The organism is Bacillus sp. FSL R5-0439 (assembly GCF_038008805.1).
In the GTDB taxonomy this organism is placed as follows: domain Bacteria; phylum Bacillota; class Bacilli; order Bacillales; family Bacillaceae; genus Bacillus; species Bacillus safensis.
In genome coordinates, this window is the sequence record NZ_JBBOZW010000001.1 from 3,281,084 (window position 1) to 3,338,754 (window position 57,671).

63 protein-coding genes (1 of these 63 cut by a window edge) are annotated in these 57,671 nt (G+C 41.3%); 16 read left to right on the forward strand and 47 right to left on the reverse strand.

Annotated features, from left to right (window positions below):
- Nucleotides 1-1,283, reverse strand: partial view of an MFS transporter gene (locus NST59_RS16910; protein ID WP_059376399.1) — the 5' portion only. It extends 106 nt beyond the left edge of the window; 1,283 of the gene's 1,389 nt are visible here — the first part of the coding sequence; its start codon is at nt 1,281-1,283; its stop codon lies off the left edge, out of view.
- Between the two features lie 170 nt (nt 1,284-1,453).
- Between NST59_RS16910 and NST59_RS16915 the strand changes: the two genes are divergently transcribed.
- From NST59_RS16915 to NST59_RS16935, 5 genes are all read left to right on the forward strand, one after another.
- Nucleotides 1,454-2,341, forward strand: coding sequence for a transporter substrate-binding domain-containing protein (locus tag NST59_RS16915; RefSeq protein WP_058838573.1), 888 nt, complete (start codon nt 1,454-1,456; stop codon nt 2,339-2,341).
- 41 nt (nt 2,342-2,382) lie between these two features.
- Nucleotides 2,383-3,060 carry an amino acid ABC transporter permease gene (locus NST59_RS16920; protein WP_126682410.1) on the forward strand — a complete coding sequence of 226 codons (678 nt, stop codon included), beginning with the start codon at nt 2,383-2,385 and terminating at the stop codon, nt 3,058-3,060.
- A 10-nt stretch (nt 3,061-3,070) separates the two neighbouring features.
- The gene (locus tag NST59_RS16925; protein ID WP_126682411.1) at nt 3,071-3,811 is read left to right on the forward strand and encodes an amino acid ABC transporter ATP-binding protein; all 741 of its coding nucleotides are present in this window, start codon (nt 3,071-3,073) and stop codon (nt 3,809-3,811) included.
- Between the two features lie 192 nt (nt 3,812-4,003).
- The gene (locus NST59_RS16930) at nt 4,004-5,212 is read left to right on the forward strand and encodes an ammonium transporter (protein ID WP_039182048.1); all 1,209 of its coding nucleotides are present in this window, start codon (nt 4,004-4,006) and stop codon (nt 5,210-5,212) included.
- A 17-nt stretch (nt 5,213-5,229) separates the two neighbouring features.
- Nucleotides 5,230-5,577, forward strand: coding sequence for a P-II family nitrogen regulator (locus NST59_RS16935; protein WP_039182051.1), 348 nt, complete (start codon nt 5,230-5,232; stop codon nt 5,575-5,577).
- An 87-nt stretch (nt 5,578-5,664) separates the two neighbouring features.
- On the opposite strand, the gene NST59_RS16940 is transcribed toward NST59_RS16935, so the two are convergent.
- The gene (locus NST59_RS16940) at nt 5,665-6,561 is read right to left on the reverse strand and encodes a peptidoglycan DD-metalloendopeptidase family protein (RefSeq protein ID WP_144489940.1); all 897 of its coding nucleotides are present in this window, start codon (nt 6,559-6,561) and stop codon (nt 5,665-5,667) included.
- Between the two features lie 116 nt (nt 6,562-6,677).
- Between NST59_RS16940 and NST59_RS16945 the strand changes: the two genes are divergently transcribed.
- Nucleotides 6,678-7,187, forward strand: a complete 510-nt coding sequence (locus NST59_RS16945) for a GNAT family N-acetyltransferase (protein ID WP_039182054.1) — start codon at nt 6,678-6,680, stop codon at nt 7,185-7,187.
- 32 nt (nt 7,188-7,219) lie between these two features.
- Here NST59_RS16945 and NST59_RS16950 read toward each other — a convergent pair whose 3' ends face one another.
- The 3 genes from NST59_RS16950 to NST59_RS16960 are packed head-to-tail and all read right to left on the reverse strand — an operon-like array spanning nt 7,220 to nt 10,105.
- Nucleotides 7,220-7,750 carry a TlpA family protein disulfide reductase gene (locus NST59_RS16950; RefSeq protein WP_058838569.1) on the reverse strand — a complete coding sequence of 177 codons (531 nt, stop codon included), beginning with the start codon at nt 7,748-7,750 and terminating at the stop codon, nt 7,220-7,222.
- A complete protein-coding gene (locus NST59_RS16955; RefSeq protein WP_064497927.1) occupies nt 7,747-8,304 on the reverse strand; it encodes a MauE/DoxX family redox-associated membrane protein in 558 nt (185 codons plus the stop codon). The genes NST59_RS16950 and NST59_RS16955 overlap by 4 nt, the downstream gene beginning before the upstream one ends.
- Nucleotide 8,305: 1 nt before the next feature.
- Complete coding sequence (locus tag NST59_RS16960) at nt 8,306-10,105, reverse strand: ABC transporter ATP-binding protein (RefSeq protein ID WP_064497926.1); 1,800 nt, start codon at nt 10,103-10,105, stop codon at nt 8,306-8,308.
- Between the two features lie 98 nt (nt 10,106-10,203).
- Between NST59_RS16960 and NST59_RS16965 the strand changes: the two genes are divergently transcribed.
- Nucleotides 10,204-10,713, forward strand: coding sequence for a hypothetical protein (locus NST59_RS16965; RefSeq protein ID WP_064497925.1), 510 nt, complete (start codon nt 10,204-10,206; stop codon nt 10,711-10,713).
- 46 nt (nt 10,714-10,759) lie between these two features.
- Here NST59_RS16965 and NST59_RS16970 read toward each other — a convergent pair whose 3' ends face one another.
- On the reverse strand, nt 10,760-11,155 hold the full coding sequence (locus NST59_RS16970) for a hypothetical protein (RefSeq protein ID WP_144489936.1): 396 nt from the start codon (nt 11,153-11,155) through the stop codon (nt 10,760-10,762).
- A gap of 525 nt (nt 11,156-11,680) precedes the next feature.
- Between NST59_RS16970 and NST59_RS16975 the strand changes: the two genes are divergently transcribed.
- From NST59_RS16975 to rpsN, 4 genes are all read left to right on the forward strand, one after another.
- Nucleotides 11,681-12,103, forward strand: coding sequence for a DUF5362 family protein (locus NST59_RS16975; RefSeq protein WP_039182073.1), 423 nt, complete (start codon nt 11,681-11,683; stop codon nt 12,101-12,103).
- 144 nt (nt 12,104-12,247) lie between these two features.
- Entirely contained in the window at nt 12,248-12,397 is a 150-nt protein-coding gene (gene rpmG, locus NST59_RS16980) for a 50S ribosomal protein L33 (RefSeq protein WP_003214771.1), read from the forward strand.
- Between the two features lie 82 nt (nt 12,398-12,479).
- Nucleotides 12,480-13,676 carry a GTP-binding protein gene (locus tag NST59_RS16985; RefSeq protein ID WP_341040837.1) on the forward strand — a complete coding sequence of 399 codons (1,197 nt, stop codon included), beginning with the start codon at nt 12,480-12,482 and terminating at the stop codon, nt 13,674-13,676.
- 16 nt (nt 13,677-13,692) lie between these two features.
- Nucleotides 13,693-13,962: a 30S ribosomal protein S14 gene (gene rpsN, locus NST59_RS16990; RefSeq protein WP_341040838.1), complete on the forward strand. Its 270-nt coding sequence runs from the start codon at nt 13,693-13,695 to the stop codon at nt 13,960-13,962.
- 254 nt (nt 13,963-14,216) lie between these two features.
- Here the strand turns inward: rpsN and moaA are convergent, their stop codons facing one another.
- Both moaA and fdhD read right to left on the reverse strand, forming a co-directional pair.
- Entirely contained in the window at nt 14,217-15,224 is a 1,008-nt protein-coding gene (gene moaA / locus NST59_RS16995) for a GTP 3',8-cyclase MoaA (RefSeq protein WP_341040839.1), read from the reverse strand.
- Between the two features lie 10 nt (nt 15,225-15,234).
- Nucleotides 15,235-16,023 carry a formate dehydrogenase accessory sulfurtransferase FdhD gene (gene fdhD / locus NST59_RS17000; protein WP_047202543.1) on the reverse strand — a complete coding sequence of 263 codons (789 nt, stop codon included), beginning with the start codon at nt 16,021-16,023 and terminating at the stop codon, nt 15,235-15,237.
- Nucleotides 16,024-16,157: 134 nt separating this feature from the next.
- On the opposite strand from fdhD, the gene NST59_RS17005 reads away from it, so the two are divergent.
- Both NST59_RS17005 and NST59_RS17010 read left to right on the forward strand, forming a co-directional pair.
- Nucleotides 16,158-17,423, forward strand: a complete 1,266-nt coding sequence (locus tag NST59_RS17005; protein ID WP_341040840.1) for an L-lactate MFS transporter — start codon at nt 16,158-16,160, stop codon at nt 17,421-17,423.
- Nucleotides 17,424-17,505: 82 nt separating this feature from the next.
- Nucleotides 17,506-19,854 (forward strand): FdhF/YdeP family oxidoreductase, encoded by a 2,349-nt coding sequence (locus NST59_RS17010; RefSeq protein WP_341040841.1) that lies wholly within the window; start codon nt 17,506-17,508, stop codon nt 19,852-19,854.
- Between the two features lie 50 nt (nt 19,855-19,904).
- On the opposite strand, the gene NST59_RS17015 is transcribed toward NST59_RS17010, so the two are convergent.
- From NST59_RS17015 to NST59_RS17040, 6 genes are all read right to left on the reverse strand, one after another.
- Nucleotides 19,905-20,582, reverse strand: coding sequence for a VWA domain-containing protein (locus NST59_RS17015; RefSeq protein WP_039182093.1), 678 nt, complete (start codon nt 20,580-20,582; stop codon nt 19,905-19,907).
- Between the two features lie 83 nt (nt 20,583-20,665).
- Nucleotides 20,666-21,364, reverse strand: a complete 699-nt coding sequence (locus tag NST59_RS17020; protein WP_039182096.1) for a VWA domain-containing protein — start codon at nt 21,362-21,364, stop codon at nt 20,666-20,668.
- 322 nt (nt 21,365-21,686) lie between these two features.
- On the reverse strand, nt 21,687-22,712 hold the full coding sequence (spoIID, locus tag NST59_RS17025; RefSeq protein WP_041087858.1) for a stage II sporulation protein D: 1,026 nt from the start codon (nt 22,710-22,712) through the stop codon (nt 21,687-21,689).
- Nucleotides 22,713-22,969: 257 nt separating this feature from the next.
- Nucleotides 22,970-24,277, reverse strand: coding sequence for a UDP-N-acetylglucosamine 1-carboxyvinyltransferase (gene murA, locus NST59_RS17030; protein WP_024423722.1), 1,308 nt, complete (start codon nt 24,275-24,277; stop codon nt 22,970-22,972).
- A gap of 32 nt (nt 24,278-24,309) precedes the next feature.
- Nucleotides 24,310-25,044, reverse strand: coding sequence for a YwmB family TATA-box binding protein (locus tag NST59_RS17035; RefSeq protein WP_126682413.1), 735 nt, complete (start codon nt 25,042-25,044; stop codon nt 24,310-24,312).
- 129 nt (nt 25,045-25,173) lie between these two features.
- The gene (locus NST59_RS17040) at nt 25,174-25,404 is read right to left on the reverse strand and encodes a DUF1146 family protein (RefSeq protein ID WP_024423724.1); all 231 of its coding nucleotides are present in this window, start codon (nt 25,402-25,404) and stop codon (nt 25,174-25,176) included.
- Between the two features lie 137 nt (nt 25,405-25,541).
- Here NST59_RS17040 and NST59_RS17045 point away from each other — a divergent pair, with 137 nt between their 5' ends.
- Complete coding sequence (locus NST59_RS17045; RefSeq protein WP_395940728.1) at nt 25,542-26,051, forward strand: hypothetical protein; 510 nt, start codon at nt 25,542-25,544, stop codon at nt 26,049-26,051.
- 42 nt (nt 26,052-26,093) lie between these two features.
- Here the strand turns inward: NST59_RS17045 and NST59_RS17050 are convergent, their stop codons facing one another.
- From NST59_RS17050 to prfA, 21 genes are all read right to left on the reverse strand, one after another.
- Nucleotides 26,094-26,489, reverse strand: a complete 396-nt coding sequence (locus tag NST59_RS17050; protein WP_003214592.1) for a F0F1 ATP synthase subunit epsilon — start codon at nt 26,487-26,489, stop codon at nt 26,094-26,096.
- Nucleotides 26,490-26,513: 24 nt separating this feature from the next.
- Complete coding sequence (gene atpD, locus NST59_RS17055; protein WP_008354929.1) at nt 26,514-27,935, reverse strand: F0F1 ATP synthase subunit beta; 1,422 nt, start codon at nt 27,933-27,935, stop codon at nt 26,514-26,516.
- Between the two features lie 24 nt (nt 27,936-27,959).
- Nucleotides 27,960-28,826, reverse strand: coding sequence for a F0F1 ATP synthase subunit gamma (locus NST59_RS17060; protein ID WP_024423727.1), 867 nt, complete (start codon nt 28,824-28,826; stop codon nt 27,960-27,962).
- Nucleotides 28,827-28,914: 88 nt separating this feature from the next.
- Nucleotides 28,915-30,423 carry a F0F1 ATP synthase subunit alpha gene (gene atpA, locus NST59_RS17065; protein WP_039182105.1) on the reverse strand — a complete coding sequence of 503 codons (1,509 nt, stop codon included), beginning with the start codon at nt 30,421-30,423 and terminating at the stop codon, nt 28,915-28,917.
- A gap of 16 nt (nt 30,424-30,439) precedes the next feature.
- The gene (locus NST59_RS17070) at nt 30,440-30,985 is read right to left on the reverse strand and encodes a F0F1 ATP synthase subunit delta (RefSeq protein WP_064498789.1); all 546 of its coding nucleotides are present in this window, start codon (nt 30,983-30,985) and stop codon (nt 30,440-30,442) included.
- Entirely contained in the window at nt 30,982-31,503 is a 522-nt protein-coding gene (atpF, locus tag NST59_RS17075) for a F0F1 ATP synthase subunit B (protein WP_341040842.1), read from the reverse strand. Before atpF ends, NST59_RS17070 begins: the two co-directional genes overlap by 4 nt.
- 120 nt (nt 31,504-31,623) lie before the next feature.
- On the reverse strand, nt 31,624-31,836 hold the full coding sequence (gene atpE / locus NST59_RS17080) for a F0F1 ATP synthase subunit C (RefSeq protein ID WP_003214968.1): 213 nt from the start codon (nt 31,834-31,836) through the stop codon (nt 31,624-31,626).
- 48 nt (nt 31,837-31,884) lie between these two features.
- Nucleotides 31,885-32,619: a F0F1 ATP synthase subunit A gene (atpB, locus tag NST59_RS17085; RefSeq protein WP_003215198.1), complete on the reverse strand. Its 735-nt coding sequence runs from the start codon at nt 32,617-32,619 to the stop codon at nt 31,885-31,887.
- 7 nt (nt 32,620-32,626) lie between these two features.
- Entirely contained in the window at nt 32,627-33,010 is a 384-nt protein-coding gene (locus tag NST59_RS17090; RefSeq protein ID WP_024423731.1) for an ATP synthase subunit I, read from the reverse strand.
- A 499-nt stretch (nt 33,011-33,509) separates the two neighbouring features.
- Nucleotides 33,510-34,139 carry a uracil phosphoribosyltransferase gene (gene upp / locus NST59_RS17095; RefSeq protein WP_003214553.1) on the reverse strand — a complete coding sequence of 210 codons (630 nt, stop codon included), beginning with the start codon at nt 34,137-34,139 and terminating at the stop codon, nt 33,510-33,512.
- Between the two features lie 147 nt (nt 34,140-34,286).
- Nucleotides 34,287-35,534 (reverse strand): serine hydroxymethyltransferase, encoded by a 1,248-nt coding sequence (gene glyA / locus NST59_RS17100; RefSeq protein WP_034281450.1) that lies wholly within the window; start codon nt 35,532-35,534, stop codon nt 34,287-34,289.
- Between the two features lie 177 nt (nt 35,535-35,711).
- Entirely contained in the window at nt 35,712-36,251 is a 540-nt protein-coding gene (locus NST59_RS17105) for a TIGR01440 family protein (protein WP_039182113.1), read from the reverse strand.
- Between the two features lie 12 nt (nt 36,252-36,263).
- A complete protein-coding gene (gene rpiB, locus NST59_RS17110; protein ID WP_003214714.1) occupies nt 36,264-36,713 on the reverse strand; it encodes a ribose 5-phosphate isomerase B in 450 nt (149 codons plus the stop codon).
- A gap of 133 nt (nt 36,714-36,846) precedes the next feature.
- Entirely contained in the window at nt 36,847-37,305 is a 459-nt protein-coding gene (locus tag NST59_RS17115; RefSeq protein ID WP_099663743.1) for a low molecular weight protein arginine phosphatase, read from the reverse strand.
- A 63-nt stretch (nt 37,306-37,368) separates the two neighbouring features.
- A complete protein-coding gene (locus NST59_RS17120; protein WP_039182117.1) occupies nt 37,369-37,923 on the reverse strand; it encodes a manganese efflux pump MntP in 555 nt (184 codons plus the stop codon).
- 60 nt (nt 37,924-37,983) lie between these two features.
- A complete protein-coding gene (locus NST59_RS17125; protein ID WP_082700845.1) occupies nt 37,984-39,036 on the reverse strand; it encodes an L-threonylcarbamoyladenylate synthase in 1,053 nt (350 codons plus the stop codon).
- A 161-nt stretch (nt 39,037-39,197) separates the two neighbouring features.
- On the reverse strand, nt 39,198-39,641 hold the full coding sequence (locus NST59_RS17130) for a GNAT family N-acetyltransferase (RefSeq protein ID WP_144489928.1): 444 nt from the start codon (nt 39,639-39,641) through the stop codon (nt 39,198-39,200).
- A gap of 64 nt (nt 39,642-39,705) precedes the next feature.
- The gene (spoIIR, locus tag NST59_RS17135; RefSeq protein ID WP_371412191.1) at nt 39,706-40,359 is read right to left on the reverse strand and encodes a stage II sporulation protein R; all 654 of its coding nucleotides are present in this window, start codon (nt 40,357-40,359) and stop codon (nt 39,706-39,708) included.
- Nucleotides 40,360-40,481: 122 nt separating this feature from the next.
- The gene (locus tag NST59_RS17140) at nt 40,482-40,961 is read right to left on the reverse strand and encodes a hypothetical protein (protein ID WP_058838603.1); all 480 of its coding nucleotides are present in this window, start codon (nt 40,959-40,961) and stop codon (nt 40,482-40,484) included.
- A 141-nt stretch (nt 40,962-41,102) separates the two neighbouring features.
- Entirely contained in the window at nt 41,103-41,987 is an 885-nt protein-coding gene (gene prmC, locus NST59_RS17145) for a peptide chain release factor N(5)-glutamine methyltransferase (RefSeq protein ID WP_099663746.1), read from the reverse strand.
- The gene (gene prfA, locus NST59_RS17150) at nt 41,977-43,044 is read right to left on the reverse strand and encodes a peptide chain release factor 1 (protein WP_064498793.1); all 1,068 of its coding nucleotides are present in this window, start codon (nt 43,042-43,044) and stop codon (nt 41,977-41,979) included. The genes prmC and prfA overlap by 11 nt, the downstream gene beginning before the upstream one ends.
- A gap of 210 nt (nt 43,045-43,254) precedes the next feature.
- On the opposite strand from prfA, the gene racA reads away from it, so the two are divergent.
- Nucleotides 43,255-43,803 (forward strand): chromosome-anchoring protein RacA, encoded by a 549-nt coding sequence (gene racA, locus NST59_RS17155; protein ID WP_058838550.1) that lies wholly within the window; start codon nt 43,255-43,257, stop codon nt 43,801-43,803.
- A 233-nt stretch (nt 43,804-44,036) separates the two neighbouring features.
- On the opposite strand, the gene NST59_RS17160 is transcribed toward racA, so the two are convergent.
- The 10 genes from NST59_RS17160 to NST59_RS17205 form a co-directional block, all read right to left on the reverse strand.
- Complete coding sequence (locus NST59_RS17160; RefSeq protein WP_341040845.1) at nt 44,037-44,993, reverse strand: AEC family transporter; 957 nt, start codon at nt 44,991-44,993, stop codon at nt 44,037-44,039.
- A gap of 90 nt (nt 44,994-45,083) precedes the next feature.
- Nucleotides 45,084-46,784 (reverse strand): oxaloacetate-decarboxylating malate dehydrogenase, encoded by a 1,701-nt coding sequence (gene malS, locus NST59_RS17165; RefSeq protein WP_327842079.1) that lies wholly within the window; start codon nt 46,782-46,784, stop codon nt 45,084-45,086.
- Between the two features lie 279 nt (nt 46,785-47,063).
- Nucleotides 47,064-47,666 (reverse strand): thymidine kinase, encoded by a 603-nt coding sequence (locus NST59_RS17170; RefSeq protein ID WP_024423745.1) that lies wholly within the window; start codon nt 47,664-47,666, stop codon nt 47,064-47,066.
- Nucleotides 47,667-47,753: 87 nt separating this feature from the next.
- Nucleotides 47,754-47,954: a 50S ribosomal protein L31 gene (rpmE, locus tag NST59_RS17175; protein WP_003215407.1), complete on the reverse strand. Its 201-nt coding sequence runs from the start codon at nt 47,952-47,954 to the stop codon at nt 47,754-47,756.
- A 130-nt stretch (nt 47,955-48,084) separates the two neighbouring features.
- A complete protein-coding gene (rho, locus tag NST59_RS17180) occupies nt 48,085-49,368 on the reverse strand; it encodes a transcription termination factor Rho (RefSeq protein ID WP_008354975.1) in 1,284 nt (427 codons plus the stop codon).
- Nucleotides 49,369-49,734: 366 nt separating this feature from the next.
- Nucleotides 49,735-50,700, reverse strand: coding sequence for a class II fructose-bisphosphatase (gene glpX / locus NST59_RS17185; protein ID WP_012011567.1), 966 nt, complete (start codon nt 50,698-50,700; stop codon nt 49,735-49,737).
- A 32-nt stretch (nt 50,701-50,732) separates the two neighbouring features.
- Entirely contained in the window at nt 50,733-52,022 is a 1,290-nt protein-coding gene (locus tag NST59_RS17190) for a UDP-N-acetylglucosamine 1-carboxyvinyltransferase (protein WP_024423746.1), read from the reverse strand.
- A 247-nt stretch (nt 52,023-52,269) separates the two neighbouring features.
- Nucleotides 52,270-52,908 (reverse strand): fructose-6-phosphate aldolase, encoded by a 639-nt coding sequence (fsa, locus tag NST59_RS17195; protein ID WP_039182147.1) that lies wholly within the window; start codon nt 52,906-52,908, stop codon nt 52,270-52,272.
- A 111-nt stretch (nt 52,909-53,019) separates the two neighbouring features.
- Entirely contained in the window at nt 53,020-53,877 is an 858-nt protein-coding gene (locus NST59_RS17200) for a class II fructose-bisphosphate aldolase (RefSeq protein ID WP_024423748.1), read from the reverse strand.
- 178 nt (nt 53,878-54,055) lie between these two features.
- Complete coding sequence (locus tag NST59_RS17205) at nt 54,056-54,430, reverse strand: response regulator (protein WP_003214681.1); 375 nt, start codon at nt 54,428-54,430, stop codon at nt 54,056-54,058.
- Nucleotides 54,431-54,610: 180 nt separating this feature from the next.
- On the opposite strand from NST59_RS17205, the gene NST59_RS17210 reads away from it, so the two are divergent.
- Complete coding sequence (locus NST59_RS17210; protein WP_047202558.1) at nt 54,611-55,141, forward strand: DUF2529 domain-containing protein; 531 nt, start codon at nt 54,611-54,613, stop codon at nt 55,139-55,141.
- A gap of 40 nt (nt 55,142-55,181) precedes the next feature.
- On the opposite strand, the gene pyrG is transcribed toward NST59_RS17210, so the two are convergent.
- Nucleotides 55,182-56,789 (reverse strand): glutamine hydrolyzing CTP synthase, encoded by a 1,608-nt coding sequence (pyrG, locus tag NST59_RS17215; protein ID WP_039182151.1) that lies wholly within the window; start codon nt 56,787-56,789, stop codon nt 55,182-55,184.
- 239 nt (nt 56,790-57,028) lie between these two features.
- The gene (gene rpoE / locus NST59_RS17220) at nt 57,029-57,568 is read right to left on the reverse strand and encodes a DNA-directed RNA polymerase subunit delta (protein ID WP_341040846.1); all 540 of its coding nucleotides are present in this window, start codon (nt 57,566-57,568) and stop codon (nt 57,029-57,031) included.
- Nucleotides 57,569-57,671: the final 103 nt, after the last annotated feature.

The window sequence follows — 57,671 nt, forward strand, 5'->3', positions numbered from 1 at the left end:
TGCGCAAAATGAGAACCAGCAATTTCATCCCCAAAGAGCATGCCAAGCACAGCAGATGACAGAATGGAACCAAGGTAGCGGCATGTTTGAAAAAGTCCAGAGGACGTGCCAATCATTTGCTGAGGACTTGCTTTGAGCATCGCAGCTTGAAGCGCAACATTCCCAATTCCATAACTGAGTCCAAGCAGCGCTAGAACCAATCCTTTCCCCCATAATGGCGCAGGAATAAAAAAGAAAGTCATTGCAGACGCTCCAGCCAGCATCAATACTGCACTCGCTAAAACTGGATGGCGTTCATCCCCGCGATCTACCCACTTTCCTGTCAGAGGCGACACAATAATGCTCACTCCTGACATACACAGCATAAAAAGACCCGTCATCTCCACACGCCAGCCTAACTCATCTTGAAAATAACTCGGCAAACCAAAAAAGAGACAATAGAAAAAGATATTTAAGATGATAAATTGCACATACACAAGTGACAGCCGCTGCTCTTCTCTGAACATCCGTATTTGAATAAACGGTTCATCCACCTGATACTCCCACCAAATAAAAGCGCCTGCACTCAGGAGACAAAGAATGCCTTGAACATATTGAATGCCATCACCGAGTGATAATAAAAATGAAAGCAGGAGAACAATGCAGACAGTAAAAAGAAGCATCCCTGGCAAATCGAGTGTTCGCACGGTTTCGCCTATGCGCAGCTTTCTCTTCTTCTGCTCCTTCGGAAACAACAATAGACCGAGAAAGAAACTGATCAAAATAAACGGCAGATTCACTAAAAAGATAGCCGGCCAGCCACCAATGGTCATCAAAAATCCGCCAAGCGTCGGCCCAAGTGCCGTCATCGCTGAAGCAAAAATGGATAATACCGCTAACGCAGAAGCCTGTCTTTCTTGAATATGATCCCGAATGAGTCCGACCCCAGAGGGATAAATGGCACTGCTTCCAATCGCCTGTAACAGCCGGATTACAATCAGTACCGCAAACGTTGGGGCAAACGGCGCGCAGATGGCTGAGACTGCGACAAGAACGAGACCGAATAAAAATAAGGTTCTCCGGCTCATGACATGATCCCCAATCCGGCCACTCACTGGCTGCGTCACTGCACTTGCTAAATAAAAAGAAGAAATAAGCCAAGATACAGTCGTAAACGACAAACCGAATTCATGCTGAATTTGATGCAAGGCTAAAGCAATCATTGATGAATTCAGCGGATTCAACATCGTTCCAAAGGCAATAGCGGTTAAAAAAACTTTTCGATTGTCTGTCCACTTGTGCATACACTACTCCTCTTTCTGGCATGTTCTTTGCCCATCCTCCCGTTATTATGAGATTCAATTCCCTTTTTTACCCTGATCAAATCGAGTTCTCTCTCGGAAAAGCTAGACATACATTTTAAAAAGGGTGGCTTTTGGAAAAGCACATATAAAATTGAGAATATGAGGAAGAGATGGTAATATTCATTTCATATTTAAAAGCCTACTTTCTCCTTACAGGGAGAACGGCTGAAAAGGAGGAGAAGCTTATTATTAAAAAAAGACGGTTTTGGGTCCCAGCCCTTTTCTCGGTTGCAGTATTACTTCTGTCTTCGTGTGGTTCAAACGAAACAAATGGGAACGGAGATAAACGTAATTCTACAGCGAAAGGGTCGCCAATTTTGGAGGATGGAAAATTTATTTTTGCAGCATCAGGTGAATTTCATCCGTTTAGTTACATGGATGGAAATCAGATGTCTGGCTTCGATATCGACGTAGGCAATGCGATTAGTGACAAACTAGGTCTCGAACCTATACAGAAAAAATATAAATTCGCAGGCATCGTCGAAGGTGTGAAAGCAGGTAAATTTGATGCGGCAGTTGCCAGTCATACCATCAATGAGGAACGAAAAAAACACGTCCTTTTTTCTAAGCCCTATTACTACTCTGGTCCGCAAATTTTCACAAGACCTGGAGCAGACATTCAACATGCTGATGACTTAAAAAACAAAGAAATTGCTGTATCAAAAGGATCGTCCTACGCTGATATTGCAAAGGAACATAGCGGGCAAGAACCAAAATATTACGATAGTGATGTCGTCGCCTTAGAAGCACTAGCCAACGGAAAACACGATGCAGTCGTGACAGATTTCGCCACAGGTGCAGAAGCGATGAAGAAAAAATTGAAAATCGAAGCGCAGGAAAGACTCGGACAAAGCGAGCAGGCAATTGCTGTATCAAAAGAAAATGAACAGCTCATAGAAGAGATCAACGATGCGATTGATGCATTAAAAAAAGACGGAACATTAAAACAAATTAGTGAAAAGTACTTTGATGAAGACATCACGGTCAAACAAGATTAAAACCACGATTGTGCGCCTTTTTATAGGCGCACTTTCTTCAAATGGAGATGATTGTTTTGCCTACCTTAGCACACTTTTTTCAGACACTCATTGATTCTAGAGGCATTTTCGTAGAAGGAATGCTGATCACCTTACAGCTCACGGTGATCAGCATCTTCATCGGTATGTTCATCGGGCTCTTCTTTGCTTTATTGAAAATATCCCGCATAGCCGTTTTCGGTTATATTGCCAATGCTTATATCTTTCTTGTACGCGGAACACCACTTATTGTTCAAATTTTCATCCTATATTTCGGTCTCACAGAATTGAATATACCCGACTTCTGGGCTGCTTCCATTGCGCTCGCCTTTCATAATGGCGCCTATATAGCCGAAATATTTAGAGGCGCCATCCAATCCATCGATCAGGGGCAAAAAGAGGCAGGACGCTCTCTTGGCATGGGTCGTTTTTTAACCATGAGGCGCATCATTCTCCCGCAAGCGATGCGGCGCGCCCTCCCCCCTCTTGGCAACCAGTTCATTATCGGCTTAAAAGATTCATCACTCGCCGCCTTTATTAGTGTGAATGAACTATTTAACATCGCCACCACGCAAGGCTCCAACAGCTTTGATAATATGACGTATTTACTTGTTGTAGCCGTCTATTACTTAGTTCTTGTCCTGCTGTTAACATTCGCTGTCCAAACCTTTGAGAAGAAATTATCAGCCAGTGACCAATAGGAGGAGTAGCATGACAGAATCAAAGGAAATCATTCGTGTTGAAAAACTCAATAAATACTTTGGAGAGCTCCATGTTTTAAAAGATATCGATCTCATCGTTTATGAAAATGATGTGGTCGTCTTAATTGGCGCAAGCGGTTCTGGAAAAAGCACCTTGCTCCGCTGTATGAACTTTTTAGAAATAAAAAATGACGGAGATATCATCATCGATGGCAGTCCTGTTCATCCAAAGCGCGATCAATTAAACGAAATGAGACAAAAAATAGGAATGGTGTTTCAGCATTTTAATCTTTTTCCGCACAAAACTGTGCTTGAAAATATCATTGAAGCACCTATTATGGTGAAAAAAACAAAGAAAGCGCAAGCCATCACCGAAGCGAGCGCCTTGTTAGATAAAGTCGGACTTGCAGATAAAGCCAACGTATATCCTTCTAAACTATCAGGCGGTCAAAAACAGCGTGTAGCCATCGCCAGATCTCTCGCTATGAAGCCTGATGTCATGTTATTTGACGAACCTACGTCTGCCCTTGATCCAGAGCTTGTAGGCGAGGTGCTGCAAACAATGAAAAGCCTCGCAAAAGAAGGCATGACCATGGTCATTGTCACACATGAAATGGGCTTTGCGAAAGAAGTTGCTGACCGTGTCGTCTACATGCACGAGGGCCGCATCGTCGAAGAAGGCGTCCCTTCGGAATTATTTGATTCTCCTAGGGAGGAACGTACAAAACTGTTTCTCAGCTCCATTTTATAGGTCAAACGCCCTTCATTTTTAGTGCTTAACTGACGTTTTTGCTCATTTTTTACGAACTTTTCATCCATTTATATTGAACTTAACCAAAAAACCATGTTAGATAAACTTACACGTATATGTTATATATGACTTTTCTCTCTATAATGAAGAATTAAGAAAACAATAATTCTGAATGATTCGGGGGAATGCAGCATGCAAATGGGTGATACAGTATTTATGTTCTTCTGCGCACTACTCGTGTGGTTAATGACACCGGGTTTAGCTTTATTCTACGGAGGACTCGTGAGAAGTAAAAACGTTTTAAGCACAACCATGCACAGCTTAACGTCACTAGCGATCGTTTCAATCGTATGGATCGTATTCGGTTATTCCTTAGCTTTTGCACCAGGCAATGCATGGATCGGAGGATTAGACTGGGTTGGCCTGAAAGGCGTAGGCTTTGAACCCGGTTCCTATAGCGAGACCATTCCACATTCATTGTTCATGATGTTCCAAATGACCTTTGCCGTCTTAACAACAGCCATCATCTCAGGTGCCTTTGCTGAAAGGATTCGCTACTCAGCAGTCGTTGTATTTACACTCCTTTGGGTCACATTTGTATACGCTCCAGTCGCACACTGGGTATGGGGCGGCGGTTGGATTGGCGAGATGGGTGCGCTTGACTTCGCAGGCGGAAACGTGGTTCACATCTCATCCGGTGTTGCAGGTCTTGTCGTGGCGATTGTGCTCGGGAAGCGTAAAGACGCAGCAAGCTCTTCTCCGCATAACTTGATCTACACCCTTCTCGGCGGAGCTGTCATCTGGTTTGGCTGGTTTGGTTTTAACGTGGGGAGTGCTCTTACATTAGACAGCGTGGCCATGTTTGCCTTTATTAACACCAATACAGCCGCTGCTGCAGGAATCATCGGCTGGCTGTTAGTAGAGTGGATGATCAACAAAAAACCAACCATGCTCGGCGCGATCTCTGGAGCCATCGCAGGTCTTGTCGCCATTACACCTGCCGCAGGCTTTGTTACACCGTTTGCTTCTATTATAATAGGATTCATTGGCGGGATCGTCTGTTTCTGGGGCGTCTTTTCTCTCAAGGCCAAATTTGGCTATGATGACGCACTAGACGCATTCGGCCTTCACGGAATTGGCGGTACTTGGGGAGGAATTGCAACAGGACTTTTCGCCACAACTTCTGTCAATGACGGTGGAGCCAATGGCTTATTTTACGGAGATCCCAGCTTACTTTGGAAGCAAGTGGTCGCGATTGTTGCCACGTACGCTTTTGTTGCCGTTGTGACATACGTGATCATCAAGTTGGTCAATGTCTTCTTCAAAATTCGTGCAACCGAAGAAGAAGAATCCGTGGGTCTTGATTTAACCATGCACGGTGAAAAAGCTTATCAAGATTAAGAAAAAGGGGTGTCTCTATGAGCAAAATGTATAAAGTGGAGATTGTCACACGTCCAGCTAATTTTGAAACATTAAAGGTGGAGCTTGGAAAGATTGGTGTCACCTCGATTACCTTTTCAAATGTACACGGCTGCGGCTTACAAAAGGGACATACAGAGCTATACCGCGGTGTCAAAAGAGAAAGCAACGTGTACGAACGATTAAAGATCGAAATCGTCCTAAGCAAAGTACCTGTCGAACAGGTCGTTGAAACAGCTCAAAAGGTACTTCGTACAGGCGAACCAGGGGATGGGAAAATTTTTATATATGAGATAGCGAATACAATCAACATTCGGACAGGTGAAGAAGGACCTGCCGCCCTATAGTTTATCCTCCGCCGAGTGGCGGAGGATCTTTTTAAGCAGAAAAAAACCTCTGCATATTTTTATATACACAGAGGACCTTGTAAGACATTAAGATTGTTTAGTTTCTTCTGACAGACTGCTGTCTTTAGAGGAATCAGAAGACTTTTCTTGATCAGAGGATTTCCCCTTCTCATCAGACTTTTCTTCCGATTTTTCTCCAGCTGGCTCTTTGGCTTTATCTTCAGCAGCAGGTTCCTTCGTTTTTTCCTCAGTCTTTGGCTGAGCAGGTTCTTTTGCTTGTTCCGTCACTTCTTGCGCTGCTTTTTCAATCGTAGAAACAGGCTTGTCAATGAAGCTAAGCGGATTAAGCGCTAAACCTTCCATACGAATTTCAAAATGCACATGGTTGCCGCTTTCAGCGCCATATAGGTTTTTACCAGAAGCACCGATGACATCATTCTGCTTCACTTCATCGCCTTCTTTAACACTCACTTGTGACAACGATTGATAGACAGTTGATAATCCATCTTCATGTTCAATTTCAACGACATGACCAAGAACTGGATCTTTTTTCGCTTGAACCACTGTTCCACTAAGAGCAGCTGTGACATCAAACACTTTGCCATCTTTATCTGCAAGATCAATACCTTTGCTCAAGGTATAGGTGTTATTATAGTTTACAAGTGCTGCTTCTTTTTCTTTTTGGTCAGCATCTGCTTCATAGAACTTTTTCACGACAGAAACATTATCAGAATTCTGGACCGGCATTGCGACATTTTCAATTGGCTTTCCAACTTCAACAGCATCATCGCGCTGTTCTTGCCCTGTTTGATTTCCATCAGATAGTTGGTCTTTCACATCTTTTGATACAGCTTGATACCAAAGAACGGCTGTTAACACGACCGCTGCGCTGACCAAGTAAATAGCAGGGAATACCCAGCGCTTACGGAAAAATTGCTGAACTTTTGTGATTTTGGAAGTACGTTTCTTTTCTTCCTCTCTCATTTTTCATCACCTCAGCAACATTCTGAACACTTTTCAAAAAATATATACACACGAAATCATTTTTCTTTTTATTTTGCGCAATCGCATCAATAATATGTATGATAAATGAAAAAAAGATGGGGGACTTAATTGTGAAAACTTTCAACCGCATAGCAACAGAAGATGACCTCAAAGCGATCGTTGATATCTACAATTCAACCATTGCTTCAAGAGAAGTGACAGCTGATACAGAACCAGTTTCTGTCGAGGACCGCCGGCAATGGTTTTTGAATCATTCCGAAAAAAGACCTCTCTATGTGAAAACAGATGAGGATGGAATTATCTACGGCTGGCTGAGCTTTGAAACATTTTACGGTAGACCTGCATACAACGGGACCGTTGAAATGAGTATCTATTTGAACCAAGACTATCGAGGAAAAGGCTTAGGCTCACTTTTCTTACAAGAAGCCATTGATTTAGCACCTTCATTAGGCATTCGAACGTTACTTGCCTTTATTTTCGGGCACAACGAAGCCAGCATTCGACTATTTAAAAAGCACGGCTTTGAGACATGGGGCCACCTGCCACGCATCGCAGAAATGGACGGCAGCAGATACGATTTAGATATCCTAGGAAAAGAATTATAAAACGAGCGTCTCCCTGACAAAGAGACGCTTTTTTATGACGCATGTAACAGCTGTTCAAACTGTTTCGCATTTTGAAGAGATTTTCTTTGCAGAATGATACCTTGTTCATCAATGAGAATTGCTTGTGGAACAACCGTTACCCCATACAGCTCCATAATTTGTGAAGAACGAGTATACACAGCTTGGGACGGAAGCAATTCAAGGATCGGCGTATCATCCGCCTGCTCATCTCCATTAATAATAATGAATTGAGTATCATCGCCAGCGATTTGCTGCTGCAGATCTGCCAAAATACTTTTGCACGTCATACAAGTAGAATTCACAAATAACAGCATCACAGCACTCCCACTTTGAAAATATTCCTTCAAAATGACCTTCTTCCCTAAATGGGAATAGCTTCGAAATAACGGTGCAGGATCCCCCACATCCGCTTCCTTTAATTCAATTCCATCAAGGGTTTTAATTTTATTCATAAATTTTCCGATAAAACGGGCGAGCAAAAATATCACAGCCAGCTGAGCAATGACAATGAATAACACAATAATCAATAGAATATCTGTCATTTCACATCGTCTCCTTCTATAAATAATTCAAATTGATTGATCCATTTTCTTTTAAACATTAAGACTTCTTGACCCACCGCTATCATGAAAGAGACAGCCACGGCAATGAGAAAACAAATAATGTTATATTGCCATGGAATGGTTTCTACATAGGAATGCACATAAAACAATCCGATCACAAGAGCCAGCATCGACACATTGCGAATCACAATTCCCCAGTGAAGGCGTTCATTATCAAGCAGTCCACCACAACCGCAAGAAATATCACGATGTCCTCTCAATAAATTGAAGGTCACCGCTCCAGTATAAATACATAAAAGTGCTGTAAGACCAATCGCCGGTACAAGAGTCATGTGCCATATGAACAAATAACCAGTACAAACCAATTCAGCAGTTAAAAACAAATAAAACATGGGTGCCGTGAAAGAAGGAGGCAACAGCCGATAAGCATCCATCTGCTGCATATGTGCCGTCTGTTTTTTCACTTTATCAAACCATGCACCCGCAAAAATGATCCCTAGTAAATAGACACCTATATAATAAAAGACACTCACCTTACGCCATCTCCTTTTGTTGAAATAATTGAGATTGTGCCTCGTAAAGCCTTTTGTACTCTCCGTTCAACACCATCAGTTCATTATGGTTCCCCTCTTCAACGAAAGCACCATCTTTCATTACGATTATACGGTCTGCTAAACGGGCCGCTCCCATTCGATGTGTGATAAACAAGACACCCTGATCCTGCGTGTGATCGAATAGCTTTCGAATGAGTGAAATTTCCGAGAGTGGATCAAGAGCAGAAGTCGGTTCATCTAAAATGATAAAATCACTCTCTCTAAAGAAGGTTCTAGCCATCGCGAGCTTTTGCCATTGTCCGCCAGACAGTTCATGGCCTTCTTCAAAAAACCGGCCAAGCTGTGCATCATATTTTTCTTCCATTTGATGAATTCTTTTCTCTATGCCTGCTTGCCTTGCAGCTGAGATCATCCGCTCTTCCTCGTCCATATGATCAATACGGCCAAACCCGATGTTTTCTTTCACAGTAAACTCGTACTTCATAAAATCTTGAAAAAGAACAGCCATTCTCGCATGATATGACTTTTTTTGAATAGTAGAAATAGACTCACCGTTGACTTTTTGCATATTCGGCTGATCTGGATCATATAAACCGGTCAAACATTTGATCAAGGTGGTTTTACCTGATCCGTTATCCCCCACCAATGCAATACGTTCACCTTTATTGATATGAAAATGTATATGCTCAATGGCAGGTGTTTTCATATTCGGATAAGTAAATGAGAGATTTTCAAGTGTAATGGACTGAATAGACTCGATCTTCCGAAGCGATGCCCCCTCTTCTACCTGCTCATGAATTTCTTCTTCTCTCTTTTGAAAAGCTCTCATTTCATCAATATAAAGACTTGTTTCATATAAACTAGAACATTCTCTTGTTAAGTCCTGAAAACCACTTTGGATGTTTTGCACCGCTTGCAGCACAGCGACAAATGTCCCGGCAGCTAATTTTTTTTGAAAAATAAGAAAGACAATAAAAAGACCGCAGCATACATAGGAAAATGTCATAAGCAACCCGCCCGCCATCTCCCAGCGAACTTGCCGCTTAAGCAGTTTATATTTTTCATCTGCACTTTTTACATAATGACCTTTCCATTTCTGAAGAAGATAATCCCCGATTCCATATAAACGGATTTCCTTCAATGAATCTCGTTGCGCAACAAGATCGGACACATACATTTCTCTGCGGTCATTGGCAGTTAACATGCGGTTTAATTGATAACGCGCTCCTCCAAAGAAAAGCTCAATCCATAAGACAGGCAGGGTAAACACGATCAGAATAACTGCCAAGCCCCAATGGATACCGATCATATAGAAAAGAAGTGATACAACAGTAATCAATGCGCTCATGATTGTAAAGATACTTCTAACCATACTCAGAACATGCTGATGACTGTTCATCACACGTTGACTTTCATTGTAAAAAGAAGGGTGTTCAAATGTAATAAACGGCAGCCTGATCGCCTTTTGAAGCAATTCACCCTTCAAATGCAGACCAATCAAATTTGTCGCTTTCTGCTGGCTAAGCTGAAGAACGAATTGAAGCCCATATCCTAAAACCACGATGACCATTTGCAGTCCAAATAACCACAAAACCTTTTGAATGTCTCCTGAAGACGTCATGAATAAAATAATTTCATTAATCAAAGTTTGAATAATCCAGACACTAGCCAAAGGCATAAAACCAACGATTACTTGGATCAATAAGGTAAGAAGAAGATAAGATCGACTTCTTTTCCAAGTATAGGAGATTGCATATAGACAATGGTTCACTGTACTCATCAAACGCTCCACCTTACACCATTTAGTATAATTGACATATTTTTGATATTTGTATTATGATAGCTTTGCGTAACTTCACTCTGAGAGGACGATATACGATGAATGCAATCTTACTTTTACAGCTCACTCTTATTCTTTGCAGCCTATTATTAACGATCGGAGTCATCATCTATTTAAAACAACAAATGGAACTGATCATTTTACCGATACAGCATGTTGGACAAAAACTAGTGCATCCGCTGCTTGATAAACCATCACCTATTCCAGTGAATGATTTACTGCAAACCAACAGTAAGCAGCAGCTGCTTATTTTCACTGATACATCATGTCCGCATTGCATTCCATCACTTGAACAATTTCTAGAAACGAAAAAGCAGCGTAAATTAGACGTTTCATTTAGTATTTTGCTAAAGAATGGGCAAAAAGAGGATCAAGAATTATATCGTGATAATAAAACCAACATGCGAATTATCACAGTGGACGAACAAATGATAGACACATTCCAAATTGAAGAATTTCCGTATTACATCATGGTAGAAGAAGATGAAATCATCTCATATGCAGCACCTTTTCCGGATGGTCTTTATTCAAGGATATCTGCAAAATAAAGATAAATGAGGCATGTGAAGAATATCAAACACATGCCTCATTTTTTTATTGTGGATCTGAGTGAACATCTAGATCTTTTTCCCCTGCAGCAGCTTCTCTTGCTTCATCTGAAGCCTGTTCCTCGGCTTGTTCAAACTCACTCCGTGCCTCATTTGAAATGTCTACTTGGTCACCATGCTGATTCACAGTAACAGACGAAGAAGACGTCTCTTTTTGAGCCTCTTTCTCTAGTTCCTTTAATTTAGAAACATGAAGTTCCAAATCTTTACCTTGCTGAACTAAAGTAAGTTGTTGAAATAATGCCTTTCTCTCTTCTGGAGAATGGTCACCTTGAACAATTTGAGCCGCTTGGGTTAAAAAAGAATTTGATGATTGACCCGCTTGACGCCTATTTGACGTCTGCATAGCATTTGTTAAGAATGAAATTGAAGATATGCTCATGCGTTCACATCCTATTAAATAAGATCCTTAAATTTAGCAGCCACATCTAACGCGTTCTTGACTAGTACAAATCTCACCTGTGTCACGATCCACGTAGTAACGGAAAGTTCCAACACCTTGAAGGAAACAAGTCGGTGCTGATTTACATGAAGTGACTAATTTTTGCAAAATACATCTTGCAGCTGCAGGTTGAACATTGGTCATTTTGTTTAAGAAACGATCTAACATATGAATTCCACCTTCCAATTTTTATGGTAATACAACACAATAATAACCAATTACAAGACAACTAACAACATATTTTGATAAATTTACTAATTATTTTTTACTATCAATCTTGTTTATGACATAATTTATCGATAATTTTAATAGTAAATGTTACTTTTTTCTTATTTGGAAATAATTTATTTATCCATAAATAGTGAGGTGAAGATAGAAACATTTTCATTAATCAACATTCACTCTTCCTAAAGCACTACTTACTCAAGTATGATAAAGAGTGAATACATAAAGGAGTGAACACCAATGCAACAAACTGAGAAAATCATTCAATCTCTTCATTCAATCGTAAAGTGGGGAAAGGTTGGTAGTATCTTTCTCTATATTTCAGGCGGTCTGGCTATTCTTATTGGTTTTTGGCTTGTTCTTCCTGCAGCCCTTGGCGTCTTCCTCATTATGATGGGAATCCATGTACAAAAATCTGTAAAAGCAGCTGAACAATTGATTCAGGCTCCTGATACTTCTTACGAAGAATTATTAGAACAATACGCTAAGATGATGAAAATGCAGACACTGTTTGCCATTTCAAGTATTGCCGCAGTTATTCTTTCATTCATTGCCATTGTTTTGATGCTTATACTAGGCGGGTTAGCCTTCCTCCAAGAAATACCTTATGATGTCCAGCAGTATGAAGGTGATTACGAACAAGAACTCGGTGACTTTTATTAATCGAGTGGGGTATCAATGGTCGTTCGATACCCCTTTTGTTTTTATCATTTGGCTTGGATTATCCCCCTATGCTTGACATTCAGTCTTGTTCATTTTAAAATACAAATCGTAACTATTACGAATTAAAGGAGGATCCTATTACTTATGCGCGTGAAAATTACGTTGGCCTGTACTGAAACAGGTGACAGAAACTACATCACAACAAAAAATAAAAGAACGAATCCCGACCGATTGGAGTTAAAAAAATATTCTCCTCGATTAAAGAAATATACCCTTCATAGAGAAACAAAATAAATTTTTTAGACAATAAATCGTAATGATTACTTTTTAAGTGAGGCGGAAAACAAAATGATCGTTTTCAAAAGGACAAAAACAAATGAATAAGCGTATACCTGTTACAGTATTAAGCGGCTTTTTAGGAGCAGGAAAAACAACGATATTAAATCATGTTCTTCAAAATCGTAAAGGATTAAAAGTGGCTGTGATCGTCAATGACATGAGCGAAATTAATATTGATGCAGAACTAGTCAAACAAGGCGGTGAGCTTTCTCGATCAGATGAGAAACTAGTTGAATTATCTAACGGTTGTATTTGCTGCACTTTGAGAGAAGACTTGTTAATTGAAGTAGAACGCCTTTGTAAGACAGGTAATATCGATTATATTGTCATTGAATCAACTGGAATTAGTGAACCAATTCCCGTCGCTCAAACGTTTTCTTATATTGATGAAGAAATGGGCATAGATTTGACCCGCTTTTGCCGTCTAGATACGATGGTCACAGTAGTAGATGCAAATCGCTTCTGGACTGATTTCCAGTCAGGAGAGAGTTTATTAGATCGTAAAGAAGCGGTTTCCGATGACGACGAACGAGAAATTTCAGATTTACTCATTGATCAAATTGAATTTTGTGACGTGCTCATTATCAATAAATGTGATCTAGTATCATCCTCAGAGTTAGATCGACTTGAGCATGTGCTGAACAAACTACAACCAGAAGCATCTATCATCAGAACCTCACAAGGTAAAGTACAGCCAGATGACATATTGAATACTGGTTTATTTGACTTTGAAAAATCAAGTGCTTCTGCTGGATGGATCAAAGAGATCAACGCAGGACATGCTCAGCATACGCCGGAAACAGAAGAATACCAAATTTCATCCTTTGTTTACGAAAGAAGACTCCCTTTTCATACAGGCAGGCTGAATAATTGGTTAGATCAAATGCCTGACCAGATCGTTCGTGCGAAAGGTTTTACTTGGCTTGCCACACATCATGATTTAACCATTTTAATTTCACAAGCTGGGAAATCTGTTGCGATTGAACCAATTGCATACTGGATTGCTGCTTTGTCTGAGCAAGAAAAAACACGGATATTAAATCAGGAACCAGAGCTTCTAGATGAGTGGGACGCAGAGTTTGGTGATCGTCATACAAAACTTGTGTTTATCGGTGTGGATTTGCCTAAAGCAGAAATTATTCGCACTCTTGATCAATGCTTGCTCACACCTGAGGAATTTGATCAAGATTGGACTACATTTGAGGACCCCTTTCAATGGAAAATACAAAATTAGGCCAGGAGGGTTTTAATTGGCAAAGAAATCTAAGATTGCTAAAGAAAAAAAACGGCAGCAGCTTGTATTGAAATTTGCAGAATTAAGGAAAGAGTTAAAAGAAAAAGGTGACTATGAAGCTTTACGGAAATTACCTAGAGACTCTTCCCCTACCCGCTTAAAAAACCGTTGTGAATTAACCGGCCGTCCAAGAGGTTACTTAAGGAAATTCAAAATGTCTAGGATTGCTTTTCGTGAGCTTGCCTATAAGGGTCATATCCCTGGGGTGAAAAAATCGAGCTGGTAAAGAATGATTTGATCTTATCACAGCACTCGGAAAAGTAAAGCGGCACAAAACGATGAAAAATCTATTTTCAAGTCTTATCTCATGCTTTTTGAAGTTCAAAATAGGCATTTAAAAACCAGCAGAATCTCTGCTGGTTTTTTATAATGAATGAGTTCATAAGATAAAATAACCTGTTCGCAAAAAAGGATTTTCAACAATGATTACGCCATTTTTCCTTCTTTTCAAAAATACCTGATCATGATACTTTGTTGTCATTATCCACCGATGTATGACATTTCAACCTTTTTCTGATCTTTTTTCTGCTCTCTCTCAGCTGAATATTGATCAAGTCTATTCGACCATAGTTCCTTTAACAAGCTTGCTAACTCTTCATTATCTTTTGTCGTACGAATCATCCGTTTCAGATCAAAACCCGATGATGCAAACAGACATGTAAACAATTCCCCGCGTGCAGATAGCCTTGCTCTGTTACATGTTCCGCAAAAAGCATCTGAAACGGAAGAAATAATGCCTATCTCTCCTGAACCATCTTTGTAAAAAAATCGGTTGGCTACTTCACCTGTATATTGAGGAGGTTCTGGTTTGATAGGATATGTTGAATTAATTAATTCAATTATTTCATTCTTTGTCATGACATGTTCTAGATTCCATTTATTCGTATTACCGACATCCATAAACTCGATAAACCTGAGAACGTGTCCTTCTTTTTTAAAGTAAGCCGCCATTGGTAAGACATCCTGATCATTCACACCTTTTTGAACAACCATATTAATCTTGATAGCAAGTCCAGCCTTTCTTGCCGCCTCAATGCCATCAAACACTTTTTGGATAGAAATGTGCCTTCCGTTCATTTGCTTAAAACGATCGGGATTTAATGAATCTAAACTAATGGTGACTCTATTAAGACCAGCTCTCTTTAACTGATCAGCATATAAAGGTAAAAGCGTTCCATTGGTTGTCATCGCAATGTCTTCAATCCCTGGAATTTTTGCGAGCTTTTCTATTAAGACAGGCAGATCCTTCCGCATTAAAGGTTCCCCGCCCGTGATGCGTATTTTTACCACACCTAGATTCTTTACAAAAAGGGTAGCAAGTCGTTCAATTTCTTCGAAAGTAAGCAGTTCTTCTTTTTTCAAGAAAGGATAATCTGGTCCAAAAATTTCAGCAGGCATACAGTACGTACATCTAAAGTTACAGCGATCAGTTACTGATATTCTTAAATCGCGCAATGGTCGATGTCTTTTATCTAAAATACTGTCCATACTTTGCCTCCTATTCTGTAATACGCTGAGGATGAGTGTAAATATTAAAGGATTTTCCTCTGACGAATCCAACTGTCGTAATATTTAATTCTTCTGCCATTTGAAGCGCTAGCTCAGTAGGTGCTGATTTTGAAATGACGATAGAGACTCCTAGTTTTGCTGCCTTCAATAGAACTTCTGACGATATCCGGCCGCTAAACACAAGAATTTTATCTCTAAGTGGGATTCGCTGGAGTAAACAATATCCATAAATTTTATCTAAAGCATTATGTCTTCCTATATCAGTTCTAGTGATGAATAGCTTCTCTGTGTCACACAGTCCAGCATTATGCACTCCGCCAGTATGTTGAAATAATTGACTTTCTTCTTGCAAACATTTCATGAGATGCATACAGGTTTCAGCAGAAATACTAATTCGATCAATGGCTGTTTTTGCCGTCTTCACATCTTGAAGAAAATAAAAGTGTCTTCCTTTCCCGCAGCATGAACCAATCACTCGTTTTGTAAAATCTGATGAATCAAATCCACTTGAGTGAACTAAATCAACATAGGCAAAACCCATACTTTCATCTATTGTAAACCTTTTAATCTCATTTTCAAATCGAATGACCCCTTCTGAAGCCAAAAAGCCGATAACCAATTCTTTCAAGTGCTCTGGTGAACAAACAAGTGTCACAAATTCTTCTCCATTCACCATCACAGTTAAAGGAAATTCTTCTACAATTTCATCAGATTTGCATGTAAACTGGCCTTCACGGTATTGGTGTATGACTCGTTTCTTTTTAACAGAAGGATTCATTGTATGATCTTCCTTTCAATGCAAATTTAGTTATATGATCCAATCAAATTGTGATATTATTTTAAAAAGTCATGAAAATGTAACATATTTCTATCTTATCAAACTTCTTGATTGCTTTATATGGGGGGAACAAAATGAACAAATCGAAAAATCGCTGGCTCATTGCAACAAGTGCTGTAGGAATTCATTTATCTATTGGGTCTGTTTATGCTTGGAGTGTTTTTACGAATCCTTTACATGAAGCCTTTCAGTGGTCATTAACAGAAATAAGTCTCACCTTCAGTATTGCTATTTTATTTTTAGGTTTATCTGCTGCTTTCATGGGACATTTCGTTGAAAGGTATGGTCCAAAGGCATCGGGGCTCTTCTCAGCTATTTTCTTCGGCATCGGAATGACTGGATCAGGATTCGCTGTCCACATGTCCTCACTGCCCCTCCTCTATTTATTTTATGGTGTACTTGCTGGAATAGGTTTAGGAGTAGGCTATATTGCACCTGTATCAACTCTAGTCAAATGGTTTCCGGATCGAAGAGGGCTTGCAACCGGCTTAGCCATTATGGGGTTTGGATTTGCTTCTCTTATTTGCAGCCCAATTATTCAATTTCTCATTGAAAAAGTGAATATCGCAAATACTTTTTATATTCTTGGAATCTCCTATTTTATCATCATGGTGATCTCATCTCTTTATTTATCACCACCAACACCTGATGACGTCAAGCAATTTGACGCATTCAAAACAAAGCAAGGAAAAATTCCTCAAGATTTATCACAGCTTACTGCAAATGAAGCGATCAAGACAAGACGTTTTTATTATTTGTGGCTTATGCTTTTTATTAATATCACATGCGGAATTTCTGTTATTTCAGTAGCGTCACCTCTTGCTCAAGAAAGTGTTGGGTTCACTGCAGGTGCTGCAGCTACTCTTGTGGGCATTTTAGGTGCTTTTAATGGGTTAGGACGAATTGGCTGGGCATCGTTCTCAGATTATATAGGAAGACCGAATACGTACACGATTTTTTTCAGTATCCAGCTCATTGCTTTTCCTTTACTCCCCTATTTAAAAGAACCGCTCATCTTTTCAATCGTCATGGCGATCATTTATACGTGCTATGGAGGAGGATTTGCTTCAATTCCAGCCTATATTGGGGATTTGTTTGGTACAAAGCAGCTTGGTGCCATACACGGTTATATTCTGACGGCTTGGGCCGCTGCGGGTTTAGCAGGACCCCTATTTTCATCCTTCATCCGAGATATAACAGGTAATTACACACAGAGTCTTATGGTGTTCTCTGGCTTATTTTTCATCGCTTTTATCATATCACTTCTTATTCGGAAGGATATTCAGCAACTGAGAGAAACAAGCCCACCTGCTGCTTCCTCTGTCTCAGCCCGACCTTAATTTGAATTTGACAGAATCACAATCTAAAGGTAATTTTTAGATATGAAAACGCTTTACAAAGTAATAGGAGGGTGATGATCTCATGGGGAAAACTAAACATAAGGGGCCTGTTAAACTCAATAAAAAACCCTCACCAAAGCTATGGGCCTCTTTTGCACCAATGGGGCTTGGCAAAGTGAAACCGAAACACATTCGAGATACGATGAAAGTGGCATGGGAAAACAAAGATAACCTTCCCTACGCGTACCGTATTTTAACGCAGGGCGTTTGTGACGGCTGTGCCCTTGGCGTCTCAGGACTGTATGATCAAACGCTCGCAGGACCCCATATATGCACTACAAGACTAAATGTACTTCGTCTTAACACAATGCCAGCTATTGATCCAAAATGGTTTGAAGATATTCATCAGCTAAAGCAAATGGACAGCACCTCTCTTCGCAAGCTTGGGCGAATTCCTTATCCATTGCTCCGAAAAAAAGGTGACAATGCCTTTACACGTATTTCTTGGGATAATGCACTTGATCAAATCGCAGCTAAAATTCAATCAATTGATAAACGGCAGCTTGCTTTCTATTTAACCGCCAGAGGAATTACAAATGAAGTTTATTATACCGCTGCAAAGGCAGCTCGATTTATAGGGACGAATCATATTGATAATGCTTCTCGCATTTGCCATTCACCAAGTAAAACCGCTCTTAAACGGTCCCTTGGCATCGGCGCTTCCAGCTGTAATTACAGTGATTGGATTGGAACGGATGTATTAATTTTTTGGGGATCTGTCGCAGCAAACAATCAGCCTGTTTCCACTAAATATATGTACGCTGCTAAAAAGAAAGGGACAAAAATTATCGTCATCAATCCATATAAAGAGCCTGCCATGGAAAAGTACTGGGTTCCTTCTATTCCAGAGAGTGCTTTATTCGGGACAAAAATTGCGGATGATTTTTACCAAGTCAATATAGGCGGAGATATTGCGTTTATGAACGGCGTCATCAAGCATTGGTTTGACATGGAGCAGCATGCTCCCCATTCAGCTCTTGATCACGAATTTATTCAAAACCATACAACAGGCATACAGGATTTAAAACAGCATGTCGCACAGTTGAAGTGGGAGGACCTAGAAGCATCATCAGGTTTATCAAAAGAAAGAATGAAGGATTTTGCAACACTGCTTGCCAATGCTAATTCAGGTGTTTTTATTTGGAGTATGGGCCTTACTCAGCACCGCTTTGCAACTGATAATATATCACAGGTTGCCAACCTTGCCATGCTGCGAGGATTCATTGGCAGAAAACATTGTGGTGTCATGCCAATTCGAGGGCATAGCGGTGTCCAAGGTTCCGGTGAAATGGGCGCTGATCCATTCGTTTTGCCGGGTAGTGATTTTGATGAAGAGAATATTGAAAGAATCGAACAAATATGGGGATTTGACATTCCTAAATGGCATGGTGACACCATTGGGCAATCCTTTGAAAAGATGGCTCTCCCAAAAGATCATCCACAAAAACTCAAAATGCTGTTTACGAGTGGTGGAAACTTTTTAGAAACGATGCCAAATCCAGAAGCGATTGAAAAAGCATTATCTGAACTAGAACTCCGTGTCCACCAAGATATTATTCTGAATACCTCTACGCTGGTAGACGCTGAAGAGGCGGTAATTGTTCTGCCTGCTATGACAAGATATGAACAACCAGGCGGCGGCACATCAACCAGTACAGAACGCATGGTATATTTCAGTCCAGAAATTGAAGGACCTCGTATTGAAGAAGCCAGAGCAGAATGGGACATTTATGTTGATCTTGCGAAAAGGGTCCGGCCAGAAGATGCCGAGCTGATTCATTTTGAAACAGCTGAAGACATTCGTCGTGAGATAGCGATCGCCAATCGAAACTATGATGGCATCCAGCATTTACGTCATAAGGGAGACGTTTTTCAATGGGGAGGCGCATGGCTTTGTGAAGATGGCGTATGTCCAACGCCAGACGGAAAGGGACATCTGCTTCCTGCTCAGCTGCCTCAATATCGAAAAACCGAAGGACATTTCAATATTACGACAAGAAGAGGAAAGCAATTCAACTCCATGATTTACAGTGAAAAGGATGCCTTTAATGGTGGAAAACGTCATTCTATCCTAATGAATGAAGAAGATGCAAAGGAGCTTTACGTCCAAGAAGGTGATCCAGTTGTTCTCTTTAATCAATATGGATCCTATCAAGGAGTGGCTCAATTTGGAGAGTTGAGACGTGGCAATATCGCAGTTTATTGGCCGGAAGGGAACGTTTTAATTCCTAAAGGTGTGTATGAGAGCTACTCACAGATTCCCGAGTATAATACGGCTGCCATATTAGAAAAAGCCGAAACCTTCCATGCAAGAAAGGATCAGCATTACGTGGAGAAACGAATTGATGAATTAGAAACGACTTTCAATTAATCGTCAACTTAAAAACAGCTGGGGTTGTTTCCCCAGCTGCCATTCACTCTCTACCGACCAAAAGCGCTCGCTTCTTGTTGAAGAATGCGGTTCAATTCTTCGGCATTTGCAGCCGGTTGATAATGTCCTCCACCCGCTTTTGCAACAGATTTTAAACTTTTTGCTTCTTTTTCATTTACGTCGAAGCCAATGATATTGACGATTGTATCTATTCCGTCTTCATGTAATTCCTTTGCTGCTTGTGAAGGGCTTCCACCACAAGTTTCTTCACCATCACTGACAACATAAACAATATTTTTCCCTTCAGCCTGGTGATCTTCAAAATCTTGTTTCGTATCAGTTAATGCTTTTGCAAGTGGTGTCCAGCCGGTTGGCTTATACACATTTAGTGCTTGCTGAAATGTTGATGGCTCATATGATCCAAATCCGTAAACGGCTTCAGAACTTGAACAAGAAACGGCTTTCCCTGCATTTTTATTGGTTCCTTCATGACCAAACACACGAAGTAGAACTTGTGTATCTTCTGATAAAATGCCCGCAAAGCTTTGAATAGACCGTTTGGCGATATCGATTTTCTTTTCACCTTCAACTGATTGTGCCATGCTACCGCTTAAATCGAGTAATATCACCACATGAGCAGGCGGCTCTTGTTTTGTTACAGCATGAGCTGGTGAAGAAAGAAGCAGGACAAGACTAGCCAAAATGGTTAATATGATATTTCTTTTCATCAATAAAAACCTCCATTTTTTACTTTTGTACAGAAAAAGAGAAACGAAAGCATGAATCAATCGTTTCCCTTTTGTTCAGCAAGTTATTCGTGTAGTTTTAATGATTCTGCTGATAAGATAGAACCCATTTCTTTACCAGTGCTTGCTTGGTAGTAATGGCCTTTACCAGCTTTGGCTACTTGCTTCAATTGACCTTCATAGCCATCGTTAAAGTCTAACCCGATCACATTTACAACAGTTGATCCTTTTGAGTTATGCAATTCTTTTGCTACTTTTACTGGATCTCCGCCACAAGTTTCTTCACCATCAGTGATTAAGTACACAATATGCTTTGTTCCTTCAGTAAGCTGCTCATCCGCTTGCTTTGCATTTTCAAGTGCACGTGCAATTGGTGTCCAGCCATTTGGTCCAAGTCCGTTTAAAGAATTTTCAAAGCTGTCTTTTTCATAAGGCTGTACGCCGTAAACGCCTCTAATGACTTCACATGATTGAGCTTTACCTGAATTTTTGTTGTTTCCTTCAGAACCAAACAAGCTCATACGAATTTTAGCGTCTTTTGGAAGTGATTGAGCAAATTTAAATACCTCTTGTTTGGCGAGATCAAATTTGCGCTCTCCCTCAACTTTTCTTGCCATGCTTCCACTTGCATCAAGCAAGATTGTGACTCTTACATCTTTATTATGTTTTTTGACTGTAGATGCTTCTGCAAATACTGGTGAAGAGATTGACATAGATAATGTCAATACAGCTAAGGTTACGAGTGAGAATACTTTTTTCAACATAATTTTCCTTCCTCCTTATGTATTTAATTGAAACATCTTAATCGTAAAATATTCTGTCTTGGAATGGTATAGGACTCGGTCCCTTTTTCTCTTTCATCAAAATCACTAAAATTCTGTCAGATGTCTAGATATTTTCACCTAACAGACCCTTTATCCTCTCGATTTCTCCTCCTTTTGAGGGGCTTTGTATCGGCCATCAGTTCTTATCGGGACATAAATGTTTAAGTTTTCCTTCGGTGCGTCTTAAGTCGCAATTTGTCACATTCTGTTCAAACCTCTTTGACCACACAAAAAAATGCCCCATTTCTGAGGCACCTTTGCTTTATTTTTTAGCCATATACGTGTTGAGAAAACGATCGGCTGATTCGATTTGAATTCCTTTATAATAATGTTTCACGATGGCATCTACTTTTTTTCCAGCCTGCGCCATATAATGCGCACCATATTGACTCATGCCTACACCATGACCATATCCTTTTGTTGTAATGACAATCTGCTGGCCCTGGCGTTCCCATGTGAAGTCCGCTGAATGAAGGCCTAGTGATTCTCGAATGTCTCGTCCTGACAGTGTTTTACCGTTGATCACGGCTTTCGCTACTTGGTTTCCTGGTGTCCGTTCTACTATCTGTCCGACCTGAGCCTGCTGAGTGAGCGTCACACCTAATTTTTGCTGAAATTCACTTACCGAGATGGTTTTCTTGTTTTGAAATTTTGGCGATTTTTCGTCCCATTTACTTGAGACACTTTTCAAATAAGGGATTTCGTTTTTCCAATAGGCTTCGGCATTTTCCGTTTTTCCGTTACTTGTTGAAAAGAATGAAGCATCAATTGGTTTCTCGTCATAAGTCAGCACTTTTCCTTGTGTGCTGGCAACAGCTTCCGTGACTTTTTTTAATTTCCAATTGTACGCTTTCCCCCAAATTTTCTTGAGTTCCTGTTTGTTTTTGTACACCTGGAACATTTGGGTATCATCTACAAGCGAGCCCTTAGGTGATTTGACGGTCTTATCACTGATCATTTGTCTGACGATATACGTTCTTGCTGCGAGCGCCTGTGCCTTGAGTGCTTCCATTTCAAAATCAGCTGGCATTTCAGATGCTACGACACCGATCACATACTCTTCTAAGGGGATGTTTTCTACCTGCTGATGAGCAGAGCGATAGACGGGGATAGCGACGGGTGATTGCTTCAATTTGACTGAACCCTTCACTTCTTTTTTAACTGATGGTTCCGCTGCTACGTGCTGGCTGGCCGCCGGCTTCCCTTGGAATGTCGGCAACACAAGTAATGTTGGAATCATTAAAATGATGATGCATATTCCTGCGATTGTCCATATCATTGGTTTCATATTTGGCTGCCCCCATTTGTCATTGAATCTCTTTTATCCTATGGGCAGGGACAAGCTAATATGACAGCTTCTTTCTTTTAGTGGACAAGTCTTTTATGAAGGTATGAGGCTGTTCTTCAATTGGATTTTACTGTTCGTCTGTATGAATAAAATTTAAGATGGTTGGATACACTAATGATAAGCTTCGTGAAATGAGGCATTCTATGAATCTAAAAAAAAAATCAGCATGCCCAATGGACACACTGATTTCTTTATGATTACGCGTTCAGATCTGATACAACTTGTTCTTGTGTCACATCTGCTGATTCATCGTTTACTCTTTCAATATCTGCACCGATTGCTGCAAGCTTTTGGTGGAAGTTCACATAACCACGGTCAATATGCTTCAACTCTGTGACACGTGTATGACCTTCTGCCACTAATCCAGCAAGTACAAGTGCTGCTCCTGCTCTTAAATCAGTCGCTGCCACTTCAGCACCTTGAAGTTGAACCGGCCCATTGATAATGACAGAGCGACCCTCAATTTTAATATCGCCATTCATGCGGCGGAATTCTTCAGCATGCATAAAGCGGTTTTCAAACACTGTTTCTGTGATCATGCTTGTTCCGTTCGCACGAAGCAATAGCGCCATCATCTGAGATTGCATATCCGTTGGGAACCCAGGATGCGGCATTGTTTTTAGATCGATTGGCTTGAGCTCAGATGGTCCAATGACTCTTAAACCTTCTTCTTCTTCAATGATCTGAATACCCATTTCTTCCATTTTGGCAACAAGTGATGTCATGTGCTCTGGCACTGCGCCTTTTACAAGAACATTTCCTTCTGTAATGGCTGCTGCCACCATGAAAGTACCTGCTTCAATTCTGTCAGGGATGATGTTGTGTTTTGCACCGTGAAGTGTTTCCACACCTTCGATTTTGATTGTACCAGTACCAGCACCGCGAACCTTACCGCCCATGGCATTGATGTAGTTTGCTAAATCAACAATTTCAGGTTCTTTTGCTACGTTTTCTAAAATGGTTGTTCCTTCCGCTAATGCTGCTGCCATGATGATGTTTTCAGTTGCCCCTACACTTGGGAAATCCAAATAGATTTTTGCACCTTTTAAACGGCCTTTTACTTCAGCCTCGATGAAACCATTACCTACTTGAATTTTAGCTCCCATTGCTTCAAAGCCTTTTAAATGCTGATCAATTGGTCTTGAACCAATTGCACAGCCTCCAGGTAATGCAACTCTTGCATGACCTGTTCTTGCTAAAAGTGGTCCCATGACAAGCACGGATGCTCGCATTTTACGGACATACTCAAACGGAGCCTCAGTTTCTAGTGCATGAGATGCATCAACTGATACTTCGTTATTTTCAAAATGTACTTCTGCTCCTAAATGACGTAACACTTCATTGATTGTATATACATCGGAGAGCGTAGGTACATCACAAATTACGCTTTTTTCTGTACTTGCTAACAAAGATGCAGCGATAACTGGTAAAACGGCATTTTTTGCGCCTTCTACTTTAACTGTGCCGTTTAACTTTTGACCGCCGCGGACGATGATTTTTTCCAAGGTCTTCCCCTCCGCGTCCCAAATTCTCTATATTAATATTCAGTCGTTACGATTGGTGTGCCAACCGTAATCGTATGATTTTCGTTCATTTCCGAACTTCTGATGGCAATTTGAACATTCATTTTATCATTTGAAGTCATAATGAACTGTTCCCACTTCTCTGTGTAAGCGGAAAGCGACACAAAATTAGACTCAACGAGATACTCAACTGGTTTTGCTTGAAATTCATTTGCTAACGTTTCAGCTTTTTTTTGCAAAACAACATCCATCATACCATTTACATGACCATCGAGACAAGTAAAAATTACAATTTTCTCTTGTAATATGCTTTTTGCATGACGTACGAACTGATCATATGTATGCTCCCAGGTATTCAGTGGGCGAGCACCTTTTTGCTCATATAATAAATACGACTTTTGATTTGATTTTGTGTCGGTCTTCACGAGTAAAATTTTCGATTCTGTATCATTTTTTTCATCTTTGTAAATTCCTGTGACTTTGGTGACATGTTGTTCTTTTTTTTCGGTCCACTCATACTGTCGTAGTTCGTCTTTCAAACGTTTCACTTTTTTTGAAAATTGTTCGGATGAAATATCTACATTTGTTTTGGCATGAAGGGTCCATCCATCGACTTCGATTTGCTGGTTTTTCAAACCTTCTGCTATTTGAGCGAGCGGAGAAGATTCTTCCGCACGAACACCTTGAATCATCAGAACAAAAAAAAGAATAAACGCAAATAATGGCCAACCTTTCAAATACTTTTTCACCTGTCATTCCCCCTTGCTACAAGTGTTGCCGCAAGGAGGTCAATGCATACGTGGAAAAGTCAACAAAAGGCGCGCCTTTTGACCCTTCTTTTTACGTTCCCGCAGAAGGCCGTGACCAAACCTTTTATGTTAGAACATATAAGGAATTTGTCTGGAGAAATTTAAGTAATCAAGGAAGAAATTACTGACCGCAGATGCGATGGCAATGGTAATGAGCATCATTAGCAGCCTTGCTTGAACGATTTTCCCTTTTTTAATGAGTGGATCAATATTTACAGCAAGCAGTGCCCACCATGTAACCGCGATAAAAAATAGGTGGATCACAATGCCCACGATTGCTTGTTGTCCTACGTCTTCCATACAATTGAATCCTCCTTTTATTTATTTCTGTAAAGGAAAACTCCCTTTCATTATATCCTCGAAAATCGGAAAGATGAATCATTTGGAAAAAAGAGCTACATTTAGTGTGAATCCCCTCTTATCCTGATGCCAAGGAGATGATATACTGCGTGTGGAAGGAGCTGAACACATTGAAAGATTCTTTTCCTGACTTTGTTGATTTGTACGGAGAATTGGTTCCCTCATTTGATCATGAATGGGAGGCCATTGCTTTCTACTTTGATTATAGACAGACACAGCTAGAAGAATTAGCACAATTGTGTCATTTTCATAACATTTCTTTGGATTACTCTGAGGAAAGCCTGTATCAGTTAGAATCACTATACTTTGATGCATTGACCAAGCAGCTGTTCGCTGAGTGGAAAATGCCAATAGATGCATTAGAAGCGATGATGAGTGTGTATTTAGGAGAGGTTGTCATCCGTCATCATTCAGATGCTGACTGGGTAGTGCGGCCTTATATGGATTCTTCGCACCAATATACGCTTGGCTTACGCAGAAACAATAAAACATGGCATTGCAGTACGCAATTTTGCGAGCAGTTATATTTAGAAAAGCAAGCATCTCATCCTTATGTGTCGATGTATCAATCTCTCATGTCATCCTAAAAAAAATCCTTCTTATCACAGTGATAAGAAGGATTTTCTGTTTTATTTCCCTGCTACATTTAAACGGTTTAACGCCCGTTTTAATGCGAGTTCCGCCCGGCGTACATCACTTTCATTCGGGTGGTTCAAATGCTCTTCAGCACGCTGTTTCGCTGATTTAGCGCGATCAACATCAACTTTGTCTGATGTTTCAGCGGCCTGAGCAAGAATCGTTACTTGTTCAGGGCGGACTTCAACAAATCCGCCACTTACTGCAACCAATTCAGTTGATCCACTATGTTTTAAGCGAACTGCACCGATTTTTAGCGGAGCAACCATTGGAACGTGGCCAGCTAAAATACCAAGCTCACCGCTTTCTGCTCTTACACTGACCATTTCCACATCCGCTTGATACACTGGGCCGTCGGGAGTAACGATATTGACTTGAACGGTCTTCATGCTTTTACCCTCCTAAGGACCAGATTAGGCCTCTACACCCATCTCTTTGGCTTTTTCAACCACTTCTTCAATGCGTCCAACTAAACGGAATGCATCTTCTGGAAGGTGATCGTATTTACCAGATAAGATTTCCTTGAAGCCTTTAACAGTTTCTTTCAATGGCACATAAGAACCCTTTTGGCCAGTGAACTGCTCTGCTACGTGGAAGTTTTGAGATAGGAAGAATTGAACACGACGCGCTCTGTGTACCACAAGCTTATCGTCCTCAGATAATTCATCCATACCTAAAATGGCAATAATATCTTGCAGCTCTTTATAACGCTGCAATGTTTGCTGCACTTCACGCGCAATCGCATAATGCTCTTCGCCAACGATCTCAGGTGCAAGTGCACGAGATGTTGAAGCAAGAGGATCAACCGCTGGGTAAATACCCATTTCAGTCAGCTTACGCTCAAGGTTTGTCGTTGCATCAAGGTGAGCGAACGTAGTTGCTGGAGCTGGATCCGTATAGTCATCCGCAGGTACATAGATCGCTTGAATCGATGTAACCGATCCTACGTTTGTAGACGTGATACGCTCTTGCAGCTGACCCATTTCTGTTGCAAGTGTCGGCTGATAACCTACCGCTGAAGGCATTCGTCCAAGAAGGGCTGAAACTTCAGAACCTGCTTGTGTAAAACGATAGATGTTATCGATGAAGAACAATACGTCTTGACCTTGTTCATCACGGAAATGCTCTGCCATTGTCAAACCAGTTAGGGCAACACGCATACGTGCACCCGGCGGCTCGTTCATTTGGCCGAAGACCATCGCTGTTTTTTCAATAACGCCAGAATCTTTCATTTCGTAGTAAAGGTCGTTTCCTTCACGTGTACGCTCTCCAACACCAGCGAATACAGAAATACCGCCGTGTTCTTGTGCGATGTTGTTGATCAATTCTTGAATCAGAACGGTTTTACCTACACCGGCTCCACCGAATAGACCGATCTTTCCACCTTTGATGTAAGGAGCAAGCAGGTCAACAACTTTGATACCTGTTTCAAGAATTTCAACTTCTGTAGAAAGTTGATCAAAAGAAGGCGCTTGTCTGTGGATTGGATCTCTTTGAGCTTCCACACCAAGTGGCTCATCTAAGTCAATGTTATCTCCCAGTACGTTGAATACACGTCCAAGTGTTACGTTACCAACTGGTACTGAAATTGGTTTTCCAAGGTCTACAGCTTCCATACCGCGCTTCACACCGTCTGTTGATGCCATCGCGATGGTTCTCACTGTATCATCACCTAAATGTAGTGCTACTTCTAAAGTTAAGTCGATATCAACTTCACTTTCGCTTTCCGCTTTATGCGAAACTTTGATCGCATTATAAATCTCAGGCAAGTGACCGTCTTCAAAACGAACGTCTACGACTGGTCCCATGATCTGACTGATGCGTCCTGTTTTCATTGCATTCCCTCCTGACAATTATTTCTATTCTAAGGCAGCTGCTCCGCCGACAATTTCTGTAATCTCTTGTGTAATCGCTGCTTGACGAGCACGGTTGTAAGAGAGTGTCAGGCTGTCGATCAATTCTTTTGCGTTGTCTGTTGCACTCTTCATTGCTGTCATTCTTGCAGCATGTTCACTTGCTTTGCTGTCAAGAAGCGCACCGAAAATCAAACTCTCTGCATATTGAGGAAGGAGAACTTCAAGAATTTCTTCTTCAGAAGGCTCAAACTCATAAGATGCGGAACGTTTATTTGGTGTCGCTGCGGCCGAAAGGTCCGTTAGCGGCAATAATTTCTTCTCTGTTACTTCTTGTGAAATCGCACTGACAAAGTGGTTGTAGAACATGTAAAGTTCGTCAAACGCTTCATCAGAGAACATTTGAACTGTGCTGCTTGCTAATTCTTTAATATCAGCAAACGCTACTTCGTCTCCAAGCCCTGTTACTTCAGAAATAACTGGAATACCACGCTTTTTGAAGAAGTCGCGTCCGATTTTACCAATGACAATCACCGCATATTCATCTGCGGATTGATGACGAGATTGAATGGTTTGGTAAGCGGCACGCAAAATCGAGCTGTTAAAAGGTCCTGCAAGCCCTCGATCAGATGTAATGACGAGATACCCTGTTTTCTTGACGGGTCTTGAAAGAAGCATTGGGTGCTTAGCACTTGTTCCAGTTGCGATTGCAGCAACCACTTCCTGGATTTTCTCCATGTAAGGAACAAAAGACTTCGCGTTGTTTTCAGCACGATTCAGTTTCGCAGCTGATACCATTTGCATCGCTTTTGTGATCTGACTCGATTTTTTCGTTGACGTGATCCTTGACTTTATATCGCGTAATGAGGCCAAAGATTTCACCACCTTTTTTCAGGAATCCGTGTTCATTTACGTGAAAAGAGAGAAAAAGAGAATCTTTTTCTCTCGGAAAGATTACTAATTAGTTGCTTGGTGCAAACGTACGTTTAAAGCCTTCGATTGCTGTCTTCCACTCTTCATCAGCAGGCATATTTCCTGTTTGAGAGATTGTGTCAAACAAGCCTTTATGGTTTTCTTCAATGTACATGAATAACTCAGCTTCAAAACGTTTAACATCAGCAATGGCAACATCGTCTAAGTATCCTCTTGTTAGTGCGTAAAGAATCGCTACTTGTTTTTCAACTTTAAGCGGTTTGTTCAAGTCTTGTTTTAAGACTTCAACAGTTCTTGCACCACGGTTTAATTTCGCTTGAGTCGCTTGGTCTAGATCAGATCCAAACTGAGCGAACGCTTCAAGCTCACGATAAGAAGCAAGATCCAGACGAAGTGTACCTGCTACCTTTTTCATCGCTTTGATTTGTGCAGAACCACCTACACGAGATACAGACAATCCTGCGTTTACCGCTGGACGTACGCCTGAGAAGAAGAGGTCAGATTGTAAGAAAATCTGTCCATCTGTGATGGAAATAACGTTTGTTGGGATATATGCAGAAATATCGCCAGCTTGCGTTTCTACGAAAGGCAATGCTGTGATAGAACCGCCACCCTTTTCGTCACTAAGCTTCGCTGCACGTTCTAATAAACGAGAGTGAAGATAGAAAACATCACCAGGGAATGCCTCACGACCTGGAGGACGACGAAGCAATAATGAAAGCTCACGGTAAGCTGCCGCTTGTTTAGAAAGGTCATCATAGACAACAAGTACGTGCTTGCCGTTATACATGAATTCCTCACCCATCGTTACACCTGCATAAGGAGCAAGGTAAAGAAGTGGAGCTGGCTGTGATGCAGAAGCTGTGACAACGATTGTGTAGTCAAGCGCACCATGCTTACGAAGTGTTTCAACAACACCACGAACCGTTGATTCTTTTTGTCCGATGGCTACATAAATACAGATCATGTCTTGATCTTTTTGGTTTAGAATCGTATCGATTGCAACAGATGTTTTACCTGTTTGACGGTCACCAATGATCAATTCACGCTGTCCGCGGCCGATTGGAATCAAGGCATCAATTGCTTTAATTCCTGTTTGAAGCGGCTCATGTACAGATTTACGATCCATAACGCCAGGTGCTTCACTTTCGATTGGACGTGTTTTGCTTGTTAAGATTGGACCTAGTCCATCAACAGGCTGACCAAGCGGGTTCACAATACGTCCGATTAACTCTTCACCTACTGGAACCTCCATGATACGACCTGTACGTTTTACGTCGTCACCTTCGCGGATATCTTTGTAAGGTCCTAAAATAACGATACCTACGTTAGACTCCTCAAGGTTTTGAGCCATACCCATTACACCGTTAGAGAACTCAACCAGCTCTCCTGCCATAATGTTGTCAAGGCCATGTACACGCGCGATACCGTCCCCTACTTGAATGACTGTACCGACATCTTTTACTTCAATTTCTGATTGATAGTTTTGGATTTGCTGCTTTATCAGCGCGCTAATCTCTTCAGCTTTGATACTCACTAAGGTTTCACCCCTTCTAACGATTTTCGCCTGCAAGCTGACGTTCAATGCGGGAAAGCTTTCCGCTGACACTGCCGTCATAAATGCGGTTTCCGATACGGATTTTCACTCCGCCTATTAGATCCTTGTCAATCACATTTTCAACACGCAGTGATGTGACTCCGGCTTTTTTGGCAAATACTTCAGATAAAGATTGAATTTCAGCACCGCTCAGCGGTTTCACTGAATACACGATCGCATCGTCTATTTGTTTCGTGCGGTTTGCAAGTTTCACAAACTCAGACGTCATTTCAGAGAAAATATTTGTGCGTCTGCGGTCAATCAGTAGATACATTGTGTGCAATACATAAGTAGAAACACCTTTGAAAGCTTCTGCAATCAACTGTTTCTTTTTGTCTGCCGTAATCTTTGGATGAACAAGGAAGTCATTGAGTTCTTGGTCAGCCTTTAGAACTTTTTTGATCTCATTCAGCTCTTTTTCAGTTTCGTCTACTGCCGAAGAAGCAAGAACGATGTCAAAAAGAGCAGAAGCGTAACGCTTAGAGACAATAGTTACGCTCATCGGCTTTCGCCTGCCTCTTTAAGGTACTCTTGAATCAATTTCTCTTGTGCCTGCTCATCAAGTTCTTTTTCAATCACTTTAGATGCAATCAGCACAGATAGTGATGCAACCTGCTCACGCAGTGCAGCCACAGCTTGTTCTTTTTCTTTCACGATTTCAGTTCTAGCAGACTCTTTCAAGCGCTCTGATTCTTGACGTGCTGCTTGAATGATCTCTTCTTTTTGTTTCTCACCAATCTTTTTCGCATTTTCGATGAGTGTATGTGATTCTTCGCGTGCTTCTTTCAATAAAGCACGTTGTTCTTCAAGAAGCTTTTCAGCTTGAACGTGCTTTTGTTCAGCACTTGAAATTTCATTTCCTATATAATCTTCACGCTGCTTCATAATACCTAATAAAGGTTTAAGCGCAAATTTCTTTAAAAGTGCAAGCAAGATGAGCATAGCGATAAGCTGGAATAACATATCACCGGCGTTGAAGCTTAAGCCCCCTGCTCCTAAAACCACTGGTAACTGAGACATTTAGTACGGCAACTCCCTTCTTTAAATAATATGTTAAGAAACAAAACATAAAGGAATGGCGAAGTTTCGAACTAATCTGATCTTCGCCATTAAAATTCATATTAGAACGCTTCTCACATATTAACCAAAGAATGCCAAGAATGCGATAACGACAGCGATAATTGGAAGTGCCTCAACTAAAGCGACCCCGATGAACATAAGTGTTCTTAGTTCTCTACCAGCTTCTGGCTGACGAGCGATTCCTTCAACTGTTTTAGATACGATTAGACCGTTACCAATACCTGCTCCTAGTGCTCCTAAACCGATTGCAATTGCTGCTGCTATTAAATTCATTAAAAAGCTCCTCCTTTAAAATAACGTCCTTTTTGGACTCTCAATTTTTTAGTGTTCGTCGCTGACTTTATGGGAAATGTACACCATTGTCAGCATGGTGAAGATAAATGCCTGGATTGTTCCGACAAACAAACTGAATGCCTGCCATACAATCATCGGTACGATGGCACCTAATGTACCAACGATACCAAGCGCAATGTTTTGCGTGTAGAAATTGGTCGCAAGTCCTGCAAGTAACCCAAGAAGAATCTCTCCAGCGAAAATATTTCCGTAAAGACGCAAACCAAGTGTTAGCGTGTTTGCAAATTCTTCAATAAGTTTCAATGGTACTAAAAGCGGAATTGGTCTAAAGTAGTCTTTCGTATATTCCTTGACTCCTTTTGCCTTGACACCATAGTAGTGTGTGAGACCCATGACCATAATTGCTAGTGTCATTGTGATTGCAGGATCAGCAGTTGGTGATTTCCACCACAAGTTGTGATCGACCGTAATCGAGAATGGCAGTCCAAGCATGTTTGAAACAAATATGTACATGAGTAATGTAACGCCAAGCGCTAGAAATGGGGCTCCTGTTTTCATGTCCATCGAACTACCTATGATATTTCGAACAAAATCAACGATCCATTCCATGAAGTTCTGCGCCTTAGTCGGACGAATAGACAGAACACGAGTAGTCAGCACCGCTATGAGAAGAACGATGATACTAGCAATCGTAATCATGAGAACATTGGATAAGTTGAACGTTAACCCTAAAAATTCTGTAGTTTTTGAACTGTGACCCAAAGAGTATTCACCTCTCTTCCATAGTAGAACGTTTAAGTTGAATGAAGGAATCTATCATAATGACAGGATATATTGTCATTAATCCTATAACAACACCTGCCAGATGAACTTCATTAGGGTAACGCCAAGCAATCGCTACTGCGAGAATCGCGTTGGCCCACCTGGCTGTACTTCCCATTGAACGAATGGATTTTCCTTTTTTAACCGCTCGATCAAAAGCGTGCATTCTCCGTATAAGTAGGAATAAATTAAAGAAAGCAAAAATTGTGCCGATAATGAAACCAAGAAACAGTGGTTTAAAACCAGGCATGGCATAGCCAAACACAAAAATTGCCAATAGATAGAACATGTATTTACTCTGTCTGCGGAAAATCGCGTTTGGATCGTTCATTCATCTGACTCCCGATGAAAAATATTGTAAAAAAGGTGATAAATGGTGATGAAAACTGCGTAGAAGACGCTGATGATAAGCCGTCCTATTCGAAAAAAATCAATCACCCATCGGTCTAATTGCACAATCAGACTTGAAATCTTTAGATCTATGGGATGCTGCTTCATTCGTTGATACAAACCCTGATTATTAAAGGGTTCACAATGAGGATTAGTAGAGTGCTATAGGCTATGAAAACCTTACCATAATACCCTCGTTTAGCATACAATAGCGTCTATGATGTGTCAATCCGTTGAAAGTTAAAAAACTTTTCTATAGTGATAGAGCACACAAAATGTTCACAATTTCATCAAACTTTAGGAGAGATGTGACATTCATTGAAAAAAACAGCCAATGTTCAGTATACAATGATTTTTCTATGAACGGTATCAACCGTTTGTCATATATTTCAAAAAAGCCCACATGCACGTTTTGCATGTGGGCTTTTATTAAGACTTTCTTATTTCGTTCCATACATACGGTCACCAGCATCACCAAGACCTGGAATGATGTAACCTTTTTCGTTTAGTTTCTCATCTAATGCTGCAATGTAGATATCAACATCTGGATGATGCTTTTGCATTTCTTCTACACCTTCAGGGGCAGCAATCAGACACATGAAGCGAATGTTTTTCGCACCGCGTTTTTTCAAGCTGTTTAACGCTTCGACTGCTGAGCCGCCAGTTGCAAGCATTGGGTCTACTACGATAAATTCACGCTCTTCCACATCAGATGGAAGCTTCACATAATATTCAACAGGCTTTAATGTTTTCGGATCGCGGTATAAACCGACATGTCCCACTTTAGCAGCTGGAATGAGTTTCAAAATCCCGTCTACCATTCCAAGACCTGCTCTTAAAATTGGCACAACACCGAGTTTCTTCCCTGAGATCACGTTTGATTTCGCTACTTGTACAGGTGTTTCTACATCTACCTCTTCAAGCGGTAAATCTCTTGTGATTTCAAATGCCATTAATGTTGCGACTTCATCCACTAGCTCTCTAAATTCTTTTGTTCCTGTATGAACGTCACGAATATATGTAAGTTTGTGCTGAATAAGCGGGTGATCAAATACATAAACCTTTGCCATTGCTTGCTACAACTCCTTTTCTGTCATCTTCCGGTGAACTTTGCACACTTCCTACAATTCTACATAAAAAGACATCATCTTTCAATATGATTCGCAAATCCTACAAAAAAAACCCACATGCCAAAAATAGGCAAATGGGTCTGTTTTTTAATAATCTAATTCGTTATATAGAGGGAAACGGGCAGTAAGATCAGATACACGCTTTTTCGCCTCTTCTAATTTCGCTTCATCTTCATGATGTTTTAGCGCAAGCGCAATAATGGAACCGACTTCTTTCATCGCTTCTTGATCGAAACCGCGGCTTGTTACTGCTGCTGTACCTACACGTACACCACTTGTGACAAATGGTTTCTCTGGATCATAAGGAATGGCATTTTTGTTCACTGTAATACCAATTTCATCAAGAACGTTTTCTGCAATTTTTCCTGTGATGCCAAGAGAACGCAAGTCAATGAGAACAAGATGGTTATCTGTTCCGCCAGATACAAGCTGAATATCTTCAGATAAAAGAGTTTCAGCTAGTTGTTTTGCATTATCAATGACGTTTTGTGCATATGTTTTGAAATCTCCGTTCAATACTTCACCGAAAGAAACAGCTTTTGCAGAGATGACATGCATGAGTGGTCCACCTTGAATACCAGGGAAGATCGATTTGTCAATCTTTTTACCAAACTCTTCACGGCAAAGAATCATTCCGCCGCGAGGTCCGCGTAATGTTTTGTGAGTTGTCGTTGTCACAAAATCTGCGTAAGGAACTGGATTTGGATGAAGACCTGCTGCAACAAGACCAGCAATGTGAGCCATGTCGACCATAAAGTAAGCACCGACTTCATCAGCAATCTCACGGAACTTTTTGAAATCAATTTGACGTGGGTATGCACTTGCACCCGCAACGATTAGTTTCGGCTTATGTTCACGTGCTTTTTCAAGTACATCTTGATAGTCGATATGCTGAGTTTCTTTATCTACACCATATTCTACAAAGTTGTACTGTACACCACTAAAGTTTACAGGGCTTCCGTGTGTTAAATGTCCGCCATGTGATAAGTTCATGCCCAGCACTGTATCGCCATGCTCAAGAATAGTAAAGTAAACAGCCATGTTCGCTTGAGCACCTGAGTGAGGTTGTACGTTCACATACTCAGCGCCAAAAATTTCTTTTGCGCGGTCACGTGCGATATCTTCCACAACGTCTACATGTTCACAGCCGCCATAGTAGCGTTTACCAGGATAACCCTCAGCGTATTTATTTGTTAATACAGAGCCCTGTGCTTCCATGACTGCTTCGCTTACGAAGTTTTCTGATGCAATTAATTCGATTTTGTCCTGCTGGCGTTTCCGCTCTAGTTGAATTGCTTTGAATACTTGTGCGTCTTGCTCAGGTAAATGTTTCATCAGCGAAATCCTCTCCAATCTATTTCCATTCGATGTTTTCACCATCTCATTGTACACGGTTTTTGAGTAAAATGTAAAAGTTTTTTTTGGAAAATCGACTTCTTTTTTATGAAAACCCGAATATTCAAGTGGTAAAGCGTCTTCATCATTCAACATTATATTAGAAATATATCGAAGCTATGATCTTGTATAAACCGCTCTTTCTCCGCCAATCAGCTTCGGACGTGTTTTCGCAAAAGTCACATGTGCATGTCCTAATTGATGACGGCTGAGACGGACAGGTACAGCGACTCTCTTTAAGTGCATCCCAATTAACGTATCGCCGATATCAATTCCAGCATGCGCCTCAATGGATTCGACCAATACAGGATGTTCCATTTGCTGATACGCGTGAGCCGCCATCGAACCACCCGCTTTACGGACAGGTACTGCAGCTACAATCTCCAAGTTAAAACGGAAAGCCACTTCTTCTTCAACGACTAGGGCACGATTTAGATGCTCACAGCATTGAAAGGCGAGCTCAATGCCGGTCTCTCGTCTTAACTGATCCAATTCTTGATAGATGGACGCAGCAATTTGCTCACTTCCTGCAGTACCAATATGCTCACCAGCCACTTCTGACGTACTACAGCCAATAACTAAGATTTGCCCGGCACGCAATTCAACTGTTTGATGAAACTCTTTTAACATTTCAAGCCAATCTTGACCAATGTTCATATTAAGCGCTCCTTATAGGTGCTTTTCTTCGTAATCAGCAATTTTGCCAATCCGCACAGCATGGCGTCCTGCTGTAAACTCTGTTGTCAGCCAAATGTGCGCAATCTCACGTGCTAATCCTGGTCCAATCACTCGCTCTCCCATTGCAAGAACGTTCGTATCATTGTGTTCTCTAGTTGCTTTAGCACTAAATGTATCATGTGCTAATGCACAGCGAATTCCTTTTACTTTATTTGCCGAGATGCTCATGCCGATGCCTGTCCCGCAAATTAATATGCCGCGGTCGACTTCTCCGTTTGCCACCATATTGGCTACAGGGAATGCATAATCTGGGTAGTCTACAGAACCTGATCCGCATTCACAACCCATATCAATGTATTCAATCTTCAATTCATCCATCAGTTGTTTGATTTCTTCACGAATATTCGTTCCGCCGTGATCGGATGCAATGGCTACTTTCATCGGGCAATTCCTCCTAAGGGTGAGTTGATCTGTTATATCTTACATTCATTCTTTATTTACAGTTATATTTTAACCTCTGCCTAGTGATTTGCAAACAAAAGCAGAAAAACCGTTGACGCAACGGTTTTACAGGTTATCTATGATGATGATCTTTTTTCAATTTCTCAGCGAGCTGATACAGTAAAGCTTCAAGTTCATCACGAGTTTCCTGATAAACAGAAAGACTTCCGCCAAACGGGTCGGATACATCGCCTTCTGTTCCTGTCGCAAATTCCTTTAAAGTGAAGACCTTGCCTTTTGCATGCGTATATTGCTCAGTAATCAACTGTTTATGCTGCATAGTCATCGTGAAGACGTAATGAGCTTCGCGCAGAAGCTCCTCTGTCAATTTTGATGATGAGTGATTCAGTGGAATGCTTTTCTCAAATAATGCTTCGATCGCTTGAGGAGACGCCTTCCCTTCATCGGAGGCAAAAATGCCCGCTGATTTTACAGTGACCTCTAAACCTTTTTCATCTGCAATGGAAGCAAAAAGGGCTTGAGCCATTGGACTTCTGCATGTATTTCCCGTACAAACAAATAAGATTTTCATCTTTCGCCCTCCTTTTCTTCTATTATATAGCATTTCATTCTACATGTTATGTAAGGAGACTGGCTAGAGCGGAAATAATAATTTGATACCAAAGGCTAGTAAAATGATTCCGCCAAGCGCGCCGCTATATGAACCCACCCATGACCGAACCTGTTTGCCGAGTAATAATCCGAGCCATGTGAGAAGCATACTAAAAAAACCAAACAATAATATAGTCATCCACACCTGGGAACCGTAAATCCCGAGGCTTAAACCAACAGAGAAGCTGTCTAGGCTGACACTTGTAGCAAAAAGAACGAGACCAGTCCCAACAGGTGCGATAAAGGGCTTATCCTCTTTGCGGATAGAAGCAACGATCATTTGCAGTCCCAGCACCAAAAGCAGCGCCCCGCCAATATAGGTGGCAAGAAGACCGAGCCATCCGGATAAGAGCTGACCTGTCAGCATACCAAAAAGCGGCATAAACATATGAAATATCCCAATAACAAGTCCAATATAAATGATCTGGCGGAACCTCAGCTGAATCATCCCCATACCAAGTCCAACCGAAAAAGCATCCATTCCAAGTGCAAAAGCCATGATGCTGAGCGTCAGCAATTCGCCAGCTAGTTCGTTCATGTAAATCCCCCTTGGACACACATTCTCCTTTAACCTATGTTTGTCCAAGAAAGGTTAGAACTATTGGAACGAAGGGAGTGTACGCCCTCCTGCGGCTTTTTGCAGACGGTTCATAATGGCAGAACCAACTCCTTGCTCTGGAAAGGCTTCTGAAATAATCAAGTCTACATCCGTTTCATCAAATTGTCTCAGTACACGATAGAGGTTTGCAGCAACCGTTTCAGGTTTTTCTCTCCATCCACAGCTGTACACAACATCTGCCGCAAACAGCGATTTCTTTTCTTCTGTTGTCAGTACTCCGACTTTTAGACCTTCAGCTTTGTATTTCTGAATGTGCCGCTGCATGTCTTCATCACTTCCATGAAAGATATACATCTGGGCTTCAGGTGCATAGTGTGTGTATTTCATACCTGGCGATACTGGCGCCTCGTCCTTTTTTGTCAGCCCTGGATCCACACTCACCGTCCCCACGACCTCTTCTAATGCTTCTTTTGTAATTCCGCCCGGTCTTAAAATCACTGGGGTCTCACCGACACAGGATACAACCGTTGACTCAACACCAATTCCAGTTTTACCTCCATCCACAATTCCAGCGATTCTTCCTTCGAGATCACTCGCTACATGGTCGGCTTGTGTTGGTGAAGGTTTCCCTGAACGGTTCGCACTTGGTGCAGCAATTGGCAGACCAGCTGCTCGGATGAGCTCAAGCGCAATGGGATGGTCAGGCATTCTCACACCTACTGTGGATAAACCTGCTGTAACCTGCTTGGATAAAGTGCCCGGCTTACACGGAAGAACGATGGTTAAGGCGCCCGGCCAAAAGGCATCCATCAGCGCCTTCGCTTTTTCGCTTTCTATTTGTGCAAATTCGTGAAGCTGCTGAACTTCCGCAATGTGAACAATCAACGGATTATCACTCGGACGCCCTTTCGCTTCATAAATTTTCATCACGGCTTCTGTCTCTTTCGCATTTGCCCCGAGTCCGTAAACGGTCTCTGTCGGGAAAGCAACCACTTCATTTTGCTGCAGCAGATCGGCCGCCTGTTTAATTTGTGGATAGTATGTGGATAAATCCTTTTCTAAATCCACAGACCACCTTTTTGTATTTAACATCATACAAACTCCTTTTAAAAAAGATAAAACTGTTGATATATCTCAATTATCCTTTTGAAAGTATAAAAGATGATGATCAATAAAACAAGCGTTGTCCACAATTTGTGGATAACGCTTGTTTTATAGTGGATAAGTATGTGTATAAGTCCATCGTTTTGTGATTAACTGCCTTTTTTTTGCAGGACCACAGCCTGTTCTTTCCCCAATGTCTCTTTTGCATGTGCAGAACTCCATATGCTTTCTGGGATTTCCTCTAAAGGCGTAAAGCCCATTAATGCCAAAAAATCATGGGAAGAGGAATGGTTTGCAACGACATAAAAAGTATGCACACCTATTTTTTCTCCGAGCGTTTGAACGCTTTGGAACAAGGAGACAATGTGCCCCTGACCGAGCTTATCTGATATGACAAGCGACCGCAGCAATCCCTCTTGTTCATTGAGCTGTTCAAGACCTAAGCAGCCTGCCAGCTGACCATCCGCATCTTCCATCACGACAAATGTCGTTCGCTCTGCAAGCGTTACTCCGCCTTTTGCTTGTCCCTTTTCAAGAAAAGCATTGATCGACGGGACATCTTCCTCTGCGGCTATTCTTAATTGATAATACATGCTTTCACCTCTTTTTTGATCTCTTACTTCAACTCTATGAGGCAAAAACCGATTTATACCTTTTTTAAGAGAAAAGACTAGAGACCCATTCGAACAAAAAGAACTTCACTTCACCTGTCTCTTCTTCCTCTTCTTTCACCACTTCATTGACAGACTCTTTCGTTTGCTGCGCTGTCACTTGTTTATCATCATCGCCTTCTGGTGAGGCGATGGCTTCTCCGTTTGAAAAATCGATAAAACAGAGCGGCGGGAATAACACACACCACCAGTTGGCTCCGTCCCCTTCTCCAAGCGTAATTAAAATGGCTTCGTATTTCCCAGCAGGATAGACGAAATTTCCATAGAGTTTTGTTGGAAATGAAGCTTTTTGAAAACTGACCGATACAGATTGATCAATATGCTGTTCCTTCAATTTCGCTTTGGCGATACGATTGATTTCTGGCAGCTTTGATCGAATGACACGTCTTGCTTCTTCAATGGATCTGAGGTCTTTGACCCACTCCGTCATATTCGCATTGACCTCGTCACGAATACTTCTTTTCACATCCTGATCCGCTGAACGATCACTATTTGCTAAAATGCGTAATCGAATCGCTTCATCTGGTATAACAACAGGCTGATTTGCAGAAGCAGCCGCCGTCTCCTCTCTGCCAAGGTTTGCAAAAGCACCGCATAATAATAGAAACATATAAAGACAAATCATCGTTTTACTTTTCAACATTGAGTGTTCCCCCCACTTTTTCTTTTCGCTACAAACATTGTGTCCAGGAAACTCATTTCATAAACAGTCAATATGAATTTTTTAATAGATTATGAGTCAAAACAAAAAAGCCGTTCTCTTTAAGAACGACTTTTGAGTGAGGATTGGTAGTCAGAAGGGTACAGTCTCCCATCCCAATCTCGGCTGATTTTTAAACCAGATTCTGTTTTAATAACAGTCATGGCCCCTTTTTTCTCGATTTCTTTTTTGACTTTTCCTTTGTGATCGATAAATTGGATCACCATTTCATAGTTAAATTCAATTCTGTCATCGCTTTCATCTGAAGGCGTAAACATAATTTTCTTCAGCTTAATTTGACAATCTTGATCCTTCGCCGCTTCTAATATGCTCGGGAACATGCTGTCTTGTGTATATTCTTGATATTCATGTTCGGTTAAATAAACCTTCAGCTTCTCTTTCATATCAGATAGGTCATCCGTTCGATTCACTGTGTATTGTGCTTTTTTATAGCTTTCTCCAAATGCTGCTGCCTCTTTTTTAAAGCTCGGTTTACCACAAGCACTCACAATCAATAGTACACTGACGATGACCAACACCATCGCATACCTTTTGTTCACACCATTCGCTCCTTCAAAACAAATTTATGTAAAAAATCATGATCAGAATGTTCATTCTTCTATATATACGTTTCTCTTTTACCATAAGTTTCATCTTTACATAATAAAATAGTCCGGCTATATTCAGCCGGACTTTCCGTTTTGAATGTGTGCGCAAACAGCTCGATCTTTTCCATTAATATCTTTGACGGTGTAGACATGCGCTTCAGGAAAAGCCTGCACGAGAAGCGCTGTGACATCTTGACCTTGCGTATGTCCAATTTCAAAGACAACAACTGCCTGTTCACTCAGCACGCTGTGAAGATCACGAACAAGACGTTTATAAAACCACAAGCCATCACGTCCGTCCGTCAGCGCATTCACCGGCTCATGCTTCGTCACAACCTCAGACAGACTGTCCATTTCTTCCGCCGCAATATAAGGTGGATTGGAAATAAATACATCTACTTTAATACCTTGAGCTATAACCGGTTCAAGTAAATCTCCATGTAAAAAATGAACGTCTGCACCGAGCGCTTGTTGATTCCGCTTTGCTACCGCAAGTGCTTCTTGTGAGATATCAGTCGCTGTGACAGATAGTGATTTTTTTTCAAGAGCGAGCGTAATTGCAATGGCTCCGCTTCCTGTGCCAACGTCAACTGCTTTGAGCGGCTGATCGGGCGGGAAAACGTCACCTACCAAATTGAGCGCCGCCAACACAACTTCTTCCGTTTCAGGACGAGGAATAAGAACATGCTTATTCACCTCGAAAGGACGTCCGTAAAAGAATTCAACACCCGTTAAATGCTGAACAGGAACACCTGCCTTATGCTGCGTCACAAATTTGCTGAACAGTTGATCTTGCTCCTCAGGCAGCGCATCATGAAATCGTGCAAGAAGCTCACTTCTGCTCCAGCCGAGCACATGCATCAACAGGAGTTCTGCTGCATTTTGGTCTCTGCCAGCTTCCGTTAACAAAGAAGAAGCCCATTTAAGGGCTTCGAAGATTGTTCGCTCTTTATTTTGCATCTTGAAGCTTTCTTGCTTGGTCTTCCATAATTAGTGCATCAATGACCTCGTCAAGTTTTCCTTCTAAAATTTGATCAAGCTTTTGAATCGTCAATCCGATGCGGTGGTCTGTTACACGGTTTTGCGGGAAGTTGTACGTACGGATACGCTCTGAACGATCCCCTGTTCCAACCGCAGATTTACGTGTTTGATCGTATTCAGCCTGTGCTTCACGCTGGAATTTATCATAAATTCTCGCACGCAGTACTTTCATGGCTTTTTCTTTGTTTTTAATTTGTGATTTCTCATCCTGACAGGATACAACAACACCTGTTGGAAGGTGAGTTAATCGAACAGCAGACATGGTTGTATTGACACTTTGTCCGCCAGGTCCGCTAGATGTAAAAGTATCAACACGGATGTCTTTTTCATGGATATCAATTTCAACTTCTTCAGCCTCAGGTAATACCGCGACTGTCGCAGTTGATGTATGAATCCGTCCGCCTGATTCCGTTTCTGGAACACGCTGTACACGGTGTGCGCCGTTTTCAAACTTTAGTTTGGAGTAAGCGCCTTTCCCGCTGATCATAAAGATGATTTCTTTATAACCGCCTGTGCCAGTGACACTTGCTTCCATGACTTCTGTTTTCCAGCCTTGCATTTCAGCATAACGGCTATACATACGGTAAAGGTTACCTGCAAAAAGAGCAGCCTCTTCTCCGCCTGCTGCACCACGAACCTCCACAATAACGTTCTTGTTGTCATTTGGATCTTTCGGAATCAACAAGATTTTCAGCTCGTCTTCTAAACGTTCCGTTTCCTCAGTGAGCTCTGAAATTTCTTCTTTGACCATGTCGCGCATCTCGGCATCCAGCTTCTCTTCGAGCATTGCTTTCGCATCTTTCAGCTGGTCATATGCCGCACGATATTGTCTATATACCTCAACAGTTTCTTGAATATCGGATTGTTCTTTCGAATATTCACGAAGCTTCGTAGTGTCGTTCACCACTTCAGGGTCACTTAAATATTCATTTAGTTTTTCATAACGTTCTTCAATTGATTTTAAACGGTCTAACATGGTCTTCACCTCTGTTTTGTGCGTAACAGTCTAATTATAGTATAGCGGGGTATGACAGTCAAAAAAATTTCCAAAACAATTGATTTTCTGCAATTTTTCGCTAGAAAACACGATCTTTGGCGATTGGTTACTTGTTTTGTCTAACGTGAAGGAACAGGTCCTCCTTAAAGAGAATGGTACTTGTAATTGAAAAAAGGGAGGGCATTTGGTTTGAATACAAATGAGGTTGCAAAGGAAATTGGTGTTTCTTCAAAGACGATTCAGCGTTGGGTCAAACAACTCAACATCCCTGTCGCCCGGAATGAACTTGGACATTATGAATTTCATGAAGATATTGTACAGCTGCTCAAAGAGGTCAAACACCAGATGAGTGAAGGTGTGATCCTCCAAGATATTCAACTGCCAATCCATAAGGAAACCGTTCGTCAATCAGCACCTGCTGTCGAAGCTGATGTCTCTATACAGCGGATTGAAGCATTAGAAAAACAAGTGAAAGCGCTCATCCAGCAGCAATTACACGTCACTGATGTCGAAGACCGCCTGCAAGAACTTGAACGGAAATTGGCTAAAAAAGCAGATGAAGGTGTATCGTATCAACTGCTTCAGCACCGCAGAGAAATTGAAGATTTATCCACAAAATTTGACCGCCTCGCCGCAACCTTGAAACAACCGTCACAAGCAGAAGAAAAAAAGGAAATCGCACCCCCTGACCTCAAAAAAAAGCGTGTACTCTTCCCTCTGTTTCATTCATTTCGCTAAGAAAGGCTGCCTCAATAGGCAGCCTTCAGATTTTTGACAAAGGGCTAAAATAATCTTGATTTTAGCCCTTTGTCTTCTTTCAGCGTGATAGAAAACCTTTGCAGTCTAGGAAGGACGAGCATCGGAGCGGATCGAATTTGACATTCGTGAGCACCGAAGCGCAGGACTGACAACGAATGCGAGGGTTTGTCTACACGCTGAAGGCTGCCTGTCGAGGCAGCCTTTTTACTATATTATACGGTAAGAGCAATAATGATCGGTAATGTGATGAGTGACATGATGGCACTGATGACAAATGCGGATGCAGTTTCCGCCTCTTGTTTTTCAAATCGTGTTGCGATCATTGCTGCAACAGCTGAACCTGGGAAGGCTACAAGTAATACAGCTTTTGTAATTTCATCAGCCGAAAGACCCATAAGAACCGCAATAAGATACATAAGTATTGGTTGTACAGCTACTTTTAGCAATGCAATACTGAAGGCTGGCAAGCTTAATTTAATTTTGCGGATACCAACAGTAACACCGACTGCGAATAGCGCAACCCCTGATGTAACGCTGCCAATTTCCTCTAACATTTCGTGTCCAATTGAAGGAAGTTTAAATCCTAAAAGAACAAGAATGATACTGGCTAATGGTGCAAGTGCAAGCGGCTCTGATAAACCGTGCAAAATTGCTTTTGTCGTCATTTTTAGGAAGCTTTCGCCGTCTTTGGTTTTCCCTTTTGTTTTTTCACCGACAGTTGATACAATAATTGCAATTGGATCAAGCATTGCATTTACAACTATTCCGGTAATCGCAATCGGAATTGCAACTTCTTGAGCCCCAAATAAACTACCCAAGACCGGAATCCCCATAAATGCAAAGGTCGGTTGTGCTGAGTTTAATGAGAAAACAGATGAGTCTGTTAAATCATATTTAAAAGCAAATTTCGTAACTAAAAGGATAATGATATAAAAACCAACGATTCCGAAAATCAATGCAACGAAAAATGGAATTTGACTATAGAATTTATCTTTTGGTGTTGACAGAATACTGGCGATAAAGTGCGCTGGTAAAGCATACTTTGTTACAAGTGTACTTACACCTTTTGCAGATTTAGCGTCATAGCTGCCGAAGTGTCCTGCGAACCAACCCAGCGCGATAACGAAAAAAATCGGTGCTAGGAGGATCAAAATATTTAAAAAGTCCATCTTACTATTCCTCCTTAAATCCTTTACATGTTTCTTATTTATTGCGGCATTGCTTAGATTACCCGAAGCAATGCCGCGTTACACATTTTATTATGCTCTTACTATTTTTTTATATTCAGGAATCCACATTGCGTCTTTCACAGCTTGTTCGATGTTGTCCGGCGTTTTTCTTGCGACACCATCTTCAATTGCTGCTTTCGCTACTTCAACAGCCACATGAATTGACACTTCTTGCAATTTATCAATACTTGGAAGAAGACCAGCACCTGGTTTCTCATGATCAACCATTTCAGCAATTGCATTTGCAGAAGCAACGAACATGCCTTTTGTGATGATTTTTGATTCTGTTACGATTGAACCAAGACCAAGTCCAGGGAAAACGAACGCATTGTTTGATTGTCCGATTTCATGTTCGATTCCGTTATACTCAACGTTTTCGAACGGGCTTCCTGTTGCAACAAGTGCACGGCCGTCAGTCCATTTGAATAGATCCTCTGGCACTGCTTCAGCAAGCGGTGTTGGGTTAGACATTGGCATGATCACTGGACGCTCTGTATGAGCTGCCATTTCTTTAATGATTTCTTCAGTGAATGCGCCGCCTTGACCTGAAGTACCAATAAGAATTGTTGGCTTCGCTTGGCGAACCGTTTCAGCAAATGAGATTTGTCCTTTTTCATCGCGTGCCCATCCTTCTACTTCATTAGAAGAACGCAGGTATGGTTTTTGGAAATCAAGCACTTCATCTTCAAATTGGTCTGTTAGCAATCCTCTGTAGTCTAAAGTCCAGAATGCATTGTTTGCTTCTTCTTCTGTTAAACCTTCAAGAACCATTGTGTCACGCATTTGATCTGCGATTCCGATACCAGCTGATCCAGCTCCGAAGATGACAACACGGTGATCTTTCAATTGAGTACCAGTTTTCTTGACAGCTGCAAGAACACCCGCTAAAGTAATGGCACCAGTACCTTGAATATCATCGTTGAACGTTAAGATGTTATCATTGTATTTTTTCATGATGTTACGCGCATTTTTGTTTCCAAGGTCTTCCCAGTGCAGCAATGCTTTCGGGAAGAATTTAAGTGCTGCTTTTACATAAGCATCAATGAATTCTTCGTATTTTTCACCTTGTACACGTTTGTGATGGTTCCCGATGTATAATGGATCATTCAATAATTTTTCATTGTTTGTTCCAACATCTAATACAACTGGAATCACGCGGCTAGGATCAATACCTGCTGCAGCCGTGTAAACAGCTAATTTACCGATTGCGATGTTGATACCACCAACACCCCAGTCACCAATTCCAAGAATACTCTCAGAGTCAGTTGCAACGATGAGGTCAATGTCTCCAGCAGTTGCGTGCAAGTTTTCAAATGCTTTCTCGATGCCGTCAATGTCGTCGATTGAAAGATAGACACCATGAGGTCTTCTGTATTCATGGCTGTATTCTTGAATCGCTTCACCAACAGTTGGTGTGTACACAACAGGAAGCATTTCACGAAGCTTTTCTGTTAAAAGCTTGTAGAACAATACTTCGTTACGGTTTTGTAAATCACTTAAGTATACGTTTTGACGAAGACGATCCGGCTGAGCTAGAAATTGCTTGTACGCTCTTTCTGCTTGCTGTTCTAAAGTGAGAACCGTTGGAGGAAGTAAGCCTTCAAGTCCAAGCTCTTGTCTTTCTTCTTCAGAGAAAGCAACGCCTTTGTTCAACGTTGGAATCGATAATACATCTTTACCTGTCAAAGTGGTTTCGAGGTACCCTTCTTTTGTTTTCTTCACGTTGTTCATCAAAAACTACCCTCTTTCTAAAATATAAATAAAGTGAACTATTAATCCAAAGAACGATTAAGGAGAAAAATCCTTAATCAAAAAAATTATGACAAGAAATCGAACTTTTCGTTTAAATGCTTTACACTACAGTTAGTCATTTTATGCCTGCTTATAACAAAACGCAAGCGTTGAAAATTAGATAATTTAATCGTAGTGTTATTTAATTTATTTAAGTACAAATGATGGGTGTTCAGTCAAAATCTCGAAAAACGAAACACAGCGGCATTTGCTATTTTTTTATTTGTCAAGTGTTGTACCAACATCAAGTCTTGGTACTTCATGGTGATGTCTGCATCGTGCTTCGTATGATTCCTGCGCACCTACTAAAATAATAGGATCATCATAGGATGCGGGTTTACCGTCGATCAAGCGTTGTGTTCTACTCGCTGGGGAGCCGCATACCGAACAAACTGCTTGAAGTTTTGTTACAAGCTCTGCACATGCCATTAAATGCGGAACAACACCAAATGGCTCTCCTCTGAAGTCTTGATCCAGGCCTGCAACAATGACTCGGTAGCCTTGGTCAGCCAATTGAGTGACAATGTCAATGATTGTCTCATCAAAAAATTGCACCTCATCAATGCCAATGACATCGGTTCTTTCTGATATGTGCGTTATTATGTCTTTTGGTGAGGCTACTGCAATCCCATCTAATGATGAACCGTTATGTGACACAACAGAGCTTGTACTATATCGGTTATCAATCGCTGGTTTGAATATTTTTACTTCTTGTTTGGCAAAGGTGGCCCTTTTGGCTCTCCGAATCAATTCTTCCGACTTTCCAGAAAACATACTACCGCAGATGACTTCAAGCCAACCGCTTTGTTTCATCACATACATAAGGTCTTCTCCCCCGTTTTAAAGTTCCATCAATCCACGTAAAAAAACAGGCAAGAACGGATTCCTGCCTGTTTATTGTATCTATTATTACTTAAGACCGTATTTTTTGTTAAAGCGGTCAACACGTCCATCAGCAGAAGCGAATTTTTGACGGCCTGTATAGAAAGGATGGCACTCAGAGCAAATCTCGATGCGTACCTCTTCTTTTACTGATCCAGTTTCAAACTCATTTCCACAAGCGCATTTGACTGTAGCTTTTTTGTAGTTAGGATGAATTCCTGTTTTCATCTACTGTCATCTCCTTCCGCCCTGAATCCAATTCGGAAACAGAGTTAATATCTCAGAAATAAATTCTGAAACGCACATGATAAAATTATAACAGTGTAAGTCTATGATTGCAAATGTATTTTTTAAGAAGCTATCTTCTTGATGCAGACATATTCGCTTGTTTCCATTCTTGCGTTAAAATATCGAAAAACTCTTGGTTTGTCTTTGTTTTTCTCATTTTACGCATGAACTTCTCAGCGAAGTCAGGTGTATCTGACATCGATTTTCTCATTGCCCATAGACGATCAAGATGCTCTTTTGGCACAAGCAGTTCTTCTTTTCTCGTACCAGAACGGCGAATGTCGATCGCAGGGAAAATTCTTCTTTCGGCCAAAGAACGGTCCAAATGAAGCTCCATGTTTCCAGTTCCTTTAAACTCTTCATAAATCACGTCATCCATACGTGATCCTGTATCAACAAGTGCAGTGGCTAAAATCGTCAAACTTCCGCCTTCTTCAATGTTACGCGCAGCACCAAAGAAGCGTTTTGGACGATGGAAAGCCGCTGGATCAATACCACCTGAAAGCGTTCGGCCGCTTGGCGGAATCACAAGATTGTATGCACGAGCAAGCCTTGTGATGCTGTCCATTAAGATGATGACATCTTTTTTATGTTCAACAAGACGCATCGCACGCTCTAAGACAAGCTCTGCTACTTTAATGTGGTTTTCCGGTACTTCGTCAAAGGTTGAACTAACAACATCCCCTGCAACAGAACGTTCGATATCTGTTACTTCTTCTGGTCGTTCATCAATCAAAAGGACAATCAGCTCTGCCTCTGGGTGATTTTCAGAAATGCTGTTGGCAATTTCTTTAAGCAAAATGGTTTTCCCAGCCTTAGGCGGTGCAACGATTAAACCACGCTGTCCAAATCCAACTGGCGCCATCATGTCCATAATTCTAGTAGACAGGTGATTAGGCTGTGTTTCAAGAATCATTTGACGGTCAGGAAATAGCGGTGTGAGTGCAGGAAAGTGAACACGTTCCTTTGCTGATTCTGGGTCGTCCCCATTTACCGCTTCTACATGAAGGAGGCCATAGTAGCGTTCATTCTCTTTTGGAGGTCGTACCTTTCCAGACACTTTATCTCCATTTCGTAAATCAAAGCGTCTGATTTGTGAAGCTGAAATATAAATGTCTTCAGAACTTGGGGAGTAGTTAATCGGTCTTAAGAAACCAAATCCCTCAGACTGAATAATTTCAAGAACCCCTTCCATAAATAAGAGATCCTCTTGCTCAGCATTCGCCTTTAAGATGGCAAAAATTAATTCTTTTTTTGTTAGTTTGCTGTAATAAGAGATTTTGTATCGTTTTGCTAACTCATACAGCTCTTTTAATTTCATATTTTCCAAAGATGAAATCGAAACATCTTTCAATATGGACACCACACTTTTCTAGTCAATGTATTTCTTTACAAATGCATGACCATTGTATTTGATTAGCTTTTTAATTCCGTTGTTGTTGGAATGACCTCGCTCTGATGGTAACGCTCCCACTCGTTTTATCGTGAAAGATAGGAACAATGTGAAATAGAGCTTTTTTAACATAGAGAAGGATAATGAGTATATCGTCATGATGCGGCAGTATTTAAACTTGTTGAAGCTTAAAAGAAGTAAATTCGCAGAAAATTTCGCAGCACTCTTTAGTTTTACCTCATTTGCAGAGAATATTCAACTTTAAAAAGAAAATGATATACATTTGACACCTATATGAAAAGCGGGTAATGAATACCCGCTTTCAGATTACGGACGAATGACAAGATTCGGTTTTTTCTTTAAGCTGTGTCTGCCGTCTACGAAACGAACTGTACCCGATTTCGCACGCATGACAACACTATGTGTTGTTCCAACAGAGCCTTTGAATTGAACACCTTTAAGTAATTCCCCGTCTGTTACACCTGTCGCTGCAAAAATGGCGTCATCTCCTTTTACGAGATCTTCCATTCTGAGGACTTTACCAACATCCAGCCCCATTTTCTCACAGCGTCTTAATTCTTCTTCACTTTGAGGAAGAAGCTTACCATGAATTTCACCACCAAGTGCCTTTAATGCAACAGCAGAAAGGACACCCTCAGGCGCTCCGCCAGAACCAAATAGAATATCAACACCTGTGTGATCAAATGCTGTATTAATGGCTCCTGCAACGTCACCATCATCGATCAGTTTAATTCTTGCTCCTGCTTCTCTCAGTTCAGCAATAATTTTTTCATGTCGATCTCTGTTTAAAATCGTTGCAACCACATCTTCAATATCTTTGTTTTTCGCTTTTGCAACAGCGCGAAGATTATCAATGACAGGCGCTTCAATATCGATGCAGCCTACCGCTTCTGGACCTACTGCGATCTTATCCATGTACATATCAGGTGCATTCAGCAGGTTGCCATGATCTGCAACTGCAATGACAGCTAAGGCATTCCAGCCGCCGCTTGCCACAATGTTTGTTCCTTCTAATGGATCAACAGCGACATCCACGCGAGGTCCATATCCGTTCCCAAGCTTTTCCCCAATATAAAGCATTGGTGCTTCGTCCATTTCCCCTTCGCCAATCACCACTGTTCCCTTCATCGGAATGGTGTCAAATACATCACGCATTGCACTTGTTGCAGCATCATCCGCTTCGTCTTTTAATCCTCTTCCCATCCAACGGGCAGATTTTAATGCAGCTGCTTCTGTCACCCGTACTAGTTCCATCGATAAACTTCTTTCCATTTTTGTCCAAATCTCCTCTCACAGTCAAAGCCTTATGAATTTTGAAGTTCTTCTATTTCTTGGTCATTCAGCTTTTCACGCCAGATGGTTGCACCCAAGCCTTCAAGCTTCTTCTCAAGCAAACTATATCCTCTGTCTATATGTTCAAGCCCTGTGATTTCGGTCACACCGTCTGCCATTAGCCCTGCGACAACAAGACAAGCTCCTGCACGCAGATCACTTGCTTTGACCTTTGCTCCTTGAAGCTGCGTTTGTCCGGTAATAATAGCAGATCTTCCTTCGACCTTCATGTTTGCACCCATTCGGCGCAATTCGTCAATGTGCTTAAAGCGGGCTGAGTAGATCGTATCTGTAACCACACTCGTGCCTTTTGCTTTTGTTAACAGCGCCGTCATCGGCTGCTGAAGGTCAGTCGGAAAGCCCGGATACACAAGGGTTTTGATATCGACAGGCTTGAGTCCTTCGTTTCTGCCAACGATCAACATCTGATCGTTGCTCGTTTCAATGGTGAACCCCATTTCTCTAAGTTTCGCCGTAATTGATTCTAAATGAGTTGGGATCACATTATCAAGTACAACTTCATCTCCCATCGCTGCACCAGCAATTAAAAATGTTCCTGCTTCTATGCGGTCAGGGATGATTGAATGCTTACAGCCATGAAGAGATTCGACACCTTCGATTCGAATGACATCGGTCCCCGCACCTTTGATTTTGGCACCCATGCTTGCAAGCAGTGTCGCTACATCAATAATTTCGGGTTCCTTTGCAGCATTTTCAATCACGGTTTTTCCTTCAGCCAGTACGGCTGCCAGCATGATGTTGATTGTCGCACCTACACTGACAACATCAAGATAAATCCGGGCTCCGACTAATTTTTCAGCGCGCAAATAAATCGCACCCTGCTCGTTTGTCACCTCGGCTCCGAGTGCTTCAAAGCCTTTAATATGCTGATCAATCGGTCTTGGTCCTAAGTGACATCCTCCTGGCAGTCCGATGACAGCCTGCTTGAATCTTCCCAGCATGGCCCCCATTAAATAATAGGATGCACGCAGTTTCTTCACTTTTCCATTAGGAAGCGGCATACTGATCATGGAAACAGGATTAACAACCATTTCACCTTTTTCAAAAGTGACCTTTCCGCCAATTTCTTCTAACAGATCTCGCAATGTGTCGATATCTGATATATGCGGAAGGCCTTCAATGGTTACTGGAGAATCAGCGAGAATCGTGGCAGGAATCAGTGCCACAGCACTATTTTTCGCACCACTAATATGTACGGTCCCGCGCAAGGGATCACCGCCGGCAATGTTTAACTTTTCCATATTTGTCTCCCTTCTTAAAGAAGATCACTGTTGGAGTTATACTGTTTGTGGATGTCGCGCTTTAAAAGGTCTTGTCCAAAATTTAGCCAATATCAAGAGAAAGAATACAGGTTAAACGAAATTTGTCGGAAGAAAAATAATCGAAGCTTTGCGAGGCTGTGATGTTCTCTTCTTTGCACAAAACATTTCTTAGCGTTTATAAGGAAAACTGCGGCAAACGAGAGACGACCCCGCCTGCCACAATCATTTATTTATTCCAGTCTGCTAAAAATTGCTCAATGCCTGCATCCGTTAATGGGTGTTTCGTCAGCTGCTTGATGACTTTCAGCGGCATTGTGCCGATATGAGCACCTCTAAGCGCAGCTTCTGTCACATGCTGCGGGTGACGAATGGATGCAGCAATGATTTGTGTATCTAATCCATGAACATCAAAAATAGTTTTCACTTCGCTGATGAGATCAAGACCATTTTGGCCAATATCATCTAGGCGGCCAAGGAATGGAGAAACATACGTCGCACCAGCTCTAGCTGCAAGAAGTGCCTGGTTTGCACTAAAAATCAATGTGACGTTTGTTTTAATTCCAAGGTCCGTTAATGCTTTAACAGCTTTAAGGCCATCTGTAGTCATTGGAATTTTGACCGTGATATTTGGTGCGATAGCAGCAAGCTCTTTTCCTTCTTCAATCATTTCCTCTGCTTTTAGGGAAATCACTTCTGCACTGACAGAGCCTGATACCACGTCAGTGATTTCGCGAAGGCGGTCGTGGAATGATACGTTCTTTTCTTTCGCTACTAAACTAGGGTTTGTTGTGACGCCTGCTAAAATGCCAAGCTCGTGCGCCTCTTTGATGTCTTCAATATTCGCTGTATCTACGAAAAATAACATAACTGTGCCACTCTCCTATCAATAAATTGTCTGAAATGTAAATTTGATTGCGCTTTCTCGAGATATGGAGAAAACCGCCTGTGACTCAGGCGGCTTTCGGTTCTCATCAAATTATGCTTGGTTAGAAGAACCAAATTCGCGCATTTTGCCGATAACAGTCGCTTTAATTGCGTCACGAGCTGGTCCAAGATATTTACGTGGATCATACTCTTCTGTTTTTGCAGCAAGTGTTTCGCGTACTGCTTTCGCAGAAGCAATTTGGTTTTCAGTGTTTACATTGATTTTTGCTGTACCAAGTGAAATTGCACGCTTGATGTCAGCAGTTGGGATACCTGTTCCGCCGTGAAGAACAAGTGGAAGACCAGTTGTTTTACCGATTTCTTCCATTTCAGCGAAACCAAGGTTTGGTTCACCTTTGTATGGACCATGTACTGAACCTAATGCAGGTGCAAGGCAGTCAATACCAGTGCGTTCTACAAGCTCTTGGCACTCTTTTGGATCAGCATAAATAACGCCCTCAGCGATGACGTCATCTTCTTGCCCACCAACAGTTCCAAGTTCAGCTTCAACAGACACACCATGGAAATGTGCAAGTTCAACAACTTTCGCAGTTGTTTCCACATTCTCATCAAATGGGTGGTGAGAAGCATCGATCATGACAGAAGTAAATCCTGCATGAATCGCTTTTGCACATGATTCAAAGCTTGAACCGTGATCTAAATGAATCGCAACAGGAACTGTTACATTATATTCTTCGATTAACGCTTTAACCATTGCGACAACTGTTTTGAAGCCGCCCATGTAGCGTCCTGCTCCTTCAGATACTCCTAAGATAACAGGAGATTTCTCTTCTTCAGCAGCTTGTAAAATCGCTTGCGTGAATTCTAAGTTATTTAAGTTAAACTGTCCAACAGCGTAACCTTTTTCCTTTGCGTCTTTCAACATTTCTGTCATTGAAACTAAAGGCATGATGAAAAATCCTCCCTATGTAGCTAATTTGCTTGCTAAAAAAAGCTCTCCACCCTAGCATGACCAGAATTTCTCGCCATATGTAAACTTTCAAAGTCAGATCGCTTTCTTCTTCCTTTATAGGATACCAATTATTCGACAAATCGGCAACAGAATGACTCGATTCAATCATTTCCATCTAGCCATTTGTTTCAAGCGGCAAGTATTCTTTGACAGCATCTCGGATTTCATCAATATCAAACGGCTTAGCGAAGTGCGTCAATGCACCTAGTTCTTTGGATTCTTGGATCATATCTAATTCGCCATAGGCTGTCATAATGATGACACGGATATCTTCATCAATTAATTTCATCCGTTTTAAAATTTCGATACCATCCATCCCGGGGATTTTCATATCAAGCAGGACAAGGTTCGGTCTATGGTTTTTCACAATATCTAATGCCTGTAGTCCATTGGCAGCTTGGAAGGTTTGATAGCCTTCTTTATGAAACACTTCATTCAATAATATTCTAATACCGTACTGATCATCGACAATTAAAATTTTCTCATTCATCTGTTACACCCCATTGCTTTCATTTTTCGCCATAAAAAGAGCTGTTGTTAAATAATTCTGTTTGATTTTCACATTTCCTTTAATTATAATAGTTTACTTTACGACATTTTCTGAGCATTTTTCCTAATATTCTCTTTATATTCTATTATAAAATGATCTGACCGAAGGAGGAAATGAGTCTTGTTAAAAATTTTTACGACCCAGTTATCAGGTATTTTTTCACGTATTGGAGAAAAGCAGGCTGAAGCGATTGAGGACGGTGCACGCCTTCTTGCACAGGCTGTTGTCAGTGGACATGCCGTTTATTTTCACGGAAAGAATGAACTGGCTGCTGTCGCCCTAGAGGCATCTGAAAGCAAGGAGCCGTTTCCCGGTGCGAAAGTGCTGCCGCTCGATCAAAAGGAGCGCAGCTTACTTCAACCAAGTGACAGGGTGCTGCTATTTTATTCAGACCCAGAAGATCAGGAAATTCAATCTCTTGTTAAAGAACTGCACGAACAAGGTACGCCCGTTGTTGGTGTAGGGCCGGCACAAAAGGAGCCGTCCACGATTGAAGAGCATTGTGATGTCCACATTGATTTTCAGCTCAAGAAACCGCTTGTGCCCGCTGAAGATGGGACAAGGTTTGGTTTTCCTGCTTTAATGACCTGCTTATACGTCTACCACGCCCTATCGTTTACTGTGAAGGAGATCGTGGAGGAATATGAATAAAAAAACTGCCGAGAAGTGATATTCTCGGCAGTTTTTTGTTTTATTTTGATTCAGATGCTTGTAGTGAAGCACCAACGAAATCTCTAAATAATGGCTGTGGTCTTGTCGGTCTTGAAACGAATTCTGGGTGGAACTGAGAAGCAAGGAACCAAGGGTGATCCTTGAGCTCGATGATTTCAACAAGACGTCCGTCTGGGCTTGTACCAGAGAAGACGAAGCCTGCTGCTTCCATTTGCTGTCTGTATTCGTTATTAAATTCGTAACGATGACGGTGGCGTTCGTAGACCACTTCGTCATTGTATGCAGCAAATGCTTTTGAGTCTTCATTTAATTTACAAGGATATAGACCGAGACGAAGTGTTCCGCCTAGATCATCTACATCCTTCTGTTCTGGAAGAAGGTCAATGATTGGGAATGCTGTTTCAGGATCAATTTCCGCTGAATGAGCTCCTTCAAGGCCTAATACGTTTCTTGCGTATTCGATAGATGCCACTTGCATTCCTAAGCAGATTCCGAAGAATGGCACTTTGTTTTCACGGGCAAATTGTGTAGCAATGATTTTCCCTTCTACTCCGCGGTCTCCGAAGCCTCCAGGAACAATAATGCCGTCAACATCTTGTACGAAATCAGCGATATTCTCTGCTGTCACTTCTTCTGCATTGATCCATTTAATTTGAACATCTGCATCAAACGCATAACCAGCATGACGAAGTGATTCAACGACAGAAATATAAGCATCTTGCAGCTCAACATATTTCCCTACAAGACCAATTGTGACTTGTTTTGAAAGGTTTTGCACTTTATCAACAAGTGCTGTCCACTCTGTCATGTCCGCATCTTGGCAGTCAAGTTTCATATGTTCACATACTAGCTTGTCCAGCCCTTGTTTTTGTAAATCAAGCGGAATGGAGTAAAGCGTGTCTGCATCCTGACATTCGATAACAGCTTTTGTATCAATATCACAAAATAGTGCAATTTTGTCCTTCATATCTTGTGCCAATGGCATTTCCGTTCTGACCACGATGACATTTGGCTGAATACCAAGACTGCGAAGTTCTTTTACACTATGCTGTGTTGGTTTTGTTTTCAATTCACCCGCTGCACGGATGTAAGGAACGAGGGTACAATGAATGTACATCACGTTTTCACGGCCGATGTCACTCTTCATTTGACGAATGGCTTCAAGGAAAGGAAGGGATTCGATATCTCCTACTGTTCCGCCGATTTCTGTAATAACCACATCTGCACCCGTTTCTTTTCCGGCACGGTACACGCGGTCTTTGATTTCATTTGTAATGTGGGGAATGACCTGTACTGTTCCACCTAAGTAGTCACCGCGGCGCTCTTTCTTCAGAACAGTAGAGTAGATTTTACCAGTTGTGACGTTGCTGTACTTATTTAAGTTAATATCAATGAAACGCTCGTAGTGACCTAAGTCAAGATCTGTTTCAGCACCATCATCTGTGACAAAAACCTCACCGTGCTGGTATGGACTCATTGTCCCTGGGTCTACGTTGATGTATGGATCGAATTTTTGAATGGTGACATCCATCCCTCTATTTTTCAGAAGGCGGCCTAACGAAGCAGCCGTGATTCCTTTTCCAAGTGAGGAAACAACTCCTCCTGTTACAAAAATATACTTTGTCATTTCGTATGCTCCTCTCTTTTTTACCCTTGCATGTCTACACATGCACAGCTTCATCCTTTTTAGAGTGTATCCCTAAATCTCTTGAAAAATAAGAAAGCTCCCTTTCAAATAAATGAAAGGGAGCGTAAATGAACGTATCTTTACGTACTCTTTTTTAGAGAGCCCAAAATACATACTACATAGTTCGCTCAGGAAAGTCAAGACGGTTTTGTCCTGTTTTGAGGACCGGTTTGAGAGGGTTATTTCTCTTCCTCTTCATCGTCTAAATCGTCTTCATCAATCTCCGTTAAGCCGTCATCATCTTCATCATCATCTTCGTCGAAGTCTTCAAGATCTTCATCGATTTCTTCATCATCGTCTAGGTCGAGATCATCGTCGTCTTCTACAAGATCAAGGTCTTCTTCAAGCTCGTCGATTTCTTCTTCCTCTTCGATTTCATCGAAGTCGTCTTCAACGACAGCTGCTTTTGATTTTTTCTTTTTCGCTTTTGTTTTCACAGCTGGCTGAACTTCTTCTTCGATTTGATCAACTGGATACCAGCTGCGAAGTCCCCATCTCTGATCACCTAACGAAATAAAGCGGCCATCTATATTTAAGTCTGTATAAAATTGAGCAAGTCGATCATCTAGATCGGATTTTTGTATTCCTTGCAAACGGACAATTTCATCTATTAACTCGGAAAACGTAATTGGTGTTTTGCTGTCTCTGAAAATTTCATAAGCAAGTTCAACTAAAGACATTTGTTTGAGCTGTTCCTGTGAGTATTCTTTCAAACTCAAGGTCAGACACTCCCTTTCTATTACATGTATGTATCCATTTATCAGTGAAATAATAAGTATTTATACCTTATTCTTACGACAAACCATACCTCTCATTATAAAC

Excerpts from the sequence above, each read along its gene's own strand:
- NST59_RS17045 (WP_395940728.1), top strand. The coding sequence starts at position 25,542 with ATGATATACTGCGTGTGGAAGGAGCTGAACACATTGAAAGATTCTTTT.
- NST59_RS17090 (WP_024423731.1), bottom strand. The coding sequence starts at position 33,010 with ATGAACGATCCAAACGCGATTTTCCGCAGACAGAGTAAATACATGTTC.
- atpE (WP_003214968.1), bottom strand. The coding sequence starts at position 31,836 with ATGAATTTAATAGCAGCAGCAATTGCAATCGGTTTAGGAGCACTAGGA.
- NST59_RS17120 (WP_039182117.1), bottom strand. The coding sequence starts at position 37,923 with ATGAACGAACTAGCTGGCGAATTGCTGACGCTCAGCATCATGGCTTTT.
- NST59_RS16915 (WP_058838573.1), top strand. The coding sequence starts at position 1,454 with ATGGTAATATTCATTTCATATTTAAAAGCCTACTTTCTCCTTACAGGG.
- NST59_RS16940 (WP_144489940.1), bottom strand. The coding sequence starts at position 6,561 with ATGAGAGAGGAAGAAAAGAAACGTACTTCCAAAATCACAAAAGTTCAG.
- moaA (WP_341040839.1), bottom strand. The coding sequence starts at position 15,224 with ATGGACAGTATTTTAGATAAAAGACATCGACCATTGCGCGATTTAAGA.
- glyA (WP_034281450.1), bottom strand. The coding sequence starts at position 35,534 with ATGAAACATTTACCTGAGCAAGACGCACAAGTATTCAAAGCAATTCAA.
- NST59_RS16930 (WP_039182048.1), top strand. The coding sequence starts at position 4,004 with ATGCAAATGGGTGATACAGTATTTATGTTCTTCTGCGCACTACTCGTG.
- NST59_RS16970 (WP_144489936.1), bottom strand. The coding sequence starts at position 11,155 with ATGAGCATATCTTCAATTTCATTCTTAACAAATGCTATGCAGACGTCA.
- NST59_RS17200 (WP_024423748.1), bottom strand. The coding sequence starts at position 53,877 with ATGCCTTTAGTTTCAATGACAGAAATGTTGAAAGACGCAAAGGAAAAA.
- NST59_RS17020 (WP_039182096.1), bottom strand. The coding sequence starts at position 21,364 with ATGTTGAAAAAAGTATTCTCACTCGTAACCTTAGCTGTATTGACATTA.
- NST59_RS17115 (WP_099663743.1), bottom strand. The coding sequence starts at position 37,305 with ATGAAAATCTTATTTGTTTGTACGGGAAATACATGCAGAAGTCCAATG.
- NST59_RS17040 (WP_024423724.1), bottom strand. The coding sequence starts at position 25,404 with ATGGAAGACGTAGGACAACAAGCAATCGTGGGCATTGTGATCCACCTA.
- NST59_RS17160 (WP_341040845.1), bottom strand. The coding sequence starts at position 44,993 with ATGGACTTTTTAAATATTTTGATCCTCCTAGCACCGATTTTTTTCGTT.
- NST59_RS17015 (WP_039182093.1), bottom strand. The coding sequence starts at position 20,582 with ATGAAAAGAAATATCATATTAACCATTTTGGCTAGTCTTGTCCTGCTT.
- NST59_RS17105 (WP_039182113.1), bottom strand. The coding sequence starts at position 36,251 with ATGAACATTGGTCAAGATTGGCTTGAAATGTTAAAAGAGTTTCATCAA.
- NST59_RS17125 (WP_082700845.1), bottom strand. The coding sequence starts at position 39,036 with ATGTTAAATACAAAAAGGTGGTCTGTGGATTTAGAAAAGGATTTATCC.
- NST59_RS16950 (WP_058838569.1), bottom strand. The coding sequence starts at position 7,750 with ATGACAGATATTCTATTGATTATTGTGTTATTCATTGTCATTGCTCAG.
- fdhD (WP_047202543.1), bottom strand. The coding sequence starts at position 16,023 with ATGAATCCTTCTGTTAAAAAGAAACGAGTCATACACCAATACCGTGAA.
- rpmG (WP_003214771.1), top strand. The coding sequence starts at position 12,248 with ATGCGCGTGAAAATTACGTTGGCCTGTACTGAAACAGGTGACAGAAAC.
- spoIID (WP_041087858.1), bottom strand. The coding sequence starts at position 22,712 with ATGAAACCAATGATATGGACAATCGCAGGAATATGCATCATCATTTTA.
- NST59_RS17140 (WP_058838603.1), bottom strand. The coding sequence starts at position 40,961 with ATGGTGTTGGTCATCGTCAGTGTACTATTGATTGTGAGTGCTTGTGGT.
- atpD (WP_008354929.1), bottom strand. The coding sequence starts at position 27,935 with ATGAAAACAGGACGCATCAGTCAGATCATGGGACCAGTCGTAGACGTT.
- NST59_RS17205 (WP_003214681.1), bottom strand. The coding sequence starts at position 54,430 with ATGAATGAGAAAATTTTAATTGTCGATGATCAGTACGGTATTAGAATA.
- NST59_RS17070 (WP_064498789.1), bottom strand. The coding sequence starts at position 30,985 with ATGAGCGTAACTATTGTCTCTAAGCGTTACGCTTCTGCTCTTTTTGAC.
- pyrG (WP_039182151.1), bottom strand. The coding sequence starts at position 56,789 with ATGACAAAGTATATTTTTGTAACAGGAGGAGTTGTTTCCTCACTTGGA.
- NST59_RS17005 (WP_341040840.1), top strand. The coding sequence starts at position 16,158 with ATGAACAAATCGAAAAATCGCTGGCTCATTGCAACAAGTGCTGTAGGA.
- glpX (WP_012011567.1), bottom strand. The coding sequence starts at position 50,700 with ATGGAAAGAAGTTTATCGATGGAACTAGTACGGGTGACAGAAGCAGCT.
- malS (WP_327842079.1), bottom strand. The coding sequence starts at position 46,784 with ATGAACAACGTGAAGAAAACAAAAGAAGGGTACCTCGAAACCACTTTG.
- NST59_RS17010 (WP_341040841.1), top strand. The coding sequence starts at position 17,506 with ATGGGGAAAACTAAACATAAGGGGCCTGTTAAACTCAATAAAAAACCC.
- NST59_RS16960 (WP_064497926.1), bottom strand. The coding sequence starts at position 10,105 with ATGAGTACAGTGAACCATTGTCTATATGCAATCTCCTATACTTGGAAA.
- prmC (WP_099663746.1), bottom strand. The coding sequence starts at position 41,987 with ATGCAAAATAAAGAGCGAACAATCTTCGAAGCCCTTAAATGGGCTTCT.
- NST59_RS16935 (WP_039182051.1), top strand. The coding sequence starts at position 5,230 with ATGAGCAAAATGTATAAAGTGGAGATTGTCACACGTCCAGCTAATTTT.
- NST59_RS17050 (WP_003214592.1), bottom strand. The coding sequence starts at position 26,489 with ATGAAGACCGTTCAAGTCAATATCGTTACTCCCGACGGCCCAGTGTAT.
- NST59_RS17130 (WP_144489928.1), bottom strand. The coding sequence starts at position 39,641 with ATGTATTATCAATTAAGAATAGCCGCAGAGGAAGATGTCCCGTCGATC.
- NST59_RS16925 (WP_126682411.1), top strand. The coding sequence starts at position 3,071 with ATGACAGAATCAAAGGAAATCATTCGTGTTGAAAAACTCAATAAATAC.
- NST59_RS16920 (WP_126682410.1), top strand. The coding sequence starts at position 2,383 with ATGGAGATGATTGTTTTGCCTACCTTAGCACACTTTTTTCAGACACTC.
- NST59_RS17190 (WP_024423746.1), bottom strand. The coding sequence starts at position 52,022 with ATGGAAAAGTTAAACATTGCCGGCGGTGATCCCTTGCGCGGGACCGTA.
- prfA (WP_064498793.1), bottom strand. The coding sequence starts at position 43,044 with ATGTTAGACCGTTTAAAATCAATTGAAGAACGTTATGAAAAACTAAAT.
- rpmE (WP_003215407.1), bottom strand. The coding sequence starts at position 47,954 with ATGAAAACAGGAATTCATCCTAACTACAAAAAAGCTACAGTCAAATGC.
- NST59_RS17170 (WP_024423745.1), bottom strand. The coding sequence starts at position 47,666 with ATGTATGTGATGAAACAAAGCGGTTGGCTTGAAGTCATCTGCGGTAGT.
- NST59_RS16945 (WP_039182054.1), top strand. The coding sequence starts at position 6,678 with ATGGGGGACTTAATTGTGAAAACTTTCAACCGCATAGCAACAGAAGAT.
- NST59_RS16985 (WP_341040837.1), top strand. The coding sequence starts at position 12,480 with ATGAATAAGCGTATACCTGTTACAGTATTAAGCGGCTTTTTAGGAGCA.
- fsa (WP_039182147.1), bottom strand. The coding sequence starts at position 52,908 with ATGTTATTTTTCGTAGATACAGCGAATATTGAAGACATCAAAGAGGCG.
- atpF (WP_341040842.1), bottom strand. The coding sequence starts at position 31,503 with ATGTCTCAGTTACCAGTGGTTTTAGGAGCAGGGGGCTTAAGCTTCAAC.
- upp (WP_003214553.1), bottom strand. The coding sequence starts at position 34,139 with ATGGCAAAGGTTTATGTATTTGATCACCCGCTTATTCAGCACAAACTT.
- rpiB (WP_003214714.1), bottom strand. The coding sequence starts at position 36,713 with ATGAAAGTAGCCATTGCATCCGATCACGGCGGAACGAATATTCGTGAA.
- NST59_RS16965 (WP_064497925.1), top strand. The coding sequence starts at position 10,204 with ATGAATGCAATCTTACTTTTACAGCTCACTCTTATTCTTTGCAGCCTA.
- NST59_RS16975 (WP_039182073.1), top strand. The coding sequence starts at position 11,681 with ATGCAACAAACTGAGAAAATCATTCAATCTCTTCATTCAATCGTAAAG.